This window comes from Curtobacterium flaccumfaciens, assembly GCF_018598405.1.
GTDB lineage: Bacteria > Actinomycetota > Actinomycetes > Actinomycetales > Microbacteriaceae > Curtobacterium > Curtobacterium aurantiacum.
On the sequence record NZ_JAHEWS010000012.1, the window covers coordinates 1 to 55591 of the forward strand.

Sequence of the window (55591 nt, forward strand, 5' to 3'; positions counted from 1 at the left end):
ACTCCCGCCGAAGCCCTCAAACAGCTACTCTCACGACCAACAGAAACAGGTGTTGCAACCACCACCTGAATCCACCCCTCGGTGGTGTCGCTCGTTGCGTGCGCGGGCTTTCGCGGACGAGCAGGAACGACGATGTCGACGTCGTACGACTGCGACAATGTCGCTCGGGACGCACCACTCGAGCTGTGCTCGCCCCGGAACACGGGACGGGTCCGCGACGCCACCACGGTGCGGACGGGAGGCCCGTGGCGGCCTGGGACCGTGCCTCCAGGCCGTACCGTGCCCGGTTCCGCACCCCGTGCCCGGTTCCGCACCCCGTGCCCGGCCCGCACCCCGTGCCCGGTTCCGCACCCCGTGCCCGGCCCGCACCGTGCGCTGCGCGCACGAACGACTCCGTCGCTGTCGGACGACAGCGACGGAGTCGTTCCGCGTCGGTCAGCGCGCGGCGGCCGCCGGCTCCCGCAGGTCGGCGCGCGCCGCCCACTCCGCGGCGAGCAGCTCGTAGGAGCGCACCCGGGCGTCGTGGTCGTGCGCGATCGTCGTGACGAGCAACTCGTCCGCTCCCGTGACCCGTCGGAGCGTCTCGAGCCGTTCCGCGACGTGTGCCGGGTCGCCGACGAACCTCGTCGCGAGCCGGTCCGCCACCGACGCGGCGGCATCGTCCGGCAGCCGCGCCGCTCGAGCCTGGTCCGGGATGGGGTACTCGATCGCCCCGACGCCGGAGCGGATCGAGTGCACCCACTGGGCGTACCCGGTCCCGAGCTCGTCCGCCTCGGCCGCGGTCGGCGCCACGAGCACGTCGGCCGACACGATGACGTGCGGCGCGTCGAGCACGCCCGGGCGGAACGCGTCGCGGTAGGCCTGCACCGACGCCAGGACCGTGCCGGGCGACGTGTGGTAGTTCGCGCCGTACGGCAGGCCGAGCGCGCCGGCGATCCGGGCACTCTCGCCGCCGGTGGAGCCGTGGATCCACAGCTCGACGGCGGCACCCCCGGCCGGCGGGGCCTCGATCACCGCACCGTCCCGTGACCACGTTCGGGCGAACAGGCCGCGGATCAGGTCGAGTTCGCCCGCGAAGCGGTCGACGTCGCCCGGCACCCGGCCGAGCAGCTCCCCCTGCAGGGCGAACCGGCTGCCCGGCGCGATGCGGAACTCGAACGGAGCGGGGACGAGCAGGCCGTCGACGACCCGGTCGGTCCGCGGGGCGAGCGACGGCGGCTTCGGGGCGCCCGGTGCTGGTGCTCCTGAGCGGCCGAGCCCGAGGTCGATGCGCGGCCCGTACAGCGCGGCGAGCGTGCCGAAGGTCTCGGCGATCTGCAGCCCGCGGGTGTTGCCGACGAGTGTCGCGGCGCTGCCGACGCGGATCGAACTGGTGGCAGCGGCGACCGCACCGATGACGACGGTCGGTGCGCTGCCGGCCACGCCGGGGTTGAGGTGGTGCTCGGCGAGCCAGTAGCGGGCGTACCCGGCACGTTCCGCGGCGACGGCCAGGTCGACCGTGTTCGCCAGGGCCTCGGCGGGGGTCGACCCGCTGCTCACCGGGACGAGGTCGAGGACGGAGAGCGGGACCCGGCTCATGCGAGCACCCGCTGCCGGTCGAGGACCCGTCCGGGCAGGTCGAGCGTCTGGCGGAGCGTCGCACCCTCGTCGTACGACTGGCGGTACACGCCGCGCTCCTGCAGCAGCGGGACGACCCGGTCGACGAACTCGTCGAGCCCGTACGGGTTGGTGTGCGGCACGACGACGAACCCGTCGGTGGCGCGCTCCTGCACGTACCGGTCGATCTCGGCGGCGATGTGTGCGGGCGTGCCGACGAAGCCGCCACGGGTCGAGGCGCGGATGACCAGGTCACGGATCGACAGGTGTTCGGCCGCGGCGAGGTCGCGCCACGACTGCACCAGCGCGGGGACGTCGCGGGTGTGGCGGACGCGGCCACGGGTGATGTCGGCGCCCTCCAGGTCCGGCTCGATCGAGGGCAACGGCCCGTCGACGTCGTACGACGACAGGTCACGGTTCCACACCTGTTCGAGGAACGCGATCGCCGTCGCCGGGCTGACCTGGGCGCGGCGGATCGCCCGGGAACGTTCCTCGGCCTCGTCCGCCGTGTCGCCGAGCACGAACGTCGCGCCGGGCAGGATCAGCAGCTCGTCCTTCGACCGCCCCACCCGCTCCAGGCGCTCGGTGACGTCGCCGTAGAAGCTCCGTGCGTCGTCGAACTCGGTGTGCAGCGAGAAGATGACCTCGGCGTTCGCGGCGGCGAGGTCGCGGCCCTCGTCGGAGTCACCCGCCTGCACGACCACGGGGTGCCGCTGGGGGCTGCGCGGCACCGGGAACGTGCCGGTCACGTCGAACTGCGGGCCGTGGTGGTCGACGTCGTGGATGCGGGTGCGGTCGGCGAACACGCCGGCCGCCAGCGGCCCGGCGGCGCCAGACCCGTTCGCCACGATCGCGTCCGACTCCCACGAGTCCCAGAGCTCGCGCGACAGCTCCACGAACTCGGCGGCTCGCGTGTACCGGTCGGCGTGGTCGAGGAATCCCCCACGGCGGAAGTTCGCACCGTGGAACGCGTCCGAGCTCGTCACGACGTTCCAGCCGGCACGGCCGTCGGTCAGGTGGTCGAGCGTGGCGAGCTGCTTCGCGAGTTCGACGGGCTCGTTGAAGGTGGTCTGCAGCGTGCCGACGAGCCCGATGTGGTCGGTGACCCCGGCCAGCGCCGCGAGGATCGCGAGCGTGTTCGGGCGCCCGACGACGTCGAGGTCGTGGATGCGTCCCTTCTGCTCGCGCAACCGCAGCCCCTCGGCGAGGAACAGGAAGTCGAAGAACCCCCGCTCGGCGTTCCGGGCGAAGTGCTCGAACGACGAGAACGCGATCTGGCTCTCGGCGCGGTCGTCACTCCAGACGGTGGTGTTGTTGACGCCCGGGAAGTGGGCGGCGAGGTGGACCTGACGCTTGGCGCTCATGCTGAGACCCCCGAGGAGACGGAACCGACACCGGCACCGACACCGGAACCGGTGACGGCAGGACGCGCGTACCGACTGACCGCCGGCGCGATGCCGAGCCGCGTGCGCAGGTCGGCGGTGGGACGGGACGCCACGTCGGCGCGGAGCCCCGCGGCGACGAGCGCCGGGACGAGCTGCCGCGCGATGGCGGTGCTGTCGACCGGGATGCGCAGCGGACGGAGCCGGACGCCGGCGTACCCGAGGGCCCGCAGGTCCCCGATCCGTGCCACGAGGTCCGGCACCGTCGTCGCGAGGACGGACGTGTCCGACCCGGAGCCGACGGCGTACCGGGTACCGGCTGCCGCGTCGAGTGCGGCGAGCTCGTCGGCGGCGGCTGCCGGCGACGACCCGATGAGCACCGCGAGGTCCGCGAGGACCGGACGACGGAGGTCCGACCCGGCCGCCTGCTCGGCGTCACGGACGAGTGCCAGCGCAACACGTTCCTCCAGACCGTCGAAGCCGGGCGTGACCAGCACGACGTCCGCGGCGTCCACGGCGAACGCCGCCGCGTCGGCGCGGTGCGCGAGCGAGAAGACCGGCGGCCGCCCCTGCGGCGACCGCGGCACGATCGACGCGCCGTGCACCGAGACGAACGAACCGGAGAACGCAGCGTTGTGGATCCGGTCGCGGTCGATGAAGCGGCCGGTCGTGACGTCGCGGATGATCGCGTCGTCGTCCCAGCTGTCCCAGAGGCGGGAGACGACCTCGGCGGCCTCGCGTGCCTCGTCGAACAGCGTGGCCGCGTCGTCGCCGCCGGGTCGGCGGCCGAACAGCGTGGCCTCGCGGGTCGTCGGGCTCACCTGGATCCGCCACCCGGCTCGCCCCAGTGAGACGTGGTCGAGGGTCTGGAGGCCCGTGGCGACGTGGAACGGTTCGGTGTGCGTCACCGAGACGGTCGGCACCAGACCGATCGCGCGGGTCGCGGGGGCGACCGCGCTCGCGAGGAGGAGCGCGTCGAGGCGGCCGACGACGGTCGACGTGTCGAGGTCGCCGTCGGGGTCGGTGGGGCCGGCGGTGAAGGTGTCCTCGAGGGTGACGGCATCGACTCCGAGCCGGTCCTGCTCGACGACGACGTCGCGCCAGTGCCGGAGGCTCGTGAGCCGGTGCGCTGCCGAGCCGGCGGCGCGCCAGGCGGCGGGATGCCAGCCGGCGCCCTGCAGCGCGGTGACGAGGGTGATGCGGTCGGGCACGGTCATGGGGCGACGCTAGGACGGTTCGGCCGGGCGGCGAAGCGGTGTTGCGGAACGTGACCGACGGTGTCGCCGTGTGACGCGCGGCGGGCGGGGGGCGTCGCTCGGTGCGAGGTTGTCCACCCGGTGCGTCGGAACAGACCGGCCACGGAGTGGGCAACCTCGCACCAGACGGGGCCGGGGACGGGGCCGGGGCCGGGGCGCACCTCGCACCGTGCGAGGATCGCCGGATGGTCTCGTCGTTCCTGACCCACGCTGAAGTGGTGGTCGACCCCGCGGTCCCGATCGAGTCGTGGGGGCTGTCGCCCGAGGGACGCGTCCGGGCCGCCGCCGCACACCGGCTCGCGTGGGCGCCGGGATCCCGGCGGATCGTCTCGAGCACCGAGCGCAAGGCCGTCGAGACCGCCGACCTGCTCGCCAGCGCCGTCGGGCTGTCGGTCGAGCACGACCCGCTGCTGGGCGAGATCGACCGGAGCGCGACCGGCTACCTGCCGCTGTCCGAGTTCGAGGCCGTCGTCGACGCGTTCTTCGCCCGACCCGAGCAGTCGGTCCGCGGCTGGGAGCGGGCGATCGACGCCCAGGAGCGCATCGTCGCAGCCGTCCGCCGGCACTGCGCCACCGGCGACCTCACGATCGTGTCGCACGGTGCGGTCGGCGCGCTGCTCCTTGCCCACCTGCGCGGCGTCCCGATCACGCGCGCCCTCGACCAGCCCGGCATGGGCAGCGTCTTCCGCTTCGACGCGCCCGCCTGGCGGGCGACCAGCGGCTGGAGACGCGTCCCCGCGACCTGACGGGAGGCGCGGGGCGGGGCCGCCGCGGGCCTCCCGTCCGCCGCCTGTGCAGCCCGACCGCCCCGCTCGTCAGACCACCCGGGTCGCGCCCGTCACCGGGCCGGGGGCGGCGTCCTCGTCGTCGGCGTCGTGGAGGGTCCGCTCGGCCTGCCCGAGCAGGTGGTGGACGGCGAGGCCGATCGAGCGGGCACCGACGACCGCGACGAGCACGCTCAGCAGCGCCAGCAACGCGGCGGTGGGGATCCAGGCGGACGGCAGCGCGAGTGCCCGGAACCACTCCACTGCGGCGGTGGCGACCGCGGCGGCCGGGAACACGAACGACCAGAACCCGAGCGAGAACGCCAGGCGGACGTACCGCGGCAGCAGGGCCAGCTGCACGAGGACCATCAGGACGCCGAGCCCCGCGATGGCCTGCACGGGCAAGGTGACCGCTCCGTCGGTGAGGGCGAACACCGACAGGGTGGCGACCGCCGGCGGCGCGACCAGGATCGCCATCGTCGGCACGAGCGGCCCCGGCAGCGCCGGTCGGAACGCCAGCCGGATGAGCAGCAGGCCGGTCATGACGCCCCAGAAGAACACGCCGACGCCGAGGGCCGGCCAGGACAACCAACCGACGCCGACCTCGTGCGTGGCCACCGAGGCGACCAGGGCCGCGGCGACGGTCGGCAGCAGGTAGCCGCCGTGCACGGACTCCAGGGCGAGCCGACCCTCGAACCAGGTGCTCAGCAGCCAGGCGGCGAACCCGGCCGCGGTGGCCACGGCGGCGAGCACCACGACCTGCCCGGCGACGGGGGCGAACCGCGCGAGGTCGACGCCGAGCAGCATCGCGGTCGCGGGCACGAGCGCGGCGATCGGCCCCTGCGCCGGGTGGCGGAGCTGGTCGACGAGCCGTTCGCTGACGCGTGCGCCCCGGACGGCGTGCGCACCGAGCAGCCACACCCACGCGACGGCCGTGATCGCCCAGAACACCTGCGGCACCACGGTGGGCAGGTGCAGCACGGGGGCGGCGTACGACCACGTCTCGGCGAAGCCGGCGAGGCCGAACGGGACGGCGAGGGTGTTGAGCGGGATGCGGGAGGTGGGTCGTGGCATGGCTCCCCCATTCTCCTGGACGGGTCGGCTGCGTCGGTGCGCGCCCGGCGGCCGTGCGTGCTCCGCGGTCAGGCTGCGGGCAGTCGCTCGCCCGCCTCGATCGCCACGTCGAGCCGGTTCTCGGCGGGCGGCAGCGGGCAGGTCGCGTGCGGGGTATACGCGCACGGCAGGTTCGTCGACCGGTTGAAGTCGATGCGGGTGGCACCGTCGGCATCCGGTGCGGCGATGTCGAGACTCCGGTTCGCCGCGTACGTCGTGACTCCGCTCGTGCGGTCGGTGAACAGCACGTGCAGGCCGCCGGCGTGCCCGTTGAACGCCAGGAGCGACCGCGGCCCGTCGAGGTCGAACGTCAGGACGCCGGGGGCCTCGTACACGTGCAGCAGGCCGTCGACGACGCTGCCCACGGTCACCTCGCGCGGGGTGTCGAACGGCTCGAAGTGCGCGTCCACGACGAAGTGCTCAGCGGGGGCGTACGCCGGGGTGCCGTGGTAGCCGACGCGGGTCGGGTTCGACGGGTGTCGCGGGCGCAGCAGGTCGCTGCCGCCGCGCCGGGCGACCTCGATCACCGCGGTCTCGTCGCCGTCGCGCCACACCACGTTCGTGCTCGAGCGCTCGGGCAGCGGGCCGAACCGGTGCGTCCCGGTGACCTGCTGCCCGTCGACCTCGATCGTCTCGTCCTCGGCCAGTGCGACCACCGGGCCGTCCTCGTCCGTCGACCAGCTGCCCGGTGCGTCCTCGAAGCGTTCCGGCGTGGCGGTGAGCCAACGGATGCTGGTGATCGCGAGGAACCCGTGCTCGCTCGCTCGGGCCTGCTCGTGGTCGTCGTGCCACGTGGTCCACGACTCGGCGAAGGTCGGTGCGGTCGTGGTGGTCGGGGTCGTGGCGTTCGCCGGGGTCGTCGTGCTCATGGGTCGACCGTACGACGCGTGGCCCGGCTACGCGACGATCGTGTCGCCGTGCGTCGGCGGGGGTCGCGCGCGTGCGGGCGGGCGGTGGCCGTTGACTGCGCGGGGCGGGCGGTGGCAGGGTCGACGGGGAACGACACCGTCGACGTCGTACGACATCGATCCTGTCGTTCACACGCGCGTGCAACCGTCCGCGCACGCAACAGGCGACCGAGTCGGTGTCGTACGACGACGACCCTGTCGTTCGGCGTCCGCACGAAGCCGTGGACGCAGAACGTAACGGGCCGGACCCCTCGTGGAAGAGTGGCTCTGCAGCGCACCGCGAAGCCTCGCGCGCGGCCCCCGACTCCCGACAGTCCAGACCCCATCGAGAGGAAGGCAGCGCATGCCCTTCGAGAACACCGACCGCATCCAGGCCACCACGGCCGGATCGCTCCCCCGCACCCCCGAACTCATCGCCGCGAACGCCGCGCGACCCGTCGCCGCCGACGGCTTCACGCTCGTGACCACCGACGAGGTCCGTGCCCTGACGAGCACGGCCGTCGACGACGTCGTCGCCCGCCAGACCGCGCTCGGCATCACGCAGCCGGGCGACGGCGAGTTCGGCAAGGCGATGTCGAACAGCGTCGACTACGGCGCCTGGTGGGGCTACTCGTTCCAGCGCGTCAGCGGCCTGAGCCTGACCGACGAGAACATCTTCTCGCAGCAGCCGGTCCGGTCCACCCCGGGGAACATCCGGCTCACGAGCTTCCCGGACCGCCGCGACTGGACGATCTTCCACGACGCCTACACCGACCCCGAATCGGGCATCGGCACCGGCAAGAACGCCACCGCGTTCCCGACCACCACCGGCCCGATCACCTACACCGGCCACGAGGCCGCGGCCACCGACGCCGCGAACCTCAAGCACGCGGTCGAGGCCGCCGGCGCGGACAACGGCTTCATCACGGCGCTCTCCCCCGGCTCCGCCGCCCGCATCGCGAACGAGTACTACGCGACGGAGGAAGAACACATCTGGGCGTGGGCCGACGCCCTGCGCGAGGAGTACACGACGATCCTCGACGCCGGCCTCGTGCTGCAGATCGACGACCCCTCGATCGCCGAGAACTGGGACCAGATCAACCCCGAACCGAGCATCGAGGACTACCGCGCCTTCACGCGCATCCGGGTCGAGGCGCTCAACCACGCACTCAGGGGCCTCGACACCAGCCGCGTCCGCTTCCACCTGTGCTGGGGTTCCTGGCACGGCCCGCACACCACCGACATCGAGCTCCGCCACATCGTCGACCTCATGCTCGAGATCGACGCCGGCGCCTACTCGTTCGAGGCCGCGAACGCCCGCCACGAGCACGAGTGGACCGTGTGGCAGGACGTCTCCCTGCCCGACGGGAAGGTCATCGTCCCCGGCGTCGTCGGTCACGCCACGAACGTCGTCGAGCACCCCGACCTCGTCGCGCAGCGCATCGAGCGCTTCGCCTCGGTCGTCGGGCGCGAGCGCGTCATCGCCGGCACCGACTGCGGCCTCGGCGGCCGGGTCCACCCGCAGATCGCCGCGGCGAAGCTCGAGTCCCTCGGCGAGGGTGCACGGCGCGCGAGCGCGAAGCTCTTCTAGCAGTCCGTTCCTTCCCAGAACGGCTGCGATCCCAGGTCGAATCGGGCGTACCTGCCACGAAGAACACGGCAGGTACGCCCGATTCGTGGAGGTACGCCCGGTTCGTGCAGGTACGCCCGGTTCGTGCAGGTACGCCCGGTTGCGGGGGTACGCAGCGACGGACTGGAGGCCCGGTGCCAGCTGGCACCGGGCCTCCAGTCCGTCAGCGAGTGCGTCTACCGACGCGAGCGACCGAGCACGACCGCCGCGCCGGCAGCGGCGACGCCGAGCCAGACGAGGGGGCGCGTGACGCGGCGCCGCTTCGCGACCCAGCCGCCGTTCGTGGCGTTGTCCGCGTCGGCGGGGGCGTAGAGGTTGCCGTCGGTCGGGGCGCCCGTGCCACGGAGCGCGAACGTCTCCACCATGGGCTTCGTGATCTTGTGGAACAGGCCCGGGAACACGTACTGCAGCGGCACGAGCGAGGCCTGGATCCGGCCGACGAAGCGGTAGCGCTTCGGGTGGGTCGCGGCCTGGACGACCGCGCGGCCCGCCCGCTCGACGGAGACCGTGGGCGGCAGCGGGTGCGAGGTCTTGCCGGTGTAGTTGGCGCCGTTCTGGTAGATCGGCGTGTCGATGGTGGACGGCAGCAGTGCGGTGAACTTGATGCCGGTGCCCGCGAACTCGTCGCCGAGCACGTCGACCAGGCCGAGCGCCGCGTGCTTGCTCGTCACGTACGCCGACTGGTACGGCGCTGAGAGCAGCGACTGGATCGAGCCGACGAGCACGTACGTGCCGGTGCCACGCTGCTTCCAGTGCGGCAGCAGGTGCGTGATCGCGTTGAGGTGCCCGTACAGGTTCGTGTCGACGACACGCTTGAACGCCTCGGTGGGGGTCTGTTCGAACAGGCCGTAGACGAACAGCGCCGCGTTGCCGACGAAGACGTCGATGCGGCCGAACCGGCTCGTGACGGTGCCGATCAGGTCCTTGACCTGGTGCTCGTCCGCGACGTCGGTCGGGATGGCGATCGCCTCGGCGCCGAGCTTCCGGCACTCGGCCGCTGCTGCCTCCAGGCTGTCGCGTCCGCGTGCGGCGAGCACGAGCGTGGCGCCCTGCCGGGCGAACTCGTGTGCGGCGGCCCTCCCGATGCCGCTCGATGCTCCGGTGATGACGACGATCTTCCCGCGGTACCGATGTCCCATGCGTCCTTGGTACCCGCCGCTGGTCCGTTCCCGCACAGCCGGGTCGTACCCCTGTGCCCGGTGCGAAGATGGAGCATGCGCAAGGACGACCTGACCGTCGACGAAGCCACGGTCATCGCGGAGCACGCCCGCTCGGGTGCGCTCGACGTCGACGACCCCGAGGTGCGGAAGGTCGTCGAGCAGGCGAACCGGGTGCTCGTCCGTGCGCAGGTGTGGGGCGAGGAGCGGAGCCCGAAGCTGCGGCGCCGCCGGCGCTTCATCGCGGTCGGGGCCCTCGTGATGGTGCTCGTCTGGGTCGCGGGGCTGCTCGTGCCGCTGGCGTTGCGCTTCGGCTGACGGTCGCGGCAGTCGGCGGTTCCCGGCTGTTCCCGGCGGTTCCCGGGGTCGACACGTGCGCCCCGCGGACGAACCACGGGCCGACCCTGGTGAGACGCGGCCTGATGGTGCATGATCCGACGACCACACCACCATCGCGCTGCAGGGAGCACGGCTTGGACCAGCACATCGATCGACGGCGCTTCGTGGCGCTCGGGCTCGCGGGGGCCGCAGCCACCGCCCTCGGCACGACGGCGATCGGCTCGAGCGGGACGGCGCAGGCCGCGGAGGCCGCCACGACCCCCACGGAGCCGGTGCTGCTCGCGGCCGACGAGTTCGACGGCCCGGCCGGCACCGCACCGAACCCCGGCATCTGGCGGTACGACCTCGGGGCCGGCGGCTGGGGCAACGCCGAACTGCAGACCTACACGGACTCCCGGCGCAACGCGGCGCTCGACGGTGCCGGCAACCTCGTCATCACCGCGCGGCGCGAGGCCGACGGCTCGTACTCGTCGGCCCGCCTGAAGTCCGAGGGCACCTACACCGCGCAGTACGGCCGCATCGAGGCGCGCATCCGGATCCCTCGCGGCCAGGGCATCTGGCCGGCGTTCTGGATGCTCGGCGCCGACATCGGGCAGGTCGGCTGGCCGGCGTGCGGCGAGATCGACGTCATGGAGAACGTCGGGTACGAGCCCGGCATCGTGCACGGGACGGTGCACGGACCCGGGTACTCCGGCGCGCAGGGCGTCTCGGCGTCCTTCCCGAGCCCGTCCGGAGCGCCGTTCGCCGACGACTTCCACGTGTACGGGGTCGACTGGCGCCCCGGCTCGATCACCTGGACGGTCGACGGTGTCGCGTACCGGACGGTCACCCGTGCCGACGTCGGCGCGAACCCGTGGGTGTTCGACAAGCCGTTCTTCGTGATCCTCAACGTCGCGGTGGGTGGCACCTGGCCCGGTTCGCCCGACGCCTCGACGCCGTTCCCGCAGCAGATGACCGTCGACTGGCTGCGGGTGTACCAGAACGCCTGATCGACCCCGCCGCTCGACCGGCGACCCGCTCAGTCGGCCGACCCGCTCGACCGACCTGCTCGTCAGGGACGGCGGTTGGCCCGCGCGACGAGCCACAGGTACGTGCTGTGGCCGACGAGCGCGAGCCCGAAGAACACGGCCGCCACCGCGTAGACCCGGTCGAGCTTGCCCTGCCCGATCACGAGCATCACGACGCAGAACACGACGGCGATGGCGAGGACACCGACCTGCACGGTCGACCAGATCCGTCGGAAGCGCGGCATGCCCGTCTCGTTCACGCCACCCATTCTGCCTGATGCGGTCAGTGCTTCTCCGGGTCGTGGCCCCAGTTCATGAGCGAGTACCGCCAGGGTGTGTCGTGCACGTCGCCGTCGGGCCGCTGCTCGGAGTGCCGGGCGACGTAGCCGACGACCTTCCGCATGTGCGCCAGGTCGTCGTCGGTGCGGTCGGCCCGGTGCTCCTCGAGGATCCGGATGATGTGCCGACCGCTCTCGTGTCCGGTCGACTCACCGCCGCCGGAGGGCTTCTGCCCGACGGACTTCGACTCGTCGGTGTCGAGCCACTTCCGCAGCTCGGTGGCGGTCATGTTCACCGCGTCGTCGAAGTCGGCCCGGGTCTGCTCGTCGTCGTGCTCGCTCATGGGTCGAGCCAACCGGGTGCTGCTGGACGACTGCGCAGGGCGGATGCGGCTCCGACGGCGCCCAGCCCGTCGCGCGTTTCCTGATCGGGCGAACCCGCACCCGAACAGGAAGAGGCACATCATGCGCGCAGTCGTGTGGCACGGCATCGGCGACATCCGACTCGACGACGTCCCGCAGCCGACGATCCAGGACCCGGAGGATGCGATCGTCCGCATCACCCGCAGTGCGATCTGCGGGACGGACCTGCACTTCGTCCGCGGCACCATGGCGCCGATGGTGGAGGGCACGATCCTCGGCCACGAAGCCGTCGGCGTCGTCACGGAGGTCGGGGACGCCGTCCGGGGCTTCAGCCCGGGCGACCGCGTCGTGATCAACTCGACGGTGTCCTGCGGTGCCTGCCGGTACTGCCGGATGGGCAAGACCGCACAGTGCGACCGCTCGAACAGCAACGGGCCACAGGCCGGTACCGCGTTCTTCGGCGGACCGGCCTCGACCGGACCCGTCGACGGCATGCAGGCCGAGTACGTCCGCGTCCCGTGGGCCCGCAACACCATGCACCCGCTCCCCGACACGGTCTCCGACGAGCAGGCGATCCTGCTGTCCGACATCTTCCCCACGGGGTGGTTCGGTGCCGAGCTCGCCGGTGTGACGCGCGGCGACGTCGTGGTGGTGTTCGGTGCCGGGATCGTCGGACAGTTCGCGGCGGCCTCGGCGTACAAGCAGGGCGCGGCCCGCGTGATCGTGGTCGACGGCGAGGAGACCCGGCTCGCCGCCGCGCTCGCGCAGCACTGCGAGGTCGTCGACTACAACGCCGAGGACCCGGTCGAGGCGATCATGTCCCTGACCGACGGCATCGGCGCGGACTGCGTCATCGACGCCGTCGGGGTGGACGCCGAACGCCCGAAGCGCGGCCCCGCGGCGGTCGACCAGGACCAGGCGGCCGCGTTCGACGCCGAGGTCGCGGCCGTCGCACCCGATGCCGCACCGGAGGGCTTCGGCGAGGAACAGCAGTGGAAGCCCGGCGACGGTCCGTCGCAGGTGGCCCGTTGGGCGGTGGCGAGCGTCGCGAAGTACGGGCGCATCGGGATCATCGGCGTCTACGGGCCGACGGCCGAGCACTACCCGATCGGCGAGGCGATGCTCAAGAACCTCACCGTGCGGATGGGGAACTGCGACCACCACTCCGTCACGCCGCCGCTGATCGACATGGTCGCCGCCGGACAGTTCGACCCGACGGCCCTGATCACCGAGCACGAGCCGATCACCGACGCGATCAGTGCCTACCAGGCGTTCGACCGGCGCGAACCCGGCTGGATCAAGGTCGAACTCGGCACCGCCTGACCGGACCGCGCTGCGACCGCACCACGACGACACCGGGTGGGAATGGATCGGCCCCGCCCGGTGTCGAACTCTCCACCGACCACGAAGGAGCCCACCATGAGCCTCGACCTCCACAAGAGCACCGGCACCGGACCCGTCACCGACGAGCGCGCCTGCCTGCCGAAGCCCGTGCTTCCCAGCCTGCACGACGAGCGCACCCCGTCCTTCGGCCGCTGGCTCGGGCAGATCAACCACACCGACTGACCCTTCGGCGGGAGCGACGGCCCGCACGGCCCACCGACGGCCAGTCCCGTCGCCGAGCACTGCTACCGTGCACCCATGTCCTGGGGCCGGCGCTACTACGCGCTGCAAGCCGTCGGCGGAGTGGCGTGGTGGCTCGCCGTGGCGACCCTGCCGTGGGTCCGGACGTCGACGCTCGGCTCGCTCGACCCGGTGCTCGTCGCCGTGTTCGACGTGCCGCTGTTCGTCGTCGGCTCAGCCCTGGCGGCGGCCGGTGTCCGGGCGGCCGCGGTGGTCACGACGGTGTGGACCGCCCTGGTGTTCGGCGGACTGGCCGTCTGGGCGACCGTCACCGGTGAGGCCGGCTGGGGCGTGCTCGTCATGCTGGCCGCGACCGTCGGTTCCGTCCTCGCCCTCGCACTCGTCCTGCTCGGACGGGTCCCGACCGAGTGGGTGACGACGGGCCCGCTGCGGATCCGTCCCGCCGATGCGGACGCCCCGCGTTCCCGGCACGTCGCAGCGACGGTGCTGCAGATCGTGGTGTTCTGGGGCCTGTTCCTCGGGGTGCTCCCCCTCGTCATCGCGTTCGCGGAGCACCGGTGGGGTCTCCACCCCGCGCTGCCCACGCCCCTGGTCACCGGCCTGACCGTGCTCGGCGCGGTCGTCCTGCTGGCAGCGAGTGCGCTCGGCATCGCGTCGGCCGCTGCGATGTCGACGAAGGGCGACGGCACCCCGCTGCCCTCGGCGACCGCGAACCGTCTGGTGGTCGCCGGTCCGTACCGGTCGGTGCGGAACCCGATGGCACTGGCCGGCATCACCCAGGGTGTCGCCGTCGGCCTGCTGCTGTCGTCCTGGCTCGTCGTCGTCTACGCGGTCGCCGGTTCCGTGGTCTGGAACTGCATCGTCCGCCCGCTCGAGGAATCCGACCTCGAGGAACGGTTCGGCGACGACTTCCGCCGGTACGCCGACGAGGTCCGGTGCTGGGTGCCGCGCTGGCCGGTGCCGGCGCGGGTGGGTTCGGTGCCGCTCAGCGCGTCGCGCCGCTGATGTTCACGAGCCACGACACCCCGTGGCGGTCGGTGAGCATGCCGAAGGTGTCGCCCCAGGGTGCCTCGGTGAGCGGTTCGACGATCGTCGCGCCCTCGGCGAGGCCGTTCCACCAGCGCGTCAGCACCTGGTGGTCGTCGCCGCTGAGGGACAGCGAGATGCTGCTCTCCGCCGGCGTCGGCATACCGGACGGCGCGTCCGAGGCCATCAGGAGCAGGCCCTGGTCGCCGTCGAGCTGCCCGTGCATCACCTTGTCGGCGTCGGCGGGGTCCTGGCTCATGCCGGCTTCACCGAACGTGCCGATCGTGAGCGTGCCGCCGAAGACCGAGTGGTAGAACTCGAGCGCTTCGCGGGCGCCGCTCCGGAACCCGAGGGGGGGGTTGAGGCGAACGGTCATGACGGTCTCCCTCGTCCTGCGCGGGCGCCGTCGCCCGCGTCGTGATCATGCTGGCATGAAGAACACGCCGTCGTCTTCGTCCGGCGCCGCCAGGTCGTCGAGACGCCTCCGGATTCGGCGGCGTCTCGACGGCGGGGCGGCGTCGCAGCACCACACCGGCGTGTTGAGAACGGCACCGACGTCGGACGGGAGGCCCGTGGCGGCGCCGCCACGGGCCTCCCGACCCTCAGACGGTGGCGTCCACGACCGGCGGCCGCGCTGACGGGGCCAGCTCGCGGATCCGCTTGGCGGGGACGCCGGCGTAGACGCCGTACGCCGCCAGGCGGCCGACGACCACGGCCCCGGCGGCGACCACGACGTCGTGCTCGATGTGGGCCCCCGGCAGGACCGTGGCGCGACCGCCGATCCAGACGTGCTCCTCGATGACCACGGGGCGGCCGGTCGCGACGTCGCTCCACCGGCCCTCGGCGTCGATCTCGTGGTGACTCGTCATGATGAGCACCTGCATCCCGATCGCGGTGTTCGCGCCGATGGTCACGGGGGCCACGGCCTCGACGGTCACGTTCCGGTTGCAGAAGACGCCGCGGCCGATCGTGAGGTGCTTCGGGTTGCCGGTCAGCGAGAAGCCCGCACCCACGCCGGACTCGGCGCGGGACCCGGCGGCACGCAGCAGGAACCGTCGGACGATCCGGGGGAGCAACACCGACCCGAGCAGCGCCGTGAACACGAGGTGCTCCCGCGCGTGCGAGGCGTCCTCGACGAGCCGGCGGCCGAACGTCGAGGGGACGGGCGCCGAGGTCGGGCGGGGTGGTGCTGCTGAGCCGGCCATGGGGTCTCCAGTCGTCGTGGCTGCGTGTCCGTGCAGCGCAAACGTAGGGCGACGATCATCGTCGACCGGCCGGACGACGGGCGGTTGCGGGATTCTTGCGGGGCGGCGCGGCCGCGCGGCTAGGCGCGCGCGCCGTCCCGCGCGGAGGACGCCGTCTGCCGGGGCAGCTCGCCGAACTCCTCGCGGTAGCTGCCCGCGAACCGGCCCAGGTGGGCGAACCCGGTCGCCCGGGCGATCTCCGCGACGCTCCGGCCGTCCCCCGACTCGAGCTGTTCGCGCGCGAGCAGCAGCCGGATGCGGCGCAGGTACATCGTCGGGGTGATCCCGTGGTGTCGTTGGAACGCCGCCTGCACGCCGCGCACGCTCAAGCCCGCGGCCTCGGCGACGTCGTCGACGGTGATCGGCTCGGTGGCGTGCTCGAGCAGGAAGGTCTCGGCGCGGGCGAACCGTGCGGTGGCTGCCACAGCGGGTTCGTGCTGCCCGACCGGCCAGTGCGGGATGGCGGTGAGCAGGCCGCCCGCGGCGAACCGCGCGAGTTCCCGCTCGCGCTCGACCGGCACGGCGTCCGGCCCGGCCAGGACCTCCTGTGCGACGGACCGCACCATCAGCCACCATGCGGCCAGCGGTGCGCCCTCCGGGACGTGCCGCGGACGGAACTCGATGGGACCAGGAGCCCAGTCACCGCGCTCGGCTGCGACCTGCTCGACGATCGTGCGGTCGATGCGCAGGACGTCCTTGTTGCAGTCGATCCACCGGAACCGCTGGGGTCCTTGCCGGAAGAGCGTGGGCCGGCCGATCTTCACCGGGTTCTCGTCGAGCTGTGCCACACCCGACTTCATCCAGAAGATCATCATCGCGTCGCCCGGCTCGATCGCGCCGCTCAGCACCCCCGTGCAGCGGGTCGACTCGAGGGACAGCAGCGCAGTCCCGCGCACGCGTTCCTCGAACACGAACTCGGCGTCCGTCGGCTCGACCGACAGGCCGTGGGTGATGTGCGTGCGCGCCATCGCCTCGGCCGCGACCGACGGATCGGCGGTCTGGATCTCCCGCAACAGGCGGTGCATCGTCTCGGGCACGTGATGATCCTCCCGGCATCGTCGCGTCCGCGCAACGAGCGGCGCGCCGCGTCCGCGCAACGAGCGGCGCCGCGCGTACCTGTGCGGCGACCAGCAACCGGGCTGTTGGCTGTGCTGCAGGAGGTCGCCACATGAAGCAGATCCAGTACGACCGCTCGACGATCCTGACGAGCGACGACGTGGCCGACGCCGTGATCGAGTACGCCGCCGCCCTCGCCGGCGGCAACCGAGCCGACACGGTGGCGATCCCGGCCGTCGCCGAGGACGGCACCATGACGACCACCAAGGTGCTCATCGGCCCGTCGAGCCAGCTCGTCGTCGAGGACGCCGACGAGGACGAGCTCGAGCGCGAGGACGCGGTGTTCGTGGCACGGTTGCGTGCCGCCGCGCTGACGTTCGAGCACGACGACGTGATCCACGCGGACACCCGCGCGGACCTGACCGAGGGGCCGATGGCGTAGCGGCAGCGCGCGGGCTCAGCGCCCGATGTCCGGCGGATCCGCGCTGGTGTCGACGGCGAGCACGGCCTCGGTGCGTCGCCCGATCTCGAGCAGGAACGCGGCGCCCTCGGGTTCGAGGTCGTCGTCGGGTGCAGGTTCGATCGCGACCGGGATCCCCTGCGCGAGCAACACCTCGACGGTGCTCGCCACCCCGAAGTCGTCAGCGGTCGGGATCGACACGACGTCGCTCAGCCGGCTCTGGTGCAGCGCGGCCGCGTACCGGATCACCGCGTTCGCGATCGGATCGCTCGTCAGGACACGGACCGTGCCCGCGTAGTTCACGTACTTCACACTTGCTCCCTGGTGAAGAGGAGCATCCGCCGCGGTGACGGTTCCCTGATCCGGTGCCACGGTAGGCCGTCGTCGTGCCCGGCACACATCTTCGCCGACGAGACGGGGTACGCCTCGACCCTGGATCGGTGCTCAGTCGGGGTCGCCCACCATCGGGGGCGTCCAGGCAGACCGACCACAGGGAGAGACATGACCGAGCAGCAGCAGCCCCCGGGGAGCGACCAGGAACTCGCGCCGCAGGCCGACCACGGCGAGGAGTCGTACCGCGGTTCCGGCAAGCTCACGGGCAAACGCGCCGTCATCACGGGCGGGGACAGCGGCATCGGCAAGGCCGTCGCGATCGCGTTCGCCCGCGAGGGTGCCGACGTCCTGATCAGCTACCTGCCGGAAGAAGAGGACGACGCGCAGGACACCAAACGCTGGATCGAGGAGGCCGGTCGGAAGGCCGTGCTCTTCCCCGGCGACGTCAGCGACCCCGCGTACTGCCGATCGGTCATCGACCAGGCTGTCTCGGAGCTCGGCGGGCTCGACGTCCTCGTCAACAACGCCGCCTACCAGATGACCCACGAGACGATCGAGGAGATCAGCGACGAGGAGTGGGACCACACCCTCGCGACGAACCTCAGCGCCTACTTCCACCTGGTCAAGGCCGCGCTGCCGCACCTCGGACCGGGGTCGTCGATCATCGGTTCGAGCTCGGTGAACTCCGACAACCCGAAGCCGAACCTCGCCCCGTACGACGTCACGAAGGCGGGCGTCGCGAACCTGTCGGCCGCACTCGCGCAGCTGCTCGGCGAACGTGGCATCCGCGTGAACAGCGTCGCGCCCGGTCCGATCTGGACGCCGCTCATCCCCTCGACGATGCCGCCGGAGCAGGTCGAGCAGTTCGGCAAGCAGTCGCCGCTCGGCCGTCCCGGCCAGCCGGCCGAGCTCGCGCCCGTCTACGTGCTGCTCGCCAGTGACGACGGCAGCTACGTCTCCGGAGCGCGGGTCGCCGTCACCGGCGGCACCCCGATCCTGTAGCAGGCCGCCGGTCCGGCAACGGGCCGCCGGTCCGGCAACGGGCCGCCGGTCCGGCAACGGGCCGCCGGTTCCGCAACGGGACCAGGAGGCGGACGGGAGGCCCGGGGCACGTCGTGCACCGGGCCTCCCGTCCGCCGTCGGGGGACGCTGCTCCTGAATCCCCACCCACCGCCCGCGGCCTACGTTCAGGGCCATGTCCACGCGAGCGAAGACCGTCACGGCGCTGTTCGGTGCCGCCACCCTTGCCCTCATGCTCACCGCCTGCGACCCGGGCGGAGCGCAGAACATCAACCCCGTCGGCAAGGTGCCGGGCTCCGAGGAGAAGTCCCAGTCGGCGCAGTGCGACGTGGCCTCGAGCGCCGTGGTCGACATGATCGACGAGGCTGTCGGCTCGCACGACACCACGGAGTTCGCGAACACCCAGAAGGGTGACGGCGGTTGGTACCTCGGTGCGGCGATCGTCCCCGCCGACAGCAACGACTCGAACGACGACGAGGTCACGATCTGGGCGACCACCGCTGACCCCTCGGCCGACGACTTCGACGGGCCGCTGTACGCCGTGAACGACGTCGCCAAGCAGGCCGTCGCCGACGAGACGACCACCACCTCGGACGCGCCGTCGCCGTTCGCCGACGACTCGAAGGCCGCTGAGCAGGTCGAGAGCTGCGTCGTCGAGGCGTCCGACCGCTAGTCGTCGGGATGGATGGTCCCGTGGCCGATCAGCCCTTGGGCTGGTCGGCCACCTGCACGTCCACGTGGTAGTCGTCGCCGCCGTCGGTGCTGATCGTCGACACCGAGTCGTAGACCACGTCGTAGCCGGCGGTGTTCACGTCGCAGTGCACCTCGGCACCGTCCTCGATCGCGATGTCGTCCTCGCCGCAGTCGACCTCGGGGGTCGCGTCGGAGATGTCCGCCAACGCGTCGACGACGACCCGCTCGAAGGCGTCCGGTGTGACGGTCCGGGACGCCGACGACGATGCCCACACCGTGCACCCGCTGAGCGTCACCGCCAGGGCGATCGTCGCGGTGAGTGCGGTGATGGCGCGCTGGTGCTGCATGGTGTCCCCCGTGGTCCCCTGGCCGCTGCTCGCCCCGAGATCGGGGACCGGCCGTTCCTCGACGATAGCGGGAAGGTGCGAGGACGTCTGCCACGAGTTCGGGTCAGGAGCAGACGTCCTCGCGCTACGACGCCGTCGGGTTCGACGCGGTGGTCATGACGAGGCCAGCCCGGGAACGGGGGTCGGGCACCCGCCGGTAGGGCCCGGCGGGGTAGCTTCCCGCGACTGTACGACGACCACGGCTCCGACCTGTACAGGGTCCGCAAGAACCGGACATCTTCCGCCCGTCCGTCGCGCACCCCGGACTGGACGTACGCCTGGGGAGTCGTGAAGGCCCGCTCAGCAGCAGAGCGCTTTACTAGACGATCGTCTTCTGAACGCCTACGGTTCCCAGCACCCCGTCCCGCTCCGACCCGTGAGAGATCGCATGCGTCCCCTGCGCCAGACCACCCCCTCCCCCCAGACCGGCCGTTGACGGTGGGGGCTGCGAAGATCACGGTCCTGCTGGTCAGCGACTTCCCCCTGTCAGCGATGCGTCGCGAACGGGCCGCCCTGGTCCAGCAGGCGAAGGCCTTCGCCGAGTCCGGGCACGTCGTCTGGGTCGCGACTCCCCCGACGAGCGACACCGCCGATCTACGGAAGTCCGGCGTCCGACTGGCCGAGGTCGAGCCGTCGATCACCGTTCCGGGGGCGGACCTGCCGGTGGTCCGCAACTCCGTCCGGGTACGCCGGTCCCTCGGCACGCTGATGTTCGAGGAGCGGATCGGTCTCGTCGTCACGCACTCGGACTTCGGTCTCGCCGCCTCTGCCCTGACCACGGCACGCTCCCTCGGTCTGCCGACGATCCACACCGTGCACGGTTCCGTACCGTTCCGGGGGCGGACCGCGGCGGCGCTCGCCCCCCTCGCACAGCACACCCACCGCGTCGTGACCGGGCTCCGGCCCACACGGCACCGCACCACGGGGCGCGCCATGGACGACGCGCGCCGGAACATGACCGTTGCCGTCTCCCGGGCCGCCGACGTCGTCGTCACCTCGACGACGCGACAGGCCGCGGTCCTGCGGGCCGCCGGCCTGCAGGAGGTACACGTCGTGCCCAACGCCCTCGGCAACCGACCGGTCACCCCACCGCCGGCGCCGGAGACCGGCCCGCTCCGCCTCGTCTGGGCGTCGCGCTTCACCCCGGACAAGCGCCTCGACGTCCTCTTCAACGCGATCCGGCTGGTGGAGATCCGGCTCGGGGCCCACGCCGTGCGGGTCGACGTCGCCGGCGGGACCGTCCCCCCGACCCGTACGCCGGTGTCGGTCCGGGTGCACGGCCGCCTGCCGCTGCAGGGCGTCCACGACCTGCTGCTGTGCGGGCACGCTGCGGTGGTCTGCTCGCTCGAGCACGACGGCCAGCCGATGACCGCGCTGGAAGCGTTCCGGGACCACCGTCCGGTCATCGTCTCCGACATCCGCCTGGCGAGCGAGTTCGGCTCCGCCGCCGTCCTGACCGACGACGAGACCGCGTTCGGGCTCGCCACGACCATCATCGAACTCGCCTCCGACCGGGCACTGCTCGCTCCGCACACCGCCGCCGCGATCGAGCACGCCCGCCGCGCGACGTCGGAACGGCACACCGATCAGGTCCTCCGGCTGGTCGTCGACAGCCGCCGGTCCTGAGCGCGGGCTCCCCCGCGAGCGCGCGCCGCCCTGGGCGCATCACGCGACGGACGGGAGGCACGGTGCGGGCCCGCCCCGTGCCTCCCGTCCGTAGGTGGTCGAGCAAGGAGAACGCCCCGATGAGGAGGGGGGATCTCATCGGGGCGTTCCGTTCGTGGGGCCGCGTCAGGCGGCGAGACGCTCAGCGAGCGCCGTGGCGCGGGACCGGAGGTCCGCGTAGGTGGCCTCGTACGCGCCCGGCGTGCCGACGCGCGAGGGGTTCGGCAGCGACCAGTGCAGGCTGTCGCCGTCGTCGATCGACTCGTGCGCGCGGTCGCAGACCGTGACGACGAGGTCCCCGTCGGCGACGAGGTCGCGGAAGGCACGCGGGACGTGGTCGCCGAGGTCGAGACCGTGGCGCTCGCCGACGGCGACCGCCCCCGGCGCGATGGCCGCGGCCGGACGCGTCCCGCCGGACAGGGACCGGACGTCGCTGACCTGCGCCCAGACGCCCGCGGCCAGCGGGGAGCGCGACGAGTTGCCGGTGCAGACGAACAGCACGCGGGACACCGGCCCCGGCACCGCCGCCGACCCGTGCGGGACACCGATCGGCTCGAGGTGCAGGTAGCTGCGTCGGCCGTCGCCGTCGGAGCGTCGGCGGCTGACGAGTCCGGCCTGTTCGAGGACCCGCAGGTGGTGTGCCAGCAGCGGCGCCGAGAGCCCGAGGGCGGCCCGCACCTCGCTCGGGCTGGCGTCGGACGCGGCGAGCAGGTCGACGATCGCCAGGCGGGCGACGTCGCCGAGGGCCGCGTGCTGCGCCGCGCGCCGCTCGAGGTCCTGCTGCCGGATGTTCATCGGTTCAATGTTGACTGAACCATCTGCCGTCGTCAAGATGAGCGGGTGACGACGAGCCCCGAGCCCCTGCGGTCGTCCGTGACGTCGGTGTTCCTGGTGTTCCTGCGGCTCGGACTGACCTCGTTCGGCGGACCGGTCGCACACCTCGGGTACTTCCGCGAGGCCTTCGTGGTCCGGCGGCGCTGGCTGAGCGACGACGCCTACGCCGACCTCGTCGCGCTGTGCCAGTTCCTGCCCGGGCCGGCGTCGAGCCAGGTCGGGATGGCGCTCGGGCTGCAGCGCGCCGGCCTGCTCGGGCTGCTCGCCGCCTGGTGCGGGTTCACGCTGCCGTCCGCGGTCCTGCTCGTGGCCTTCGCCCTCCTCGTGTCCGGAGCACCCGACCTCGCCGGAGCCGGCTGGCTGCTCGGACTGCAGGCCGCCGCCGCTGCGGTCGTGGCGCAGGCCGTGCTCGGCATGGCGCGCTCGCTCACACCGGACCGCCGTCGGGCGACCATCGCGGCCGCCGCTGCGATCACGGTGCTGCTCGTCCCCGGCCCGGGGCCGCAGGTCGCGGTGATCGCGGTGTGCGGTGTGGTCGGCGTGCTGTGGCTGAGTCGGGTCGTCGGCCCGGTCGACGAGGTCGCAGGCACCGAGGACGCCGGCTCCCAGCTCGCCGTGCGGCTCCCCCGCTGGGTCGCGGTGTCGGCGCTCGCCGTGTTCGCCGTCCTGCTCGTCGTGGCACCGATCGCCGCGAGCGGCACCGGGGCCGTCCGCCTGTTCGGGGTCTTCGCGCAGGCGGGCTCGTTGGTCTTCGGCGGCGGGCACGTCGTCCTGCCGCTGCTCGAGTCCCAGACCGTGGCCACGCACCTGGTGGGCCACGCGGACTTCCTGGCCGGGTACGGCGCCGCACAGGCCGTGCCCGGGCCGCTCTTCACCTTCGCCGCGTACCTCGGTGCCGTCGCCGACGGCAGTCCGAGCGGACTCGTCGGCGCTGCGGTGGCCCTCGTCGCGATCTTCCTGCCTGCGGCACTCCTGGTCGTCGGGGCGCTGCCGTTCTGGCACGCCCTGCGCGCCCTGCCGTGGGCCCGCCGCGTGCTGGCCGGCGTCAACGCGGGGGTCGTCGGACTGCTCGCCGCAGCCCTGTGGGACCCCGTCATCACCGGGGGGGTCCGCTCGGCACCGGCACTGGCGCTGGCCGTCGCGGCCTTCATCGCCCTCACCCGCTGGTCCGCTCCCCCGTGGGCCGTCGTCATCGGAGCCGGCCTGCTCGGCGCCGTCGTCCTCTGATCGGAGCACCCGCATGCCCACCGTCCTGTTCGTCTGCGTCCACAACGCCGGCCGTTCCCAGATGGCCGCCGGCTTCCTGCAGCACCTGGCGGGCGACCGCGTCGACGTCCGGAGCGCCGGCTCCGAACCGGCCGACCAGCTCAACCCCGTGGTCGTCGCGGCCATGCTCGAGGAGGGCATCGACATCCGGCGCGAGCAGCCCGCGCTGCTCAGCACCGACGCGGTGCGCGCCGCGGACGTCGTGATCACGATGGGCTGCGGCGACGCGTGCCCGGTGTTCCCGGGCAAGCGCTACGAGGACTGGGAGCTGACCGACCCCGCCGGGCTCGGCCTCGACGCCGTCCGGCCGATCCGTGACGACGTGCGGGCGCGCGTGCAGGAGCTGCTCGCCGGGCTTGCCATCGCCTGAACGGCGGGGTGAGCCGTCCCACAGGTCCGGGCCGTCGATCACCAGCGCAAGCGGGTCACCCTGGCAGCGTGCGCACAGGCCGCCCAGGAGGCCCGCACCGCGCCTGAGAAGTCGGTCACGGTCACGGCGCGTGGCGGCTCCAGGGCAGGCGGCGGCGCCCAGGGTCCGGTTCCATCGTTCTGCCGTGCAGACGACATCACTTCTCCCCATCATCGCCAAGGCGTGTGCGGTGGCAGCTCCGGTCGCCATCGCCGTGTCGCTCGTGGCCGGTCCGGCCGTGGCGGCCCCCCTCCACACCTCCACCTCCACCTCCGTCACCACGGCGACCTCCGCGCACCACGCGGTGGACCGTGCGGCGCGGACGACCTCGGGCGGCACGGCGGTCTCGCGGCACGACCGTCGCGCCGAGCAGCGCAACGAGGCCACGGTCCGGCACCTGTTCCGGTGCGCGTTCCGGTCCCCCGCGTCCGCGAAGGCCCGTGCGGCTGCACGGACCGCCGTCGCGACCGGTGCCGTCGCCCACGGTGCGACGAGCGCCTCGGGTCCGGCCGCACTGCTCGCCGAGTTCACCGCCGACCGCGCCCGCGTGCCCGGCGCCCACGCGGTGATCAAGCACGTCGCCGGTGACGCCGATCTGGTGGCCGTGCACTGGCAGATCACCGCGAAGCCGACGGACGAACGCACCGGTGACGCCGCCGTCGACCTCTTCCGCATGCGCAACGGTCGCATCAGCGAGTGGTGGGCGCTCCGCCAGGCCGTACCGACCGGCACCCCGGCCAGCGGCAACACGAACAGCATGTTCAGCGACCTGTACCCGGCCGCGAAGCGCGACCGCCACCTGACCGAGCGGCAGGAGGAGCACAACCGGGTGCTCGCGGTGACCGCGTACGACCGACTGTTCCGCGACCACGACGTGTCCGTGCTGGACGAGCGGTTCGACCCGGCGTACCTGCAGCACAACTCGGTCGCGGCGAACGGCACCGCCGCGCTCAAGCAGTTCTTCGCCGGCAGCGCCGCGCAGAGCCTGCCGAAGCAGGAGTCCGTCATCTCACTCGCCGACGGCGACCTGGTGTGGACGTTCTCGAAGCAGGTCGGGGCGAAGGCCGACGCACCGTTCGGCGCCGCCGACCTGTTCCGCGTCGACGGCAACCTGATCCGCGAGCACTGGGACGTCGTCCCGACGAGCTGAGGCTCGACACCGGAGCCGCGCGTCTCAGGACGCGCGGCTCCTTCGCGCCCGCTCCTTGATCGCGGCGATCACCGCGGTCTTCGCGTCGGCGTACTCGTTCATGTCGCCCCAGCTCCGGTCGAGCAACTCCCGCTTGGTGCGCTCGTACAGCGCCCGGTCACAGGCGTCAGCGCGCAGGTGGTCCCGGAGCAGCAGGTACTCGTCGATCGCGGTGGCACCCCGCTCGTAGACGTGCACGTGGACGTCACGGGCGGGCGTCCGGACCAGGCGGTGGCCGGGTTCACGGACGCGGAGCTCGTACCCGGCGGCGAGCAGCGGGTCGAGGTACGTGGCCTCGTCGGTGATGTCGGGGACGACCACCACGATGTCGACGATCGGTTTCGCTGCCAGGCCGGGGACGGCCGTGGAACCGATGTGCTCGACGACCGGAGCGTCCGTACCGGAGCCGGGGAGGGCCTCCAGGATGCGTCGCCGGTGATCCGCGAAGACCGCAGCCCACCCGGCGTCCGGTGGGTGGAGGGTCACGGTGACCGGCTCCGGACCGCCGATGATCTCGACGGTCGTGACGTCCTGCCGGGGGTGGTCTGCGTCGTGGTGCACCCGGACATGATCGCAGCACCCGGAGCGAAGACGAGAGCTGTGCTTGACTTTTTGGCTACGGGTATTAGCCTTTGAGTTACTACCTGTAGCCGAAGGAGCCACGTCATGCTCGAACACCTGGACACCGAGGGCGGCACGATCGCCTACGACCTCTCCGGAACAGGGCCGCTCGTGGTCCTCGCCCACGGCATGGGCGACAGCCGGCACGCCTACCGCTTCGTCGTGCCGGAGCTCGTCGCGGCCGGCTACCGGGTGGCGAACGTCGACCTCCGCGGTTGCGGCGACTCGAGCACCGGGTGGGCGGGCTACGAGCGCGCCGACATCGCTCGCGACCTCGTCGCGGTCGCCCGACACCTCGGTGGCCCGGCCGTGATCGTCGGGCAGTCCATCAGCGGGGGTGCGGCGACGATCGCCGCAGCGACCGCCCCGGACCTGGTCGCGGGCATCGTCGAACTGGCGCCGTTCACGCGCAAGCAGTCCGTCGACCTGGGCGGACTCCTGCGCAACCGCCGACACCGAGCCGGCACCGTCCAGCTCGCGCGGGTCATGACGAGCGGCAGCCTGCCCGGCTGGCTCGCGTACCTCGACATCGCGGTCCCCGCCAAGCCCGCTGACTGGGCGACGGAGCGCAGCAGGATCGAGACGACCCTGCGGCAACCGGAGCGAATGGCGGTCCTCCGCGCCATGACCCGGACGTCATCCGCCGACGCCGGCGAGCAACTGGGTGCCGTCCGGTGCCCCGTGCTGGTCGTCGAGGGCAGTGCCGACCCGGACTGGGCCGACCCCCGCGCCGAGGGCGAGCGGATCCTCGCCGACCTGCCCGACGGCCTCGGGGAGCTCGCCGTGATCGAGAGCGCCGGTCACTACCCCCACACCGAGACGCCGGCTGCACTCCTCGCCCTGCTGCTGCCGTTCCTCGCCCGCACGCTCCCCGCCGCAGGCCCCGTTGCCTAGGGCGGGGCTCGACCCGGCGACCGTCACCGACGCGGCGGCGACGCTGGCCGACGAGATCGGCCTCGCCCAGCTGAGCATGAGCGTCGTCGCCGACCGCCTCGGGGTGAAGGCACCGTCGCTGTACAAGCACGTGGACGGACTCGGCGACCTCACCCGCCGGATCGCGATCCTCGGGGCGAACGAACTCGGTGACGCACTCCGCGACGCCATGCAGGGACGCAGCGGCCGCAGCGCGATCGAGGCGGCGGTGCAGACCGTCCGCCGGAGCGTGCGGGAGCACCCGGCGCGGTACCAGGCGGCCGTGACCGTCCGGCCGACCGATGCCGAGGACCCCCTGGCGGTCGCACTCGGCCGCACCCTGGCCTCCTTCGCCGCGGCGCTCCGCGACTACCCACTCGACCCGGCTGAAGAGGTCCACGCCCTCCGGGTGCTCCGCAGCGTCCTGCACGGGTTCGCCACGATCGAGGCGTCCGGCGGGTTCCAGATGGACACGGACGTCGATGCGAGTGCTGCGTGGATGGTCGACTTCCTGGACCGCGGCTTCCGTGCCGCGACCACACGATGACCGTCACCACGGCGGCGCGCCCGCCGAGGCCCGTCGGTCACGGCCCGGTCGGTGGCGGCCTGCGGTTCCTGGCGGAGCTCGTCGCGTGGGTGGCCGTGCCCTGGGCGCTCTGGCCCCACTCGCCGGTGCTCGCGATCGCCGCCGTCCTGGTCCTCGTCGTGCCGCCGGCGGTGTTCGGCACCCCGGGCGACCGCCCCGGCGGTGACCCGCCGGTCGCGGCACCGGGGATGGTCACGATCGCTTCGGTCCTCGCGCACCTCGTGGGGGCGGTCGCGGCAGCCTGGGCCGTGTGGCCGACGGCGGTCGCGATCGTCGTCACCGTCCTGTGCATCGCCGTCGTCGTCTCGGAACAGCCGCGGTGGCGCGCGCTGGTGCGGCGCGAGCGCGAGCGCACAGACGATCGTCTGGCCAAGCGGTAGCGTGAGCTTGGCGACTTCCGCCACAGCCGTCCACGAAGGGGCCGACCATGCCGCGGAGCACCGATCGGGTCCGGGCGTCTCCGATCGTCCTCGCCGTGGGGATCGCTGCGCTCGCCGTCGCCCTCGCCCTGCCCGCACCGTCACCGACCACGCCGGGTCCCGAGACGATCGGGCCTCGGCGCATCCGGCGCACTCGGCGCCGCACTCGGGGCACCGCCCGTGACGAGTGGCGCGCACCGGTTCGCGATCCGCCCACCACGGACGGTCCGCACCAGCGGAGTGGTCAGGGTACGGTTCGCCGGACTGGGCACCCCCGGTGCCGTCGTCGTCGTCCACTACGGCAGCCCCGGGGACGACTCCGGGAACGAGCGCGTCGCGGAGATCGAGCCGGGCAGCAGCGCCGTCGGCTCGACCGGCCGGTTCGCCTTCACGGCGGCGCTGCCCGAGCTGCCCCGTGGAGCCGACCGGGCGTCCTGGAGCGCCCGCCTGATCGACCCCGCGTCACTCGACGTCCTCGGCCGTGTCGAGGGCGTTCACCTCGTCGAGCACACCGAGCACTGACCACCGATCCACGGCCGGCACGATGAGAGGGCGCGCAGGGTGCTGGCTCCCGCCTCGTCCTGCGGTTACGTTCGCTAGACGAACGTCTGGCCAGCAGTCAGCGGCGAGACCTGACCTCGAGGAGCCCCCGTGTCGACACCCCACCGCACCCCGTCATCCCGACCCGCGTCCATCGCACTCGGGGCCGCACTGCTCCTGACCCTCGGCCTCGCCGGCTGCTCCACGGCCGGATCCGCAGCGCCATCACCCTCTCCGTCCCCCGCCGCGCAGGGCGACGCTCCCGCGACGACCGACTCGTCACCGTCGGTCGACGTGACCGTCGCCGCGACGACACTCGGCAAGGTCGTCGTCGACGGCAAGGGCATGACCGCCTACTACTTCGACGCCGACGTCAAGGACTCCGGCAAGAGCACCTGCACCGGTGGCTGCGCGACCGCGTGGCCCGCGATCGAGGCGACGACGGCGACACCCAAGGTGTCCGGCATCACCGGCAAGGTCGGCACCATCACGGGCGTGGACGGTGGACGGCAGATCACGATCGACGGCCGACCGATCTACACCTTCATCGGGGACAAGAAGGCCGGTGACGTGACGGGTCAGGGCGACAAGGGCGTCTGGTACGTCGTGAACCCGGACGGCTCCGAGCAGAAGAAGTAGGCCACGCACCCCGGCGGGACGGCAGGGATGCCACGCCCGCCGGGGTCAGCCCTCGGCCTCGGCCGGATGTCCGCCCACGCGCACGGGCTCCACCTGCTCGAGCAGCGCGTGCACACCCGGCAGACCGAGCCCGGTGAACAGCGCCGCCCACAGATCCCGGAGCTGCCCCTCGGTGTCCCGCGTCAGCCGGGCGCTCGTCCGGGCCCACATCACCCCGAAGGTCGACGTCAGCACGAGGTCCGCCGCACGTGCCCACTCGGGGTCGGTGGCCGGTCCGGTGCCACCGCTCGAAGCCGACAGGTGCCGACGGACGTAGTCGTCCCACGTGAAGACCCGTGGAATCACCTCCCCCGCACCGCGGAGTTCGTGACTCAGGCGGATCGCGCCGGCAGCCACCGGACACCGTATGGCGTCGGAACAGGCGGACGTGAGCATGACGAGCAGGTGCTCGAGCCCCTCGGGCTGCCGGATCAGCGAGTCGATCGCCGCCCAGCGCGCCTGCTGCCGCTCGATGACCGCGGAGGCGAGTTCGTGCTTGGACGAGAACACGTGGTAGCCGATCGCCGACTTCGGGCGGTCCATCGCGGCGGCGACCCGTGCGAACGAGGTCCCCGCGTAGCCGTGGCTCGCGAACACCGCCGCCGCAGCCTCGATGATCTGCTCGCGGGTCCGGGTCTTCGCCTGCTGCCGCTGGTTCATCGCACTCCTCGGTCGGGTCTTGGTTCATCATACGAACGTCTGACCAGGAGTCGGCAGCGGTCGCACCGGGCGCAATACCTCTGATCCCCTCAGCTTCAGGATTTCGCTAGACGATCGTCTAGCACGTTGTTAGCGTTCACGCACACCGGGCCACCCCGGCCCATCCCCCCACGAAGCGAGGAGTCCCCATGCGTTCGACCCCGTCCACCCACCGCTCCCCGTCGGTCCGCCGACTGACCGTGATCGCGACCTGCGTCACCCTCGGCGGTGCGCTCGCCGCCGGCGTCCTGGTCCCCGCGCAGGCCGGAGCCGCCACGATCTCCCACACGGCGCACGCCACACACACCTCGCCCCGGGCTGCGACCGTGGCGTTCACCGCGAAGACCCACGGCGGGCCCGACCGGAAGAGCTTCACCGGCATCACCTTCGCCGGGACCGGGAAGCCCGGGACCCTGGTCATCGTCTACTACGACGCACCGGGCAAGCCGCGGGGCCTGTTCAACAAGCACATCGCCGAGGTCACCTCGGGCGACGACGTCGTCAGCGCCAGCGGCCACTACCGCTTCACCGCAGCGTTCCCGGACCTGCCGCGCGGCACCACGACACTGCACTGGCACGCCCGTCTCAGCGACCCGGACACCCTGTCGGTGATCGGACGCGTCAACGGCACCCGCACGCTCGGCTGACCCGTGACCCGCCACGCGCAACCGGCGCTCGTCCGCTCCCTGGCCGTCGCGGTGTCACTTGCCGCCGTCGTCGGGGCCACCCTCACCGGGGCTCCGTCGGCCTCGGCCACCACGAACAACCCCGACCGGGTCGCAGCGCCGATCATCGCCGGCACCGAGGTCGGTGTCCCCGGCGGGTCCTGCACGGTCGGTGCCGTGCTGTCCGCCAAGGGGTTCCGGAGCCAGCTCAAGCAGTACCAGCGAGCGACCCGGTGGGTCGTGCTCGCGAAGCACTGCGCGCCGCTGCAGGCTCCCGTGCAGCTCGACGGCGCGACCGTCGGCAACGTGGTCTGGCAGTCCGCGGAGTCGGACCTCGAACTCGCCGTCGTCCCGCCCCTGGCGTGCACCCGGGCCCGGGCGGCGACCGGCTCGTGCGACCAGTCCGTCGCAACGTGGACGCCCCGGGCATCGGGTCGCGTGTTCAACCGGGTGGACGGGGGCCTGGCACGCGCCGCCGTCACCGGCATCGGCAAGCCTGATGCCGATCCCTTCTGCACCAGCGGTGCGGCGAGCGGGCTGCTCTGCTCATGGACGGCCACACGCGTGCCGGCAGGGAGCCATCCCGGCGTGCAGCACCTCGCCGCCGCGCGCGCCGGCGCCGGCATCGAGCCGGGTGACGCCGGCGGACCGGTGCTCAGCGCCACGAACCGGCTCTACGGGATCATCTCGGGCAGCTCGACGAAGGCAGCGACCAGCACGACCGTGATGCTCTACACACCCGTGCAGCAGATGCTCACCGAGCTGTTCCGGTACCGGCTGGCCCCGGCGTCCTGAGTGGGCCGCGGACGGGTCAACACCCGCCCGCGGCCGGTTGGGCGACTGAGCGCTGCCTCATGACCCGGACACGCCCCGGCCACCTCGGCGCCACACCGCCGACGACCCGCGCCGCGATCCTGCGGGGAGCCGGACGCCACCACGTCCGGCTCCCCACGACCCCCGGGTCCTGATCAGATCGAGGTTGCCCCGTGTCCCCGCTCCGCCGCTCCCCACTCACCCACTCCGCACTCACCGGTTCCCCGCGCACCACCCGCGTCGCAGCGACCGCCCTCGCCGGCCTGGCCGTCGTCGCCTCCGCCGCGTTCTCCGTCACGGCCGCCCACGCCGACACCACCCTGCAGCCGGCGTTCACCGCCGCCGACCACCCGGTCACCGACGTCCCCGGTCTGGTCAACGGCCGCGAAATCGCCGCGGTCCACGGACGGTCGGGGCAGACCGTGAACGCCCCGCGCCTGATCCGCTCCGAGTCACTCGACAAGATCACCGCCGCCGGGGCCACGACCCTGGCCGACGAGTACCACGTCGACCTCGTCGTCGACCTGCGCACCCCGTCCCAGATCGCCGCGAAGCCGGACGTCGCGATCCCGGGTGCACGCCACGTCGACATCTCGATGTTCGGCGCGGACGGCGACTACAGCGACGACACCGCGATGTACCACGACCTGGTCGACAAGGGCCGGGTCGACCAGGCGACACCCGGGTCGATGATCACCGCGTACCGCCGCGTGCTGCGGATCCTCGCCACGCACACCAGCGGCACGGTCCTGATCCACTGCTCCCACGGCATGGACCGCACCGGCACCGTGGTGGACCTGCTCGACCGGGTGCTCGGCGTGGACAGCGCGGACATCCTGCACGACTACCTGCTCTCGAACACGCAGCTCGGCGTGACCTGGGCGACACCGCAGCTGCTGCAGGGCACCTTCGAGCAGGACATCGCGACCGAGTACGGCGGCATGGGCTCGTACCTGACCGACACGATCGGCGTGACCAAGCACGAGGCCGCCGCCCTGCGCGAGCGTTTCCTCGTGTCGAACGACGCCACCGTGTCCTCGATCGCGGTCGCCGGCGTGCGTGTCCACCTGCCCGCCGCTGCCTCGTCGCACGGTGCGACCGTGACCGCCCCGGTCCGGACGCTGCGCGTCGCCGACGTCCACGTGCACACCACGAACCCGAACGCGGTCGCCACAGTGCACGTGTCCGGCCGGACGGCACGCATCACGGTCACCGCCCAGGACGGCACCACGAAGGAGGAGTACCGCCTGACGGTCCGTCGCCCGGCGACGAAGCGCTGACCCGGCACCCACACCGACCGCCCGCGCGCCGCGCCGGGCGGTCGGCGTGACCAACTGTTCACCACCACCGTCGCCCGGTCCGGGCGTCCCTCCGGCTACCGTGACAGTCGTGCAGTCCTCCAGACAACGGCGCCCGCGGTGACCGGACACCCCGCCGTCCCGACCATCCACGACGTCGCCGCCCTGGCCGGTGTGTCGAAGTCGGTCGTCTCCCGCGCCCTCGCCGGCGCGTACGGCGTTGCTCCGTCGACGACCGAGCGGGTCAAGCGCGCCGCCATCGACCTCGGCTACGTCGCGAACGCGAACGCCCGCGGCATGTCGGCACACCGCACGCACACGCTCGGGGTGTTCGTCCGCGACGCCTCCACCCCCTTCTACGGGCACCTGCTGACCGCGTTCCAGCTGCAGGCCGCGGCGCGCGGGTACCGCGTCGTCACCGCCACCGGTGCGGGGTCGTTCCCGGTCAGCGAGGAACGCCGGGCGCTCGAGACCCTGGTCTCCCTGCGCGTCGAGGGGCTCATCGTCTGCAGCGGCGCCCTGCCGATCGCCGACGTCCTGCCCTTCGCCGGCCGCATCCCGACCGTGGTCTCCGGGCGCCCCGAGACGAACGACGCGGTGAGCAGCGCGTACTGCGACGAGCGCGGTGGCGGACGCGGCCTCGCCGACCACGTCGCCGACCTCGGACACCGTCGCGTCGCCGTGCTGACGGTCACACCGGCCGGTTCACTGACGCAGTCGGCACGCACCGACGCGATGGTGCGCCGACTCCGTGCGCGCGGCGCCGAGGTGCTCCGGATCCGCTCCGAGGACCACGGAGCAGACCCCGAGGACCTCGACTCGTTCGTCGAGCAGGTCCTGCGGGCAGGCGGTGTCACGGCGATCATGGCACCGAGCGACCGCTGGGCCGTCGGCGTGCTCGAGTCGATGCGCCGCCGCGGCCTCCGCGCACCGGACGACCTGTCGGTCACGGGCTACGACGGGGTCGCCCCGCTCGCCACCGAGCTGCTCGGCATCACCTCGTGGCGACAGCCGCTCGGCCTGATCGGGCGCCTGTCCGTCGACGACGTGGTCGACCAGATCGACGGCCGTTCGACGGGCGTCACCCACAACGCGGTCGACGGCACCCTGGTACCGGGCCGGACCGCCGCCCGGGTCTGAGCGCCGGGCGGAGCGCACGGACGAGAACGGCCGACCCCGCGTCGCCGACACCCATCGTTCACCGTTCCGTCACGGACCGACGGGTGAGATCCGGGCACGTCCCGTCGATCATGGGGAACGTTCCCGACCATCGGGAACGTTCCCCATCCCCGATCCCGGACGGACCCATGCCCCAGAACGTCACCGCCAAGCTGCCGCGCGACCCGAGCGACCCGTACCGCCACGGCATCTACCTGCGCCCGGACGCCCGCACCTGCCGAGCCGTCACGGTCGTCACCGACCAGCTCCGGGCGCAGTACGGCCTGCTGTCGGCCGGCGCTTTCCCCCCGCACGCCACACTCGTCGGCAGCCAGCCGTTCGGCAGCCACGAGGACCAGGTCGTCGCGGCCGTCACGGCACTGCTCGACGGCCGACCGGCGTTCGACGTCCACAACGCCGGCGTCCGTGAACAGGGCATCGGGTTCGTCTACGACGTCGCGACCCGACCGGACGGCTCGCACAACGACGACTTCGTCCGGCTCGCCGCCGACATCGACGCCGTGGTCGCACCGTTCCGGCAGCCGATGCAGGTCCCGCTGGCGAACGACTACGACCCGGAGCAGTACCGCGCGCACCTCTCGCTCGCCTCACACGACCTGTACGGCCGACCGGACCTGCACGACGAGGTCGGCGCGTTCATCCGCGAGCTCGACGTCGACGTGCCGACCGGGTTCCGCGGCGACACCGTCGTGCTCTACCGCACCGCGAGCCCGGACTGGTCCGGTCGCTGGTGGCAGACGATGACGTGGGAGCACGTCCACACCTGGAAGCTCGCCTGACCGTGGCCGCGACCCTCCGCGACGTCGCCGAGCGGTGCGCCATCTCGCGATCGCTCGTGTCACTCGCCCTGCGGGGCGACGACGGTGTGTCCCGGCCACGTCGGGAACTCGCGGTGCGGACGGCGGACGAGCTGGGCCTCCCGGTCGGTTCGCTCGCCAGGCGACGCGCGCAGGGCGCGCCGCTCGTACTCGGGGTGGTCGTCACCGAAGCCGCGAACCCGTTCCACGACGAAGCGCTCCGGAGCGCACGCGCGACCGCGCAGACCCTGGGGTTCGCGCTCCGGGTCGTGGACGGGTTCCGTGACCCTGCCCGGTTGGCCGACGGCCTGGAGGCCCTGCACGCCTCCCACGGATCGGCCGACGGTGTCCTCGGGGTCGCGGTCCTGAGCAGTCGGCTCGCCCCGGCACGGCTGGCTGCGGTCGCGTGCGACCTGCCGGTCGCGGTCCTCGGGTCGAGCGGGTCGGCGCTCGCGGGTCTCGGACTCGACACCGTGCGCGCCGACGAGGAGTCGGGCATGCGCGAACTGGTGCTCCACCTCGCCGCACTAGGACACCGGCGCACGTGCTTCGTGGCGGAGTCCGACCACCCCTCGACGACCCGTCGCGCCGTCGCGCACGCCGCGGTCGCTGCGCAGCTCGGCAAGCCAGGCGACCACCGCGTCGACGACGTCGCGGCCCTGGCGGCCGACCCGGCGCGGATCGCCCGGCACCTCGGTGACGGGGTGACGGCCTTCGTCGGGACGAACGACGCGACCGCGGCGCGGCTCGTGGCGATCGCCGACGGCGCGGGACTCGCGCTCCCCCGGATGGCGGCGGTGACCGGGTTCGACGGCACCGGCCTCGGCGAACGGCTCGACCTGACGAGTGTCGACCAGCCGCGCGTCCGGATGGGTGCGCGGGCGGTCGAGCTCGTGGTCGAGCGGCTCCGGGGCCGCCGCGGCGACCGGCACGAGGTGCTCCCGACGCACCTGCTGCCGCGTGGGTCCACCGCGAGGGCGGTCGCCGGGCACCCGCTCGACTGACCGCTCGCGACGCCCACGTCGAATCGGCCGGCGGGCGGGCCGGCGGCTCAGCCGGTGGCGGTCGTGGCCGACAGCTCCTGCACCCGGCGCACCAGCTCGGCGTGCGATCCCCCGGCGCCGGCGGCGACGTAGTCGTCCGCCAGGTGGGCGCGGCCGACGGCTTCGCCCCGACGGAAGCCCCGGAACCACCCGCCGGCGCGCTCGAGCACCAGCGCGCCGGCGGCGACGTCCCACGGGTGCGTAGCGAAGCCCATCGTGACGTCCGACCACCCGGCGGCGACGTGCACCAGGTTGAGGGCACCGCTGCCGAGGCTGTGGTGGTGGCGGTACCGGAGCGTCAGATCCCGGAGCAGGTCGAACGCCGCGGCCTCGCCGAGCAGGTCGAGGTCCTGCTGCACCGGAAAGCTCGTCAGCACCGTCGCTGCGTCGTCCGGCCCCGACGACGAGTGCATCGGCGCACCGTCGAGCCAGGCGCCGTCGTCGTCCGCCGCGAACACGTGGTCGGCGACCGGGTCGAAGACCACCCCGGCGTCGACCTCGCCGTCGACCTCGGCCGCGATCGAGATGCACCAGTACGCGAGTCCGCGGGCGAAGTTCGCAGTGCCGTCGATCGGGTCCACGATCCACCGCACCACGGGGCCGTCGGTGCTGCCGACGCCCCCAGCGGTGCCGGTGGTGCCGGTGGTGCCGGTGGTGCCGGTGGCGCCGGTGGTGCCGCCTTCTTCGCCGAGCACGACGGAGCCCGGCACGGCGGCGGTGAGCACCGCCGTGATCGCCTCCTCCGCCGCGCGGTCGTGCAGGGTCACCACGTCGTGCGCATCGCGCTTCGTGCTGATCGTCATCGGGGCGCGGAACACGGCGAGCAGGTCGGGCGCGACGGTGCGCGCGGCTTCCTCGGCGATCACCCGGAGTGTCTGGGGAGCAGGAACGGTTCGCATGGTCCCCGGTTCTACGACGTCGAGGCCCCTGGACGGCGAACCACGCCGGTCGACGGGCCGAACCCGAGGTGAACGCGCGGCGTGCGGCGGTGAACGTCGACACCCGATCGGCGGAGGGGTTGAACGCGGCGTGAACGGGTGACGGCGGGTGGTCGACGTGCCTTGACCGGTCTTCGACCCCCGCCGCACAGTGGAGTCGTTCCCGGTTAGGGAACGTTCCCTACTCGGAGGAGTCCGCCCCATGACGGTCCCCGTCAGGTCCGGCCTGGTCGCCGGTCCCCCGCGTACCGCAGGGTCGCCGCGTCCACCCCGGGCGACCCGGACGACGCGGTCCTCGTTGCGCTCGGACCGCCGACTCGGTCTGGTGCTCCTCGCACCGGCGCTGCTCGCGTTCGCGGTCTTCGTCTTCTACCCGCTCGGCCGCGTCCTGGTCCTCAGCACCCAGGGCACCGACATCTTCGGTCAGCCGGCGGGCTCGGTGGGGCTGCAGAACTACGTCCGCACGTTCACCGACCCCGCATTCGGACGGACGATGCTGACCACCGCGGTCTTCTGCGTCGGCGTGGTCGTCGGCCGCATCGTGTTCGGTCTGCTCGTCGTGATCCCCCTGACCGTGAAGCTCCGCGGCCTGCCGGTCTTCCGCGCGCTCCTGACGGCGCCCATGGTCGTGTCCGTGTCAGCGGGGTCCGTCGCGTTCGCGGCGATGCTCGCACCCAGCAACGGATTGCTGAACACGGTGATCACCCAGTTGGGTGGCGCGCCCGTGCCGTTCCTGACGAGCACGCAGTGGGCCCTGGCGAGCGTCATCGTCGTAACGATCTGGGGGTCGCTCGGGTTCACCGTGCTGCTCCTGCTCGGAGCGTTCGGCGCCATCGACCAGGACGTCATCGAGGCGGCGCACCTCGACGGCGCCGGGCCCGTGCGGACACTCTGGTCGATCTCCCTGCCGCTCGTCACGCCGACGCTCTTCTTCGTCGTCGTGACCGGCACCGTCGAGGCACTCACGACCTTTGGGCAGATCCAGATCCTCACCGGCGGCGGTCCGGCCGACTCGTCGAAGACCCTCGTCTACGCGATCTACCAGCAGGCGTTCGGGTCCGGCAGCGCGAACTTCGGCCTCGCCGCCGCGCTCGGGGTCGTCCTGTTCCTGCTGGTCCTCGGGCTGTCGCTCGTGCAGTTCGGCGTGCTCGAGAAGCGGGTGAACTACTGATGCGCCCCGTCACCGCACGCCGGCTCCGGAGCGTCTTGGTCTACGCCTGGCTCGTCATCGCGGTCGTCGTCGTCTGCTTCCCGCTCTACTACGTGTTCGAGGGCGCCCTCACCCCGACCCGGTACCTGGACCAGGGCCTCGCCGGTCTCGTGCCGATCCACCTGACGCTCGACAACATCGTCCGCGCCACGCAGGTCGTCCCGCTCGGGCAGCAGTTCCTGAACAGCGTCGTCGTCACCCTCGCCCAGACGGTGCTGCAGGTCGTCATCGGCATCATCACCGCCTACGCCCTGGTGTTCTGTCGGCTCCGGGGCACCCGTGCCCTGTTCCTCGTCCTGCTCGCCAGCATGATGATCCCCGGCGAGACGACCCTGATCGCGAACTACCTGACCGTCGCGTCCTGGCACCTCATCGACACGCTCCTGGTCGTCTTCCTGCCGTTCGTGGCCTCGGCGCTGACGATCTTCCTGTTCCGCCAGGCGTTCCTGAGCTTCCCGGACGAGCTGCGCGAAGCCGCGGTGCTCGACGGCGCCGGACACTTCCGGTTCATCCGGTCCATGCTTCTGCCGCTCACCCGCCCGACGCTCGTCTCGGTCACCCTGGTGAGCGCGACGGCCGCCTGGAACGGGTTCTTCTGGCCGCTCCTCGTCACCAACTCGCCGGAGCACCGCACCGTGCAGGTCGGCATCGCCCAGCTGTCCGACGCCGAGGCCGCCGACATCGGCGTGGTCCTCGCCGGCGCCGCCATGGTGACCCTCCCCGTCCTGGTCCTCGTCCTCGTCGCCCAGCGGTTCCTCGCCGGCGGCCTCACCGCCGGGGCGCTCAAGTGACGACACGCTCGATCCCCTCCCCGACCCCCGACCGCCCCACACCCGAAGGACGCACCATGCCCGCACGTCGTTCCACCGCCCTCACCGCACTCGCCTCCGGGGCCGTCGCGGTCCTCGCCCTGACCGGGTGCTCCACGTCGAGCTCCGCGTCGGACAGCTCCGGCCCCGTCACCGTCGACTTCTGGCACGCCATGTCCGGGCCGCCCGCGACCGAGCTCGACGCGCTCGTCGCCCGCTTCAACAAGGAGAACGACCAGCACATCACCGTGAAGTCGTCGTTCCAGGGCGACTACGCGGCCGTCCAGACGAAGTACACGGCGGCGGTGCAGTCCGGCTCGACACCGGACCTGCTCATGATGAACGACGTGTCGACCGGCTTCATGATCGACTCCGGCCAGACGGTGTCGCCCGCGAAGATCAGCGGATCGACGTCAGGCACCGACACGATCGCCCCGGCCGCCGCGACGTACTACAGCGACGGCAAGCAACTCGCGGCGATGCCGTTCTCGGTCTCGATGCCCGTGCTCTACCTGAACAAGGCACTCGTCGCGAAGGCCGGCCTCGACGCCACGAAGCCGCCGAAGACGCTGGCGCAGGTCGCGACCTGGGCCGAGAAGATCCACGCCGCGACCGGTGGCTACGGCATGAGCATGAACATGGGCGACTCGTGGATGCTCGAGGAACTCAGCGCCTCGGGCGGCCAGCCCTTCTGCACGCCGGACAACGGGCGGAAGGGCAAGCCGGTCACCGGTGTCTCGCTCACCTCGGACACCCAGGTGCAGTTCATGACCACACTGCAGAAGCTCTACCAGGACGGCGCTGCCCTGAACCCCGGCACCGACTCGACCGTGCAGAACTCGGCGTTCTCGAGCAACAAGGTCGGAATGCTGCTGACCTCGTCCGGCGCCTACACGACGGTCGACCCGGACGGCTCGAAGTCGGTCGTCGCCCGGTTCCCCACCACGTCGGCCTCCGACGACGCCGGCCAGGTCATCGGCGGCAACGCGCTGTGGATCTCCGGCAAGGGCCACTCGTCCGCCGAGCAGCAGGCGTCGTACACGTTCGCCAAGTGGCTCCAGACGCCGGACGTGCAGGCCGAGTGGGCGAAGGCGACCGGCTACGTCGCGATGAACACCGACGCCCAGGACACCACGGTGGGCAAGCGCTCCCTGTCCGACCCGAACATCGCCACGATGTACCAGCAGCTCGCCGACGACCCCACGAGCGTCGCCGCGGCCGGCTGCATCACCGGAGCGTTCCCGACGGTGCGCGCCACCGTCATCGGCGCCTTCAACCGGATCGTCGAGGGTGCCGACGTCAAGTCGACGATGCAGGACGCGGAGCAGCAGGCCGGCAAGCAGATCGAGTCGTACAACGAGGCCGCCGGCAAGTGACCACGGTCCGCGCGTGAGCGCCCCGCGAGGCTGACCAAGGGTTCATGGAGCACGATCGTCGTTCGCCATACGGTTGTCTGACGAAGCGGGCAGGCAGCCCGCGCGACGATCGGAGCCCTGTGGTGTCTGCTGCGAACGGCCGGCCCGGCTACGGGGCTCCGGACCCCCTGCGCATCGTGTTCTCGTTCCCACGGGGGCGGGGACACCTCGCGCCGATGCTGCCGCTCGCCCGCGCGGCCAGCGCTGCCGGGCACCGGACCGCACTGAGCGGCGCACGCGAGGCCGTCCTCGAACAGACCGGGTTCTCGCACCGGCAGCCGCGGGACGTGGAGCTGCCGGCGAGCAGGCCGGGCACCGGCGCCCTGACCCCGATCGACCCGAGCACGGTGCTCACGCGCGTCCCCCAGGTGTTCCTGGGGGACGCGGCCGCCGGGGCCGTCGTCGACGTCGGACGGCTGGTCACTCGGTGGACGGCCGACCTCGTGGTCTGCGGGGAGTTCGACTTCGGCGCGATGACCGCAGCCGAACGAGCCGGGGTGCCGTGCGTGGTGGTCCTGGCCTTCGCCTCGGCCGGTGGGACCTGGCGCGACGTGGTGCGAGAGCCGCTCGAGGCGCTCCGGCGACGCGCGGGACTCGGGCCCGACCCGCAGCAGCACATGATCGGCGGCGCGCTCACCGTCATCCCGTTCCCGGCGTCGATGCGATCCGGGCACGAGCTGCATGGCCCGGTGATCCGGATGCGACCGGACACCTGGTCGTCACCACCGTCGGATGCCGCGGCGTGGTTGGCCACCGGCAACGGACCGCGCGTCTACGTCACGCTCGGCACCGAGTTCAACACGAAGTCAGGCGACCTGTTCGCTCGGCTCATCGACGCCCTCGCCGCCCTGCCGGCACGGATCCTCGTGACGACCGGACCCTGGGTCGACCCGACGACCTTCCCGGTGCCGGCGGGGCCGGGAGCGATCCGGATCGAGCAGTACGTCCCGCAGGACTCGGTGCTCGGGCTCGTGGACCTCGTGGTGAACCACGGCGGGTCCGGATCGGTGACCGGGGCACTCGCGCACGGGGTGCCCCTGCTGGTCATGCCGCTCGGTGCGGACCAGTTGCCGAACGGCGGCTGCGTCGAGGCCCTGGGCGCCGGACTCGTCCTCGACGCCGCGACGGCGACCCCGGCGGACATCCGCGCCACCGCGTCGCGACTCCTGACCGAGCCGGCGTTCCGCGTCGCAGCGGATCGGGTCAGGACCGAGATCGCGACAGGTGAACCCCCGGCCGTCGTCCTCGCCGCCGTCGAGCGCCTGGTCGGCCGGCCCCCGACCCGTGCTGACGAACGCTGAGCGGCGACCAGGCGACCCGAAGTCACTCGGGTCAGCGCACCAGGCAGATCGTGCTGAAGTCGACGTCCGGACCGGGCCGCGTGTACGACGTGCCGCTCTCGAGCCAGTCTGCGGCCGGCGAGAGCTGGTCGGGGACCATTTCCGCCTCCGACCGTGCGTCGATGCCCTCGGACTCCCAGTACGCGCGGACGCGGTCCACGTCGCGGTTCGCACCCTCGATCAACGTGTGGTCCTCGGGCAGGAGTTCCTTGCCGTCGGCGTCCGTGTAGTTGTCCGGGTGAAACCAGTACCGCCACCGCACCCCCTGGTGGGCGTTCGACAGCAGGCAGTCATCGCTGTACGCGCCACCGGCTCGCTCACCATCGCGGTAGGCGGACTTCCGGTCGCCGCCGAGGATCCGCACGGTGCGGTCCCCGATCCGCTCGAGCGTGGCCCGGGCGTCGCCGTCGGCGAAGTGCCGCTCGGCGGCGGTCGCCGGCTGCGCCCACTGCCGGGCGTCGGCGACCATGCTCCGCACCTGCGACGTCAGGACCAGGCCGTTCCACGGCACGGCGATGACCAGCACCACGATCGCCGCGACGACGGCGACCAGTGAGTGCCGCGGTTCGCGCCGACGAGCCCGGACCTGCACGACGAGCACCACCACGGGGATCCCCACGGCGAGCACGGCGCCGATGACCAGCCGCGCCAACACGCCCCCTGCTCCGAGCCGGTCGTCCATCGACCCGAAGTCGCGCGCCAGGTACGCCCCGATCTGGACCGCCCAGCTCACGACGAGCAGCACCGGCAGCACGAGCGCGATGGCGATCGCGTTGCCCCGCCCCGTCGTCGGGCCCGTCCGCTGGTCTCGCCAGTCCTGCTGTTCCGTGCCCATGCCGGCCCCCGCCCCCGTGGTGTCCGGACCATCCTGTCAGCGGAACGCGATCGGGGCCCGAGCGACGCATCCGCCCACCCCCGAATCGGTGGTGCCGGAGCAGCCCTGGTTGCTGCCAAGATGACCGACGTGACCACGACCACGCCTCGCGCCGATCCCGACGCCGCTGCCGACGGCTTCGAAGGGGGCTGGTTCCGCATCGACGACGACCTGGAGCACCTGGACGACGTGGTGTGGCGACCCGCCTCGGACGCGGACGACACAGCGACCACCCCCGGCCCTGCCGCCGTCATCGTCGGTGGCGAGGCGCGCGAGCACGTCGGTTCGACGCTGCCGTTGGCGCAGCTGGCGGAGATCGACGTGGCACGTCAACGCACCGTGCGGAAGCTCTGGCTCAGCCCGATCACCATCGTGGTTTGTCTGCTCGTCGTGACCGCGCTCGAGGTCTCGGGTCTGCCGTAGCGGACGGACCTCGGCAGGCAGCTCCTGGTCGGACTCGGCACGGCTCTGCCGGTCGACGCGCTCTGCACCGCGATCTGGTGGCGGATCACGCGTGACCCCTCGGGCGCCGTCGTCCGCAAGATGGGCGGACACCGGACCCGCCAGCAGTACGACCAGCAGCGCGCCGTCCTCGAACGCTGACCGCGCCGCGAGCCCTCACCGAACCGGCGCCGACACAGCCGCGCCACCCACCGGGGGCTCAGGCTCCGGCGACGGCGACGGCGACGGTGAGGGCGACGGCCGCACCCCGCGCCCAGGCCGCAGCACCGCGTCCACCCGCTCACGGTCGAGCTCGCCCTGCCACCGCGCCACCACGAGCGTCGCGACGCAGTTGCCGAGCAGGTTGACGCTCACCCGCATCGCGTCCATGATCCGGTCGGCACCGAGCAGCAGCGCGACGCCAGCGACCGGGAACAGCCCGAGGCTCGTCGCCGTCGCGGACAGTGCCAGGAACGACGATCCCGGCACCCCGGCCATGCCCTTCGACGTCAGCAGCAGCACCCCGAGGGCGGCGACCTGCTGCTCGAGCGTCAGCGGCACCCCGAACGCCTGGGTCAGGAACAGCAGCGAGATCGACAGGTAGATCGCCGCCCCGTCGAGGTTGAACGAGTACCCCGTCGGCACGACGAGCCCGGCGACACTGCGGGAGACGCCGACCTCGGTGAGCCGGGTGATCATCCGCGGCAGCACGGCCTCGGTCGACGCCGTCCCCAGGGCCAGCCCGAACTCTGCCCGGGTGTGCCAGACAAAGCGCCAGATCGGCACCCCGGACAGCAGCCGCCCGCCGACGAGCAGCGCCACGATGAACACCGCCGCGGCGCCGTAGCAGGCGGCGATGAGGAGCCCGTAGGACCCGAGGGTGTCGATCCCGTACTGCCCGACCACGTACGCCATCGCCCCGAACGCACCGAGCGGCGACAGACGCATCACCCAGCCCAGGATGCGGTAGACGACCTCGAGGCACAGGTCGAGGCCCCGCACGAGCGGTCGCGCACGGTCACTCCCGATCGCTGCGATGGCCGCTCCGACGAACACCGCGAAGACGAGCACCTGCAGGATGTCGTTGGTCGCGAACGCGTTCGCGACGCTCGACGGGATGAGGTCGAGGATGAAGGTCCCCGCGTCCGGAGCCGTGCCGCCCGCGGTCTTCGCCGCGACGGCCGAGGCGTCGAGCGACGACGGGTCGATCCGCAGGCCGGCCCCGGGCCGCACGAGGTTGCCGACCAGCAGCCCGAACACGAGCGCGCACGACGACGCGAGCAGGAAGTAGATCATCGCCTTGCCGGCGATCCGTCCCACGGACCGCAGGTCGCCGACGTGCACGATGCCCGTCACCACGACGATGAACACGAGCGGCGCGATCACCATCTCGATCAGTCGGATGAACCCCTGCCCGACCACGTTCAGCACCGGCGCTGCCGCGGGGAAGCAGACCCCGACGGCGATGCCGAGGGCCACCCCGATCGCGATCTGCACGAACAGCGACTGGTACCAGCGAGCGGGAGCACGATCCGTGGCGGTGACGTCCATGCATCCACCCCACCGCGCGCGTGTTTCGTCGACGTTGCGATCCTGTTCCCACCTGCCGCGCCGCGTGCCCACCGAAACAGGTGGCTGGCCCGCGCGTGACGGCCCACGTCCTGGGCCGTCACGACACGGGCTGGAGGCCCGGTGCCAGCTGGCACCGGGCCTCCAGTCCGTCATCCACTCACGTCGCGGGCCGCACGCGCCACCGCGGGCAGCTCGCTGCCGTTCGCCTCGACCGCGCGCCTCACGAGCATGCCGACCGTCACCAGGGTGCCGATGCTCGAGGACTCTCACCCACTCCCAGTCCGTGCCGCGCCACGCGCGTGCTCGCCGCACCTACGCTCCGAACGTCCGGCCATCCCCCCGACGGAAGCGGCCCCCGTGTCCTCGTACCTGCTCTGTGCCCCGCCCGTCTACGGCCACCTCGCGCCCCTTGTCGAGGTCGGACGCACCCTCGCCGAGCGCGGCCACGAGATCACCGTGCTGACGGGGTCCAAGTACCGCGAACTCGTCGTCGGCGCCGGGCTCCGGTTCGTGGGGCTGCCGGCCGACGTCGACTTCGACGACGCCGATCTGCAGGACCGGCTCGCCGACGCCACGGCTGCACGCGGGATCGCCGTCGTCCGCGAGGGCATCATCGCCATGTTCGTCCGCGCGATCCCGTCCCAGTACCGCGCGCTGACGGCGCTGCTGGCAGCGGGGCGCTTCGACGCGGTGCTCGGCGAGGCGTCGTTCACCGGGCTCGCCCCGTACCTCGCGCTGCCGCCGGGCGACCGCCTGCCCGTGCTCGGGATCGCGACCACTCCGGTGACGCTCACCAGCGTCGACGCCGCCCCCTTCGGCACCGCACTCGCGCCGGGTCGCGGGCCACTGGCGCGGGTGCGCAACCGACTGCTCACCGCCGCGATCCACCCCGTGCTCACCCGCCCGCTGCAACAGGCCGTCGACGCCGTGCTCGCCGAGGTGGGGGCGCCGCCGTCGCAGACCGGGACGTTCGACTTCGCCTACCGCTGCTTCGACACCCTGTTCCAGCTGAGCGTCGCGGAGCTCGAGTACCCCCGCCGCGAGCTCCCCGACTCGGTCCGGTTCGTCGGTCCGGTCGTGGCCCGCGCGGCGCCGACGGCCGAGGCCGACCTGCCCTCGTGGTGGGACGACCTGGACAGCGACACCCCGGTGGTGCACGTGACCCAGGGCACGATCGACACCGTCGACCTCGGCCGGCTCCTCGCGCCGACCCTGCGCGCGCTGGCGGACGAGGACGTCCTCGTCGTCGCGACCACGGGTGGCCGCCCGGTCGACCAGGTCGAACGGGCGCTCGGCACGGCGCTGCCCGCGAACGCCCGGGTGGCGACCTTCCTGCCCTACGACCAGCTGCTGCCGCGGTGCAGCGTCGTCGCCACGAACGGCGGGTTCGGCGGGGTGCAGCGTGCCCTCGCACACGGCGTGCCGCTGGTGGTCGCCGGGTCGACGGAGGACAAGCCGGAGGTCGCTGCCCGGGTCGCGTGGGCCGGGTGCGGGCGGAACCTGCGCTCGGGGACACCGCGGCCACAGGCGATCCGTCAGGCGGTCCGCGAGGTCCTGGCGTCGCCGGCCCACCGCGCCCGCAGCCGTCGGGTCGCGGCGTCGATCGCGGCCCTGCCCGACCCCGTCGACGTCATCGAGGCCGGGCTGGCGGCGGCGGTCGCAGCCGCCGCGGACCGCACCCTGCGACGCTGATCCCGCCTGCCGGCCCACGTCGTGGGGTCGCGCAGATGCGGACAGGAGGCGCGGTGCCAGCTGCCACCGCGCCTCCCGTCCGGCTCATCCCGCGTCGTCGTGCCCGGCGCGGTCCCGCGGTGCCGGTGCCGCTGCGGACGCCGTCCGGATCCGGAGCGGCACGGTCCCCGCGACGTACCGGTCGTCGCCGGCCTCGAGCGGGCGGCCGTCCTCGGCGGTGCTGGACCGACGCACCTGCAGGAGCGCCGCGCCGGGCCGGACACCGAGGAGCGCGGCGTCCGCGTCGTCGGCCAGCAGCGCGTCCACGGTGGTGACGGCGGAACCGACCCGGATGCCGAACCGGTCCTCCAGGGTCGCCGACACCGACGTCTGCCCACCGGGGATCGTCCTGATGACGGCTGCGACCCACGGGGCGTAGGCGGTGCGCTCGAGCATGACGTCGACACCGTCGAGGGACCGCACCCGCACGACGTGCAGGACGGGCTCGTCGTGCGCGGCGCGGAAGACGCGCCGCTCACGCACGGTTGCCAGCCGTTCCTCGACCGCCACCACACGCCCACCCGGCTCGTGCCCCCGTGCCCTGGCCAGTTGGCCGAAGGACTCGAGCGCGCCGGCGTCCTGACCGAGCGTCGTGGTGCGGACGCGCCAGCGGGAGCCGGAACGTGCCGTCAGGACCTGCCGGTCGCGGAGCAGCCCGAGCGCGTTCCGCACGGTGCCCCGCGCAACGGCGTAGTCGGCGGCGAGGTCGTGCTCGCCCGGCAGGACGCCGGTGGCGTCGAACTCACCGCGGAGCACCCGGTCGGCGAGGTCCTCGGCGATCTCCCGGAACAGTGGTCGCACCCGGTGATCCTCCCGCGCTGCGGCTCGAGCTGTCCAGGTGCGTCGGAGTTCTCGTGGATCGACCTCGGAACCACAGGGCCGAACCGCGGCGCACCTGGACAGGTCGATCCCGACTCCACCGGACGCGTTCACCCCGCTGCCACGACCGGGCAAGGCACGGTTCAGCGCACCTCGTTGTCATGCTGACGGGCGCTCCTCCCCCGCGGCGCCCGCACTCCCACCGACCTGGAAGGCCTGCGATGAGCACGAGGAAGCCCGAACACGGCGCACCCGACGTCAGCCTGGACGCCGCACCGCCCCTGACCCCGGACGCCGCGTACACCGCCGCGGTCCGCCCCGGTCTGAGCCGCCGGACGGTCCTGGTGGGCGGCGCAGCAGCGATCATGGCCGGCGTCGCCGCCGGGTCCGCGTTCGGACCGGGCGCGGCCGATCGTGCCAGCGCGGCGACCGCTCGTGCCGTCCCCACCGGCACGATCGCCGACGTGAAGCACGTCGTCGTGCTCATGCAGGAGAACCGGTCGTTCGACCACTACTACGGCACGATGCCCGGGGTCCGCGGGTTCTCGGACAAGCAGGCGCTCGAGCTGCCGACCGGACACGACGTCTTCCACCAGCCGGCGGCGGCCCGCACCGACGGGGGCGCCATGCTGCCGTTCCGGCTCGACACCACCCGGTTCAACGCGCAGAACGCCGACGGCCTCGACCACTCCTGGGGCGGCGGGCACACCGCGTGGAACGGCGGGGCCTGGAACCGGTGGGTCGACGCGAAGAGCGCCCAGACGATGGGCTACTTCACCAGCGAGGACATCCCCTACCAGCGCGCACTCGCCAGCGCCTTCACGGTCTGCGACGACTACCACTGCTCGCTCAACGGGCCCACGACGCCGAACCGCCTGTACCAGTGGTCGGGCACCATCGACCCCCGCGGCGCCCAGGGCGGACCGGCGACCGACAACCCGGCGGACTACGAACCGGTGTTCGCCTGGACCACCTACGCCGAACGACTGCAGGCGGCCGGGGTCACCTGGAAGACCTACGCCAACGACGAGGTCGGTGACAGCTCCGCCGACCCGTACGTCGGCGACTACGGCGACAACCCGCTCTGGCTGTTCGAGCAGTACCACCGCGCGCTCGCGTCCTCCGACCCCGCCCAGCAGGAGCTCGCCGCGCGGGCGGGGCTGCACGACGGGTGGAAGCCGAACTCGGGCAAGGGCCTCGACGTCACCCACCTGCTCAGCCAGTTCGGCCAGGACTGCGCGACCAACAGCCTGCCGACCGTGTCGTACGTCGTCGCCCCCTACGGCTGGAGCGAGCACCCGGCGGCCAGCCCGGACTACGGCGCCCACTACACGAACGCCGTGGTGCAGGCGCTCTTCAGCAACCCGGACACCTGGGCCTCGACCGTCCTGCTCGTCAACTACGACGAGAACGACGGGTACTTCGACCACGTCGTCCCCCCGTTCGCCGAACCCGGCACCCCAGACGAGTACGTCGACGGTCTGCCCATCGGCATGGGCGCCCGCGTGCCGATGACCGTGGTGTCCCCGTGGAGCCGAGGCGGGTGGGTCAACTCGCAGGTGGCGGACCACACGTCCGTGATCCAGTTCCTCGAACACGTCACGGGGGTCCGCGAGCCGAACATCTCCGCCTGGCGACGGACCGTCTCCGGGGACCTCACGAGCTGCTTCGACTTCAGCGCGATCGACCCGAGCATCCCCGGCCCCGACGTCGTCCCCGGCATCGAGCAGACCCGGGCGCTGGTGGCGGCCGCCGACGCCGACCAGGCGAAGCCGCCCATCGAGGAACCCGCGATCGGTGCGCAGACCGTGCCCGTCCAGGAGCCCGGGACCGTCCGCCGTCGGAGCCTGCCCTACCGGCAGCACGCGGACGCGACCGTCGACCGGAGCACCGGTCGGGTCACCGTGACGCTCACGAACGACGGTCGCCAGGGGGTCAACTTCCTGGTGTACCCGAACACCGCGATGCCGTTCGCCGCCCACCCGAAGACCGTCCCCGTGGGCTCCACCGCCGACTGGGCATGGGACACCACGACGACCGCTGGAGCGTACGACGTCAGCGTCTACGGGCCCGACCGGTTCCTCCGGCGCTTCGCCGGCACCGTCGAGGCCGGTGGTCGGGCGACCGGCGGGGTGCCGCACGTCTCCGTCGTCCGGGACCACCGCGGTCGGCGCACCCTGCAGCTCCTGCTCGAGAACACCGGTCGGGCGGAACTCCGGTTCGTGCTCGTGGCCAACGACTTCGTGGAGCACCGCGAGACCGCGCACGTCCGCGGCTCCGGGCACAAGACGATGCACTGGCCGCTCGACGAGTGGGGGTACTACGACGTGGTCGTGACCGCGGGGGGTGTGCCCGGGTTCCGGTACCGCTTCGCCGGGCGCGCGGAGCGCTGAGGCGGGCCGACCCGTGTGGGTCGGCAGGGACGGTCAGGCCGCGTCGACGGCGGACGGGAGGCCCGGTGCCAGCTGGCACCGGGCCTCCCGTCCGTTCCCACGTCTGTCCCGCGCGACGTCTCGCTTGCCGTGTCACGCGTCAGATGCGGTGCCGGCGGGTGCGACCGGAGCGACCGGTGTCGTGGCTTCGGCGTCGGCTTGCGCCGCTTGCCGGGCGAGCACCCGGTCCAGGAAGCGATCGACGAACGGCAACCCGACGACGACCGCACCGACGACGGCCGCGACGGGGACGATCACCGTCCAGCCGCGCAGGGTCGAGTAGATGTTGGCGCCGAGGACGACCCACACCACGACCGTGAGCGGCCGCACCGGACCGGCGTCGGCGAGCAGGTTGATCGCGTCGACGGCCGCGGGCAGCCCTCGCCGTCCGAGCAGTGTCAGCATGACCCCGATGACGATGAGCCCCATCGCCCGGACGGTGCCGACCCACGCGACGTCGCTTGCCGGATCCGCCAGCGCACGCTGGATGAACACCACTGCCGCAAGGACCCCGACGGCGAACAGGGTGACGATCACGATGACGGTCAGCAGACGGACGGAGCGGCGCACGAGGACTCAGCATATGGACCCGTCGGGGCGCCCCGACGCGGCGCCCCGACGCGGCGGCTCGACTCGCTAGGCGACGACCACCTGCGCGTTGACCAGGATGTCGTGCAGATCGGGACGGAGCGCATCCTGCGAGGTCGTCCGGACCTTCACGATGAGCGCCGCTCCGGGCTTCGCGAAGGCGCGCGCCACGGTCGCCGACCACGACCCGTCCGTGTTGCGCCCGGCGATCGACAGGAACTGCGCGGTGCCGCCGGTGATCGTCGGCAGGAGCTGCTCCTCGAGTCGGTCGGCCGGGAGCCCTGCGGCCGTGAACAGCTGCTTGGTGGCGGCGCGGTCCCCGATCGCCGGGTCGAGGTCGGTGAGCCGCTGCTGCGTGATCGTCGCCACGGAGCCGTCGGCGTTCGTGTACTCCCGCGACCCGGTGGTCGGGTCCTCGCCGGTCTGCTCCCAGCCGTCGAGTGCCGAGACCTGGAGCCCGAACGCGGGCAGCGTGCTCGCCGAGAGCGCGTCGCCGTCCTCGAACGTGAGGTCCTTCGTTGCCGAGTCGACGGTGGCCGGCGCCGTCGGCGTCTCCGTCTCCGTCGGCGCCGGAGCCGGCGCTTGTGTCGGTGCCGACGACCGCGGTGTGGCCCGCTCCGCCCCCGGTGCCGCGGTGCCGGTCCCGGCGCAGCCGGAGAGTACGAGCACGACGATCACGGTCGCCGTCCCCGCGGTGGTGATCCTGGACGTGATGGACATGTTGTTCCCCCTCGGATCCCACCGTGCGCCCCGTGCACCGGTGGGTCCGACTCGGAGCCTACGGGTCACAGCAGCGGCGCGCCGCCCGGGTCACACGTTCGGGGTCGAGGCCCGCTCCGTGCCCGGGCGCTGGGCCGGCTACAGCTCCTCGACTGCGCTCCGAGCACGCTTCCGCGCCTGCGCACGGGCGAAGGAGACCGAGCCGATCTGCACGGCGGCGAGGATGATCCAGATGACCGCCATCTGCGTGTGGAACCTGGACGGTTCGACCACGGCAAGGACGAGCCAGACCAGCGCGATGACCGCCCACACCCAGACGAGCCACGGCAAGGGCTTGCCGATCAGCCGTTCGAGCAGACTGCGTCGGTGCATCTCGGTCATGGCGCTGACGCTACCGGACGCCAGGGTGATTGACGAGGACCGTTCCCGTGGTCCCGAGATACGTCGAACAGCCCCACGCCGGTGGGCGATCGCCCTCATCGCCCGACGATCAGCGAATCGGCGGCGACCTCGAAGCCGTACGGCCCTGACACCTCATCAGCGGCTGACGGATCGTTGGCCGGTCCCAGTGGAGGACCGGCCACGCGCTGAATCCGGGTCTTCTCGGTGGGCCCTGCCGGGATCGAACCGACGACATCCACGGTGTAAACGTGGCGCTCTACCAGCTGAGCTAAAGGCCCTCACCACGATCCTAGGGCGTCAGCGCTCGATCGTCGTCGAACCAGGCGGGCACGTCACGACACCCCGCACCGGGGTCGATCGCAGCGGATCACGAGTCCCTTCGCGTCCTCGTCCCGGTCCTCCGACACGCCCCCGGACAGCACGATCGGGGTGTCGTCGGCGCTGAGGCCGATCGCCAGCGTGCTGGTGCTCGACCGTTCGTCCTGCACCGGCGGGAACCGGGCGATCGTCGTCTGCTCGGAACTGGTGCACCGTGCGTCACGGCACGAGAGCAGTCCCAGAGTGCCGCGTTCCTCGTCACGGACCGCGACGAGTGGCCGCCCCGATCGGTCGATGACGAACGCCGGAAGCAGGTTCGTCGGCCCGTTCGGCGTGATGTCCGTGTGTGACGAAGACGAGCACGACGCATCCGAACAGAACGTCAGCCGTTGCGTCGCGACCCCGTTGGACCGCGCGAGCACGACCGGGTTCCCGTCGCCGCCGATCGCCACCCGGGCGTCGTACGCCTCGTCCCACGCCCGGACAGGCTCCCCCGACGGGATCGCGTGCGACAGATCGCGGACGACGGGCTGGCCGCCGTCCGGACCGAACGACACCAGCCGAAGGGCGGTGAAGGTCGGCGAACGAGCGTCGGTCTCCGACACCAGCGAGACCACCGCGGTGCCGTCCGGCGCGACGGCGACGTCCACGCCCTGGTGGTCCAGCGGCGGTATCCACGGCAGCGCCACCTGCCGAACCGTGTGGTCTGTACACGCCACGTCCTCGCAGAACACGGCGACCAGGTGGGAGCGCCCTTCCGGTTCACCGCCGCGGGCGATCCCGGCCACCACCGGCCGATCGCCGGAACTCGCGACTGCGACGTCGGTCATCCAGTAGCTGACGCGGTCCCGGTCGGCATCCACGATGTCGACGGCAGCGACCGTGGTGCGGCGCCCTTCCGGGCGATCGACGGCCGGCGCCTCGCCGTCGGTGTCGCGCTTCTCCGCCCGTCTTCCCGCCGGCCAGGCGGGACCGTCCGACTTCGGCGTCGCATCGAGTTGGCCCGGCCGTGAGTGCACGACCTCGAGCTCGTACTGCTTCGCCTCCTCACCGTCGAACCGCACCTTCCACTGGGCGGCGAGCAGCCCACCGTCACCCGCGCTGCCGACCGCGGATCCGAGTGTCCGGCTGGGCATCCCCGTGGCCTCGTCGCACGATGCGTGCCGACACATCCGCAGGCTGCTCGGCGGCGTGTACGGCGCATTCACGACAGCGGTCTTCCCCGAGACATCGGCGACGTCTCCACCGGAGATGAAGCGCGCATCGACCGACGCGGCGTCGTACTGCACGACCCCGAGCGGGTTGCTCGACACGATCACGGCGAACACCACCGCCGGCGCGAGCAACACGCCCGCTCCGACGGGACCGGGCCACGTCCGTCGTCCCCCGGCCACCGGGTCCCCCGTCAGCGGTGACCGGAGCCAACCACCCTCGCTCCGCGTGGCGGCGCCGCGCACCGCGATCGCGACGACCAACAGCACCAGACCGGTCACGGCGATGCAACACCAGGCCACGACCACGCTGCTCCGCACCGCGGACGGCGGCAACAGGCGCAGCAACAGCAGGACACCGACGCCGAGCACCGTCATCATCGTCGCGCCCCCGACGAGCGCACGACGTGGCGTCGCCGTCGCCTCGAGCCCACCACGGACGATGACCCGACCAGCCCCCCAGGCGCGACGGAACGCCGCACGACGGGGCACACCGGCCACGAGCAACGCCCAACCGAGCAGCAGCGGCGCCACGATGACGGCTCCGACCACCAGCAGCACGACGATCACGACGGCGCCCCACCCACCTGCCAGCCACGACAGAGTGGTGGCAGTCCCCGCCGCCACCGCCACCAAGGCGACGAGAGCGGCCTCGACGACGAGCCGCCAGTGGTGCACCGACCACCGCCACGCGTCGAGCGGCCGCGCCACCGCATCGTCCGCGGCTGCGAGCATGACCACGGTGGTTGCGGTCACCCCGAAACCGAGCCCGAGCGTCGCGATGACCGTGCCCACGGCGAGCAGTGCCGCAGGCACCCCGGTCCCGTCGAGCGCCACGAACGCACCGTTCACCAGGGCGACGCGACCACCCGGGACGCCGAGCAGCAGCACCACCCCGGCCAGCAGCAGCCCGGCAGCGAACGGCACCACGAAGGCGAACACCTCGCGTCCCCCGCTCCACGCGATCAGCGGCACGGGTGGCGGGCCGTACTGCCGCCGCACCGCGGTCTCCGTCGATCCGGCGCTCGCGACACCCGTCCCCGGTCGTGCATCATCCATCTGCTCGTCCCCCTCCGACAGCGTCCCCCCATGCTGTCAGGTTCGACGCCCCACGTCCAGAAGGTGACATTTCAGGAGTGCCCCACCCCCTGCGCCCGAGCGACTGAGCCGGAAGGTTTAGCCCGAGACTTACTTTCGACGATATGAAGCTCTACGCTTAACCCATGCAGTCCGAGCCCGTGATCGCCGTGATCGTCGACCTGGTCGACTCCCGCACACTCGACGATCGTTCCGCAGCCCAGCAGGACGTCGAGCACGCCTTCGACAGTACCCCGGACGTCAGCGCACTCGACCCCCTCCGGGCCACCGTCGGCGACGAGTTCCAGGTCATCTACGCCACGCTCACCGACGCCCTCGTGGCGACGACGGCCGCGACCCTCGCCCTCCCCCCGACGGTGCAGATCCGGCTCGGCATCGGGCGCGGACAGGTCCGGACGATCGGCACCGGCGGCGCCGGGCCGCTGCAGGACGGTCCGGGCTGGTGGTCGGCACGGGACGCGATCAACGAGACCCACCGCCGTGAAGACGGCCGGACCGCGTTCCTCAGGACCTGGTACCACGACGCCGACGACCGCCACGGAACGACGGAGCGACTCGTGAACGCCTACTTCCTCAGCCGCGACCACGTCGTCTCGCGACTCGCACCCCGCGCCCGCCGGATCGCACTCGGTCTGGTGCAGGGCCGGACGCAGGCGCAGATCGCCACGGACGAGGGGATCACCCCGTCGGCGGTGTCCCAGTCCGTGCAGAAGTCGGGCGTCGCCGCCCTGGTCGAGGGCCTGCGTGTCCTCGGGGACGGGGGCCGCTGATGCTCGCCGGAGTCCTCCTGACCCTCGTCGGGCTCGCCGACGTCGTCCGCGCACGGACCGGCACCGACGCGGCACCACGACGGGTCCCGACCACCATCGCGGTCGTCCTGCTCTGGGTCGCCGCGACGGTCGTGGCGGTGCTCGGCCTCGGCCTCGCCGTCTGGTCGGTGCTGGTCACGGTCGTCCTCGCCGCCGCGTGGGTCGCGACCACGATCCCGGTCCGGTCCGGGGGCGGAGCCGGCAGCCAGGACCGAGCACTCCCCTGGCTCCGCCGCTCGGGGTCCTGGCCGGCAGCACTGCTCGCCGTCGCCGTCGCGGTCCTGCTGCTCTGGGCACCGGCGGCCGACGCCACCGGGTTCGTGGTCGAATGGCACCGGGACGTCGGCCCGTCCTTCGTCGGCGCGGTGCCGCTCGCCGCGATCGTCGCCGGGATCGGATCGGCGCTGTTCCTGGTCGACTCGGCCAACGTGGTCGTCGCCCAGGCACTGCCAGCAGAACTCTCCCCGGACGCCCAGCGCACAGCGGCGGCAGCAGCATCCGGCCGACCGAAGCGCTTCGGCCGACGACGCACCGGCAGGGCGTCGGACGAAGACGACGACCGGCCCGGAGACCGCACGGTCACCCTCAAGGGCGGCCGCATGATCGGCCCGATCGAGCGCCTGCTGCTCGCCGGATTCTCGTTGGCCGGCGCCTTCCCCGTCGTCGCCGCGCTGATCGCCGCGAAGGGGATCGTCCGGTTCCCCGAGATCCGCCGCGAGACGACCGGGTACCAGGCCGAGTACTTCCTGATCGGCAGCCTGGTGAGCTGGGCGATGGCCTTCGCCGCCGCCGGCATGTGCTGGTTGCTGGCACTGGGCTGACGAACGCCCCCGGCCCCCGATCACCGCAGGTACGCTCTCCCCCGTGAACGGTGTCGGAGTCGGTGTCCTCGACGAAGCCGGGCGGCTCCGCCTGCTCGGTGCGGGTGTGACGGGTGCGGCCTTCGCCGTCGTCCTGGTCATGCTGGTCCTGTCGTCGTGGACCGAGGCGACCACCACCGTCCTGGTCTCGGTCGGCATCCCGACCGCGGCGGCGGGTGCCGCGATCGCCGTCGTCCTACAGCGCCGCGCGTGGCGCGCCGAGGGCGGGTACGAGCGCTCGATCGCGGTGCGCGAGTGGATCGCCGAGGGCGAGGTCCCCGCGGGCGTCCCGGCCGACCAGTGGATCCCGCTCGTGCAGGCGCAGGCCGATCGCGAGGGTGCCGGCTGGGGCAAGGTCGTCCTCGGCGTGCTGTGGATCGCGATGACCTGGTCGATGCGTGACCAGCACGGCACGCTCATCACGACGATGCTCATCCTGCTGTGGAGCGCGATGGCCCTGTGGGCAGCCGTCTGGGTCATCCCCCGCGCCCGGGCAGCGCGAGCGCTCCTGCGCCGCGGCGTCTCGACGATCGGTTGAACCCGCTCGGCTGAACCCCGCCCGTGCGCGCCTGACTACGCTCGGACCCATGCAGAGTCGCACCCTCGGCCGCACCGGCCGCTCCGTCTCCCCCATCGGTCTCGGCACCTGGCAGTTCGGCGGTGACTGGGGTCCCGTCTCCGAAGCCGACGCCAACGCCGTCATGGACGCCTCCGTCGAGTCGGGTGTCACCCTGTTCGACACCGCCGACGTCTACGGCGACGGTCGCAGCGAGCAGCTCATCGGCGCGTGGCGAGCCGCGAACCCCGACGTGCCGCT

Annotated in this window: 60 protein-coding genes and 1 tRNA gene (1 of these 61 cut by a window edge); 36 read left to right on the plus strand and 25 right to left on the minus strand. The window is 72.5% G+C overall.

What is annotated here, in order from left to right; translation table 11 throughout:
* Positions 1-435: 435 nt before the first annotated feature.
* Genes KK097_RS09230 through KK097_RS09240 form a run of 3 tightly spaced genes read right to left on the minus strand, consistent with a single transcriptional unit; the run spans position 436 to position 4195 of the window.
* Positions 436-1578, minus strand: coding sequence for an LLM class flavin-dependent oxidoreductase (locus KK097_RS09230; RefSeq protein WP_214544430.1), 1143 nt, complete (start codon positions 1576-1578; stop codon positions 436-438).
* Positions 1575-2960 carry an NtaA/DmoA family FMN-dependent monooxygenase gene (locus tag KK097_RS09235; protein ID WP_214544431.1) on the minus strand — a complete coding sequence of 462 codons (1386 nt, stop codon included), beginning with the start codon at positions 2958-2960 and terminating at the stop codon, positions 1575-1577. The genes KK097_RS09230 and KK097_RS09235 overlap by 4 nt, the downstream gene beginning before the upstream one ends.
* Positions 2957-4195 carry an LLM class flavin-dependent oxidoreductase gene (locus tag KK097_RS09240; protein ID WP_214544432.1) on the minus strand — a complete coding sequence of 413 codons (1239 nt, stop codon included), beginning with the start codon at positions 4193-4195 and terminating at the stop codon, positions 2957-2959. Before KK097_RS09240 ends, KK097_RS09235 begins: the two co-directional genes overlap by 4 nt.
* A gap of 224 nt (positions 4196-4419) precedes the next feature.
* Between KK097_RS09240 and KK097_RS09245 the strand changes: the two genes are divergently transcribed.
* Entirely contained in the window at positions 4420-4980 is a 561-nt protein-coding gene (locus KK097_RS09245) for a histidine phosphatase family protein (protein WP_214544433.1), read from the plus strand.
* A 69-nt stretch (positions 4981-5049) separates the two neighbouring features.
* Here the strand turns inward: KK097_RS09245 and KK097_RS09250 are convergent, their stop codons facing one another.
* Positions 5050-6072, minus strand: a complete 1023-nt coding sequence (locus KK097_RS09250) for an SLAC1 family transporter (RefSeq protein WP_214544434.1) — start codon at positions 6070-6072, stop codon at positions 5050-5052.
* Between the two features lie 68 nt (positions 6073-6140).
* Positions 6141-6980 carry a DUF1684 domain-containing protein gene (locus KK097_RS09255; RefSeq protein WP_214544436.1) on the minus strand — a complete coding sequence of 280 codons (840 nt, stop codon included), beginning with the start codon at positions 6978-6980 and terminating at the stop codon, positions 6141-6143.
* A gap of 382 nt (positions 6981-7362) precedes the next feature.
* Here KK097_RS09255 and KK097_RS09260 point away from each other — a divergent pair, with 382 nt between their 5' ends.
* Positions 7363-8589: a cobalamin-independent methionine synthase II family protein gene (locus tag KK097_RS09260; protein WP_214544438.1), complete on the plus strand. Its 1227-nt coding sequence runs from the start codon at positions 7363-7365 to the stop codon at positions 8587-8589.
* Between the two features lie 215 nt (positions 8590-8804).
* Here KK097_RS09260 and KK097_RS09265 read toward each other — a convergent pair whose 3' ends face one another.
* Positions 8805-9767 carry an SDR family NAD(P)-dependent oxidoreductase gene (locus KK097_RS09265; protein ID WP_214531397.1) on the minus strand — a complete coding sequence of 321 codons (963 nt, stop codon included), beginning with the start codon at positions 9765-9767 and terminating at the stop codon, positions 8805-8807.
* Between the two features lie 75 nt (positions 9768-9842).
* On the opposite strand from KK097_RS09265, the gene KK097_RS09270 reads away from it, so the two are divergent.
* Both KK097_RS09270 and KK097_RS09275 read left to right on the plus strand, forming a co-directional pair.
* Positions 9843-10103: a hypothetical protein gene (locus tag KK097_RS09270; RefSeq protein ID WP_214531398.1), complete on the plus strand. Its 261-nt coding sequence runs from the start codon at positions 9843-9845 to the stop codon at positions 10101-10103.
* Positions 10104-10258: 155 nt separating this feature from the next.
* A complete protein-coding gene (locus tag KK097_RS09275; protein WP_214544440.1) occupies positions 10259-11113 on the plus strand; it encodes a glycoside hydrolase family 16 protein in 855 nt (284 codons plus the stop codon).
* 62 nt (positions 11114-11175) lie between these two features.
* On the opposite strand, the gene KK097_RS09280 is transcribed toward KK097_RS09275, so the two are convergent.
* Both KK097_RS09280 and KK097_RS09285 read right to left on the minus strand, forming a co-directional pair.
* On the minus strand, positions 11176-11391 hold the full coding sequence (locus KK097_RS09280; protein ID WP_139179681.1) for a hypothetical protein: 216 nt from the start codon (positions 11389-11391) through the stop codon (positions 11176-11178).
* Between the two features lie 23 nt (positions 11392-11414).
* The gene (locus KK097_RS09285; protein ID WP_214544442.1) at positions 11415-11753 is read right to left on the minus strand and encodes a DUF3140 domain-containing protein; all 339 of its coding nucleotides are present in this window, start codon (positions 11751-11753) and stop codon (positions 11415-11417) included.
* A 121-nt stretch (positions 11754-11874) separates the two neighbouring features.
* Between KK097_RS09285 and KK097_RS09290 the strand changes: the two genes are divergently transcribed.
* From KK097_RS09290 to KK097_RS09300, 3 genes are all read left to right on the plus strand, one after another.
* Complete coding sequence (locus KK097_RS09290) at positions 11875-13095, plus strand: alcohol dehydrogenase catalytic domain-containing protein (protein ID WP_214544444.1); 1221 nt, start codon at positions 11875-11877, stop codon at positions 13093-13095.
* A gap of 96 nt (positions 13096-13191) precedes the next feature.
* Complete coding sequence (locus KK097_RS09295; RefSeq protein ID WP_214531402.1) at positions 13192-13338, plus strand: hypothetical protein; 147 nt, start codon at positions 13192-13194, stop codon at positions 13336-13338.
* A 75-nt stretch (positions 13339-13413) separates the two neighbouring features.
* The gene (locus tag KK097_RS09300; RefSeq protein WP_214544446.1) at positions 13414-14361 is read left to right on the plus strand and encodes a methyltransferase family protein; all 948 of its coding nucleotides are present in this window, start codon (positions 13414-13416) and stop codon (positions 14359-14361) included.
* Here KK097_RS09300 and KK097_RS09305 read toward each other — a convergent pair.
* From KK097_RS09305 to KK097_RS18655, 3 genes are all read right to left on the minus strand, one after another.
* Complete coding sequence (locus tag KK097_RS09305; RefSeq protein WP_214544448.1) at positions 14342-14758, minus strand: VOC family protein; 417 nt, start codon at positions 14756-14758, stop codon at positions 14342-14344. The two genes, KK097_RS09300 and KK097_RS09305, sit on opposite strands and share 20 nt — an antisense overlap.
* A 226-nt stretch (positions 14759-14984) precedes the next feature.
* On the minus strand, positions 14985-15587 hold the full coding sequence (locus tag KK097_RS18045) for a DapH/DapD/GlmU-related protein (RefSeq protein WP_250893427.1): 603 nt from the start codon (positions 15585-15587) through the stop codon (positions 14985-14987).
* A 119-nt stretch (positions 15588-15706) separates the two neighbouring features.
* On the minus strand, positions 15707-16663 hold the full coding sequence (locus tag KK097_RS18655) for an AraC family transcriptional regulator (RefSeq protein ID WP_214544450.1): 957 nt from the start codon (positions 16661-16663) through the stop codon (positions 15707-15709).
* A gap of 131 nt (positions 16664-16794) precedes the next feature.
* On the opposite strand from KK097_RS18655, the gene KK097_RS09320 reads away from it, so the two are divergent.
* On the plus strand, positions 16795-17124 hold the full coding sequence (locus KK097_RS09320) for a hypothetical protein (protein WP_214544452.1): 330 nt from the start codon (positions 16795-16797) through the stop codon (positions 17122-17124).
* 15 nt (positions 17125-17139) lie between these two features.
* Here KK097_RS09320 and KK097_RS09325 read toward each other — a convergent pair whose 3' ends face one another.
* On the minus strand, positions 17140-17454 hold the full coding sequence (locus KK097_RS09325; protein ID WP_214531407.1) for a hypothetical protein: 315 nt from the start codon (positions 17452-17454) through the stop codon (positions 17140-17142).
* 189 nt (positions 17455-17643) lie between these two features.
* Between KK097_RS09325 and KK097_RS09330 the strand changes: the two genes are divergently transcribed.
* Complete coding sequence (locus KK097_RS09330; protein ID WP_214531408.1) at positions 17644-18477, plus strand: SDR family oxidoreductase; 834 nt, start codon at positions 17644-17646, stop codon at positions 18475-18477.
* A gap of 193 nt (positions 18478-18670) precedes the next feature.
* A complete protein-coding gene (locus KK097_RS09335; protein ID WP_214531409.1) occupies positions 18671-19168 on the plus strand; it encodes a hypothetical protein in 498 nt (165 codons plus the stop codon).
* A 28-nt stretch (positions 19169-19196) separates the two neighbouring features.
* Here KK097_RS09335 and KK097_RS09340 read toward each other — a convergent pair whose 3' ends face one another.
* Positions 19197-19535, minus strand: a complete 339-nt coding sequence (locus KK097_RS09340; RefSeq protein ID WP_214544454.1) for a hypothetical protein — start codon at positions 19533-19535, stop codon at positions 19197-19199.
* Positions 19536-20066: 531 nt separating this feature from the next.
* Between KK097_RS09340 and KK097_RS09345 the strand changes: the two genes are divergently transcribed.
* Positions 20067-21200, plus strand: coding sequence for a glycosyltransferase family 4 protein (locus tag KK097_RS09345; RefSeq protein ID WP_214544456.1), 1134 nt, complete (start codon positions 20067-20069; stop codon positions 21198-21200).
* Between the two features lie 165 nt (positions 21201-21365).
* Here KK097_RS09345 and KK097_RS09350 read toward each other — a convergent pair whose 3' ends face one another.
* On the minus strand, positions 21366-22034 hold the full coding sequence (locus KK097_RS09350; protein WP_214544458.1) for an arsenate reductase/protein-tyrosine-phosphatase family protein: 669 nt from the start codon (positions 22032-22034) through the stop codon (positions 21366-21368).
* A gap of 45 nt (positions 22035-22079) precedes the next feature.
* Here KK097_RS09350 and chrA point away from each other — a divergent pair, with 45 nt between their 5' ends.
* The 3 genes from chrA to KK097_RS09365 all read left to right on the plus strand — a co-directional run bounded on the left by chrA (position 22080) and on the right by KK097_RS09365 (position 24898).
* Positions 22080-23300: a chromate efflux transporter gene (chrA, locus tag KK097_RS09355; RefSeq protein ID WP_214544460.1), complete on the plus strand. Its 1221-nt coding sequence runs from the start codon at positions 22080-22082 to the stop codon at positions 23298-23300.
* Between the two features lie 13 nt (positions 23301-23313).
* Positions 23314-23709 (plus strand): arsenate reductase ArsC, encoded by a 396-nt coding sequence (locus KK097_RS09360; protein WP_214544462.1) that lies wholly within the window; start codon positions 23314-23316, stop codon positions 23707-23709.
* 229 nt (positions 23710-23938) lie between these two features.
* Positions 23939-24898, plus strand: coding sequence for a nuclear transport factor 2 family protein (locus KK097_RS09365; protein WP_214544464.1), 960 nt, complete (start codon positions 23939-23941; stop codon positions 24896-24898).
* A 24-nt stretch (positions 24899-24922) separates the two neighbouring features.
* On the opposite strand, the gene KK097_RS09370 is transcribed toward KK097_RS09365, so the two are convergent.
* Positions 24923-25498, minus strand: a complete 576-nt coding sequence (locus KK097_RS09370; protein ID WP_214544466.1) for a GrpB family protein — start codon at positions 25496-25498, stop codon at positions 24923-24925.
* A 105-nt stretch (positions 25499-25603) separates the two neighbouring features.
* Here KK097_RS09370 and KK097_RS09375 point away from each other — a divergent pair, with 105 nt between their 5' ends.
* The 5 genes from KK097_RS09375 to KK097_RS09395 all read left to right on the plus strand — a co-directional run bounded on the left by KK097_RS09375 (position 25604) and on the right by KK097_RS09395 (position 28654).
* Entirely contained in the window at positions 25604-26452 is an 849-nt protein-coding gene (locus KK097_RS09375) for an alpha/beta fold hydrolase (RefSeq protein WP_214544468.1), read from the plus strand.
* On the plus strand, positions 26445-27017 hold the full coding sequence (locus KK097_RS09380; RefSeq protein WP_214544469.1) for a TetR/AcrR family transcriptional regulator: 573 nt from the start codon (positions 26445-26447) through the stop codon (positions 27015-27017). Before KK097_RS09375 ends, KK097_RS09380 begins: the two co-directional genes overlap by 8 nt.
* A complete protein-coding gene (locus KK097_RS09385; protein ID WP_214544470.1) occupies positions 27014-27436 on the plus strand; it encodes a hypothetical protein in 423 nt (140 codons plus the stop codon). Before KK097_RS09380 ends, KK097_RS09385 begins: the two co-directional genes overlap by 4 nt.
* 279 nt (positions 27437-27715) lie before the next feature.
* Positions 27716-27997, plus strand: coding sequence for a hypothetical protein (locus KK097_RS09390; protein WP_214544471.1), 282 nt, complete (start codon positions 27716-27718; stop codon positions 27995-27997).
* Positions 27998-28126: 129 nt separating this feature from the next.
* On the plus strand, positions 28127-28654 hold the full coding sequence (locus KK097_RS09395; protein WP_111033552.1) for a COG4315 family predicted lipoprotein: 528 nt from the start codon (positions 28127-28129) through the stop codon (positions 28652-28654).
* 45 nt (positions 28655-28699) lie between these two features.
* Here KK097_RS09395 and KK097_RS09400 read toward each other — a convergent pair whose 3' ends face one another.
* The gene (locus KK097_RS09400; protein WP_214544472.1) at positions 28700-29353 is read right to left on the minus strand and encodes a TetR family transcriptional regulator; all 654 of its coding nucleotides are present in this window, start codon (positions 29351-29353) and stop codon (positions 28700-28702) included.
* Between the two features lie 188 nt (positions 29354-29541).
* Between KK097_RS09400 and KK097_RS09405 the strand changes: the two genes are divergently transcribed.
* The 6 genes from KK097_RS09405 to KK097_RS09430 all read left to right on the plus strand — a co-directional run bounded on the left by KK097_RS09405 (position 29542) and on the right by KK097_RS09430 (position 35148).
* Positions 29542-30039, plus strand: coding sequence for a hypothetical protein (locus KK097_RS09405; protein ID WP_214544473.1), 498 nt, complete (start codon positions 29542-29544; stop codon positions 30037-30039).
* 3 nt (positions 30040-30042) lie between these two features.
* Entirely contained in the window at positions 30043-30852 is an 810-nt protein-coding gene (locus tag KK097_RS18660; protein WP_214544483.1) for a trypsin-like serine protease, read from the plus strand.
* A 191-nt stretch (positions 30853-31043) separates the two neighbouring features.
* On the plus strand, positions 31044-32150 hold the full coding sequence (locus tag KK097_RS09415; RefSeq protein WP_214544485.1) for a tyrosine-protein phosphatase: 1107 nt from the start codon (positions 31044-31046) through the stop codon (positions 32148-32150).
* A gap of 138 nt (positions 32151-32288) precedes the next feature.
* Positions 32289-33308, plus strand: a complete 1020-nt coding sequence (locus tag KK097_RS09420) for a LacI family DNA-binding transcriptional regulator (protein ID WP_214544487.1) — start codon at positions 32289-32291, stop codon at positions 33306-33308.
* A 167-nt stretch (positions 33309-33475) separates the two neighbouring features.
* A complete protein-coding gene (locus KK097_RS09425) occupies positions 33476-34126 on the plus strand; it encodes a 2'-5' RNA ligase family protein (protein ID WP_214531427.1) in 651 nt (216 codons plus the stop codon).
* 2 nt (positions 34127-34128) lie between these two features.
* A complete protein-coding gene (locus tag KK097_RS09430; RefSeq protein WP_214544489.1) occupies positions 34129-35148 on the plus strand; it encodes a LacI family DNA-binding transcriptional regulator in 1020 nt (339 codons plus the stop codon).
* 47 nt (positions 35149-35195) lie between these two features.
* Here KK097_RS09430 and KK097_RS09435 read toward each other — a convergent pair whose 3' ends face one another.
* Positions 35196-36086 (minus strand): inositol monophosphatase family protein, encoded by an 891-nt coding sequence (locus tag KK097_RS09435; protein ID WP_250896612.1) that lies wholly within the window; start codon positions 36084-36086, stop codon positions 35196-35198.
* A gap of 241 nt (positions 36087-36327) precedes the next feature.
* On the opposite strand from KK097_RS09435, the gene KK097_RS09440 reads away from it, so the two are divergent.
* The 4 genes from KK097_RS09440 to KK097_RS09455 all read left to right on the plus strand — a co-directional run bounded on the left by KK097_RS09440 (position 36328) and on the right by KK097_RS09455 (position 40860).
* On the plus strand, positions 36328-37296 hold the full coding sequence (locus KK097_RS09440) for a carbohydrate ABC transporter permease (protein ID WP_214544491.1): 969 nt from the start codon (positions 36328-36330) through the stop codon (positions 37294-37296).
* Complete coding sequence (locus KK097_RS09445) at positions 37296-38126, plus strand: carbohydrate ABC transporter permease (protein ID WP_214544493.1); 831 nt, start codon at positions 37296-37298, stop codon at positions 38124-38126. Before KK097_RS09440 ends, KK097_RS09445 begins: the two co-directional genes overlap by 1 nt.
* 56 nt (positions 38127-38182) lie before the next feature.
* Positions 38183-39520, plus strand: a complete 1338-nt coding sequence (locus tag KK097_RS09450) for an ABC transporter substrate-binding protein (protein WP_214544495.1) — start codon at positions 38183-38185, stop codon at positions 39518-39520.
* 122 nt (positions 39521-39642) lie between these two features.
* Positions 39643-40860 (plus strand): glycosyltransferase, encoded by a 1218-nt coding sequence (locus KK097_RS09455; protein WP_307858359.1) that lies wholly within the window; start codon positions 39643-39645, stop codon positions 40858-40860.
* A gap of 31 nt (positions 40861-40891) precedes the next feature.
* Here KK097_RS09455 and KK097_RS09460 read toward each other — a convergent pair whose 3' ends face one another.
* Entirely contained in the window at positions 40892-41734 is an 843-nt protein-coding gene (locus KK097_RS09460) for a hypothetical protein (RefSeq protein ID WP_214544497.1), read from the minus strand.
* Positions 41735-41863: 129 nt separating this feature from the next.
* On the opposite strand from KK097_RS09460, the gene KK097_RS09465 reads away from it, so the two are divergent.
* Positions 41864-42196 carry a hypothetical protein gene (locus tag KK097_RS09465; protein ID WP_214544498.1) on the plus strand — a complete coding sequence of 111 codons (333 nt, stop codon included), beginning with the start codon at positions 41864-41866 and terminating at the stop codon, positions 42194-42196.
* A 195-nt stretch (positions 42197-42391) separates the two neighbouring features.
* On the opposite strand, the gene KK097_RS09470 is transcribed toward KK097_RS09465, so the two are convergent.
* Positions 42392-43765: a cation:dicarboxylate symporter family transporter gene (locus KK097_RS09470; RefSeq protein ID WP_250896613.1), complete on the minus strand. Its 1374-nt coding sequence runs from the start codon at positions 43763-43765 to the stop codon at positions 42392-42394.
* A 378-nt stretch (positions 43766-44143) separates the two neighbouring features.
* Between KK097_RS09470 and KK097_RS09475 the strand changes: the two genes are divergently transcribed.
* Positions 44144-45478, plus strand: coding sequence for a glycosyltransferase (locus KK097_RS09475; protein WP_214544499.1), 1335 nt, complete (start codon positions 44144-44146; stop codon positions 45476-45478).
* Positions 45479-45562: 84 nt separating this feature from the next.
* On the opposite strand, the gene KK097_RS09480 is transcribed toward KK097_RS09475, so the two are convergent.
* On the minus strand, positions 45563-46318 hold the full coding sequence (locus tag KK097_RS09480) for a GntR family transcriptional regulator (protein WP_214544500.1): 756 nt from the start codon (positions 46316-46318) through the stop codon (positions 45563-45565).
* Between the two features lie 239 nt (positions 46319-46557).
* Here KK097_RS09480 and KK097_RS09485 point away from each other — a divergent pair, with 239 nt between their 5' ends.
* The gene (locus KK097_RS09485; protein ID WP_214544501.1) at positions 46558-48729 is read left to right on the plus strand and encodes a phosphocholine-specific phospholipase C; all 2172 of its coding nucleotides are present in this window, start codon (positions 46558-46560) and stop codon (positions 48727-48729) included.
* Between the two features lie 132 nt (positions 48730-48861).
* Here KK097_RS09485 and KK097_RS09490 read toward each other — a convergent pair whose 3' ends face one another.
* The 5 genes from KK097_RS09490 to KK097_RS09510 form a co-directional block, all read right to left on the minus strand.
* A complete protein-coding gene (locus tag KK097_RS09490; RefSeq protein ID WP_214544502.1) occupies positions 48862-49338 on the minus strand; it encodes a hypothetical protein in 477 nt (158 codons plus the stop codon).
* 66 nt (positions 49339-49404) lie between these two features.
* Positions 49405-50076 (minus strand): hypothetical protein, encoded by a 672-nt coding sequence (locus tag KK097_RS09495; protein WP_214544504.1) that lies wholly within the window; start codon positions 50074-50076, stop codon positions 49405-49407.
* 138 nt (positions 50077-50214) lie between these two features.
* Entirely contained in the window at positions 50215-50457 is a 243-nt protein-coding gene (locus KK097_RS09500) for a hypothetical protein (protein ID WP_214544506.1), read from the minus strand.
* A gap of 226 nt (positions 50458-50683) precedes the next feature.
* Positions 50684-50756, minus strand: a tRNA-Val gene (locus tag KK097_RS09505).
* Between the two features lie 54 nt (positions 50757-50810).
* The gene (locus KK097_RS09510; protein ID WP_214544508.1) at positions 50811-53066 is read right to left on the minus strand and encodes a hypothetical protein; all 2256 of its coding nucleotides are present in this window, start codon (positions 53064-53066) and stop codon (positions 50811-50813) included.
* A gap of 164 nt (positions 53067-53230) precedes the next feature.
* On the opposite strand from KK097_RS09510, the gene KK097_RS09515 reads away from it, so the two are divergent.
* The 4 genes in view from KK097_RS09515 to KK097_RS09530 are tightly spaced (at most 49 nt apart) and all read left to right on the plus strand, a layout consistent with a single transcriptional unit that may run on beyond the window.
* Entirely contained in the window at positions 53231-53875 is a 645-nt protein-coding gene (locus KK097_RS09515; RefSeq protein ID WP_214544510.1) for a SatD family protein, read from the plus strand.
* Positions 53875-54735 carry a hypothetical protein gene (locus KK097_RS09520; protein ID WP_214544511.1) on the plus strand — a complete coding sequence of 287 codons (861 nt, stop codon included), beginning with the start codon at positions 53875-53877 and terminating at the stop codon, positions 54733-54735. Before KK097_RS09515 ends, KK097_RS09520 begins: the two co-directional genes overlap by 1 nt.
* 43 nt (positions 54736-54778) lie before the next feature.
* Positions 54779-55312, plus strand: coding sequence for a hypothetical protein (locus tag KK097_RS09525; RefSeq protein WP_214544513.1), 534 nt, complete (start codon positions 54779-54781; stop codon positions 55310-55312).
* Between the two features lie 49 nt (positions 55313-55361).
* On the plus strand, positions 55362-55591 hold the 5' end (the start) of the coding sequence (locus tag KK097_RS09530; RefSeq protein WP_214544514.1) for an aldo/keto reductase. Its footprint extends 751 nt past the window's final position; only the first 230 of its 981 coding nucleotides appear in the window; the start codon lies at positions 55362-55364; the stop codon falls past the right edge of the window.

Excerpts from the sequence above, each read along its gene's own strand:
- KK097_RS09460 (WP_214544497.1), bottom strand. The coding sequence starts at position 41,734 with ATGGGCACGGAACAGCAGGACTGGCGAGACCAGCGGACGGGCCCGACG.
- KK097_RS09250 (WP_214544434.1), bottom strand. The coding sequence starts at position 6,072 with ATGCCACGACCCACCTCCCGCATCCCGCTCAACACCCTCGCCGTCCCG.
- KK097_RS09360 (WP_214544462.1), top strand. The coding sequence starts at position 23,314 with ATGCCCACCGTCCTGTTCGTCTGCGTCCACAACGCCGGCCGTTCCCAG.
- KK097_RS09230 (WP_214544430.1), bottom strand. The coding sequence starts at position 1,578 with ATGAGCCGGGTCCCGCTCTCCGTCCTCGACCTCGTCCCGGTGAGCAGC.
- KK097_RS09330 (WP_214531408.1), top strand. The coding sequence starts at position 17,644 with ATGACCGAGCAGCAGCAGCCCCCGGGGAGCGACCAGGAACTCGCGCCG.
- KK097_RS09440 (WP_214544491.1), top strand. The coding sequence starts at position 36,328 with ATGACGGTCCCCGTCAGGTCCGGCCTGGTCGCCGGTCCCCCGCGTACC.
- KK097_RS09510 (WP_214544508.1), bottom strand. The coding sequence starts at position 53,066 with ATGGATGATGCACGACCGGGGACGGGTGTCGCGAGCGCCGGATCGACG.
- KK097_RS09235 (WP_214544431.1), bottom strand. The coding sequence starts at position 2,960 with ATGAGCGCCAAGCGTCAGGTCCACCTCGCCGCCCACTTCCCGGGCGTC.
- KK097_RS09300 (WP_214544446.1), top strand. The coding sequence starts at position 13,414 with ATGTCCTGGGGCCGGCGCTACTACGCGCTGCAAGCCGTCGGCGGAGTG.
- KK097_RS09500 (WP_214544506.1), bottom strand. The coding sequence starts at position 50,457 with ATGACCGAGATGCACCGACGCAGTCTGCTCGAACGGCTGATCGGCAAG.
- KK097_RS09305 (WP_214544448.1), bottom strand. The coding sequence starts at position 14,758 with ATGACCGTTCGCCTCAACCCCCCCCTCGGGTTCCGGAGCGGCGCCCGC.
- KK097_RS09470 (WP_250896613.1), bottom strand. The coding sequence starts at position 43,765 with ATGGACGTCACCGCCACGGATCGTGCTCCCGCTCGCTGGTACCAGTCG.
- KK097_RS09485 (WP_214544501.1), top strand. The coding sequence starts at position 46,558 with ATGAGCACGAGGAAGCCCGAACACGGCGCACCCGACGTCAGCCTGGAC.
- KK097_RS09335 (WP_214531409.1), top strand. The coding sequence starts at position 18,671 with ATGTCCACGCGAGCGAAGACCGTCACGGCGCTGTTCGGTGCCGCCACC.
- KK097_RS09515 (WP_214544510.1), top strand. The coding sequence starts at position 53,231 with ATGCAGTCCGAGCCCGTGATCGCCGTGATCGTCGACCTGGTCGACTCC.
- KK097_RS09265 (WP_214531397.1), bottom strand. The coding sequence starts at position 9,767 with ATGGGACATCGGTACCGCGGGAAGATCGTCGTCATCACCGGAGCATCG.
- KK097_RS09375 (WP_214544468.1), top strand. The coding sequence starts at position 25,604 with ATGCTCGAACACCTGGACACCGAGGGCGGCACGATCGCCTACGACCTC.
- KK097_RS09445 (WP_214544493.1), top strand. The coding sequence starts at position 37,296 with ATGCGCCCCGTCACCGCACGCCGGCTCCGGAGCGTCTTGGTCTACGCC.
- KK097_RS09495 (WP_214544504.1), bottom strand. The coding sequence starts at position 50,076 with ATGTCCATCACGTCCAGGATCACCACCGCGGGGACGGCGACCGTGATC.
- KK097_RS09450 (WP_214544495.1), top strand. The coding sequence starts at position 38,183 with ATGCCCGCACGTCGTTCCACCGCCCTCACCGCACTCGCCTCCGGGGCC.
- KK097_RS09270 (WP_214531398.1), top strand. The coding sequence starts at position 9,843 with ATGCGCAAGGACGACCTGACCGTCGACGAAGCCACGGTCATCGCGGAG.
- KK097_RS09400 (WP_214544472.1), bottom strand. The coding sequence starts at position 29,353 with ATGAACCAGCGGCAGCAGGCGAAGACCCGGACCCGCGAGCAGATCATC.
- KK097_RS09340 (WP_214544454.1), bottom strand. The coding sequence starts at position 19,535 with ATGCAGCACCAGCGCGCCATCACCGCACTCACCGCGACGATCGCCCTG.
- KK097_RS09320 (WP_214544452.1), top strand. The coding sequence starts at position 16,795 with ATGAAGCAGATCCAGTACGACCGCTCGACGATCCTGACGAGCGACGAC.
- KK097_RS09425 (WP_214531427.1), top strand. The coding sequence starts at position 33,476 with ATGCCCCAGAACGTCACCGCCAAGCTGCCGCGCGACCCGAGCGACCCG.
- KK097_RS09285 (WP_214544442.1), bottom strand. The coding sequence starts at position 11,753 with ATGAGCGAGCACGACGACGAGCAGACCCGGGCCGACTTCGACGACGCG.
- KK097_RS09385 (WP_214544470.1), top strand. The coding sequence starts at position 27,014 with ATGACCGTCACCACGGCGGCGCGCCCGCCGAGGCCCGTCGGTCACGGC.
- KK097_RS09345 (WP_214544456.1), top strand. The coding sequence starts at position 20,067 with ATGCGTCGCGAACGGGCCGCCCTGGTCCAGCAGGCGAAGGCCTTCGCC.
- KK097_RS09295 (WP_214531402.1), top strand. The coding sequence starts at position 13,192 with ATGAGCCTCGACCTCCACAAGAGCACCGGCACCGGACCCGTCACCGAC.
- KK097_RS09255 (WP_214544436.1), bottom strand. The coding sequence starts at position 6,980 with ATGAGCACGACGACCCCGGCGAACGCCACGACCCCGACCACCACGACC.
- KK097_RS09290 (WP_214544444.1), top strand. The coding sequence starts at position 11,875 with ATGCGCGCAGTCGTGTGGCACGGCATCGGCGACATCCGACTCGACGAC.
- KK097_RS09405 (WP_214544473.1), top strand. The coding sequence starts at position 29,542 with ATGCGTTCGACCCCGTCCACCCACCGCTCCCCGTCGGTCCGCCGACTG.
- KK097_RS09435 (WP_250896612.1), bottom strand. The coding sequence starts at position 36,086 with ATGCGAACCGTTCCTGCTCCCCAGACACTCCGGGTGATCGCCGAGGAA.
- KK097_RS18045 (WP_250893427.1), bottom strand. The coding sequence starts at position 15,587 with ATGGCCGGCTCAGCAGCACCACCCCGCCCGACCTCGGCGCCCGTCCCC.
- KK097_RS09350 (WP_214544458.1), bottom strand. The coding sequence starts at position 22,034 with ATGAACATCCGGCAGCAGGACCTCGAGCGGCGCGCGGCGCAGCACGCG.
- KK097_RS09245 (WP_214544433.1), top strand. The coding sequence starts at position 4,420 with ATGGTCTCGTCGTTCCTGACCCACGCTGAAGTGGTGGTCGACCCCGCG.
- KK097_RS09520 (WP_214544511.1), top strand. The coding sequence starts at position 53,875 with ATGCTCGCCGGAGTCCTCCTGACCCTCGTCGGGCTCGCCGACGTCGTC.
- KK097_RS09260 (WP_214544438.1), top strand. The coding sequence starts at position 7,363 with ATGCCCTTCGAGAACACCGACCGCATCCAGGCCACCACGGCCGGATCG.
- KK097_RS09240 (WP_214544432.1), bottom strand. The coding sequence starts at position 4,195 with ATGACCGTGCCCGACCGCATCACCCTCGTCACCGCGCTGCAGGGCGCC.